Annotated in this window: 52 protein-coding genes; 20 read left to right on the top strand and 32 right to left on the bottom strand. The window is 53.6% G+C overall.

Annotation, left to right across the window (positions count from 1 at the left end; all coding sequences use genetic code 11):
* Positions 1-138: 138 nt before the first annotated feature.
* Positions 139-729 (top strand): hypothetical protein, encoded by a 591-nt coding sequence (locus I9W95_RS16155; protein WP_225676752.1) that lies wholly within the window; start codon positions 139-141, stop codon positions 727-729.
* A gap of 8 nt (positions 730-737) precedes the next feature.
* On the opposite strand, the gene I9W95_RS16150 is transcribed toward I9W95_RS16155, so the two are convergent.
* Positions 738-1,565, bottom strand: coding sequence for a sugar nucleotide-binding protein (locus I9W95_RS16150; protein WP_225676750.1), 828 nt, complete (start codon positions 1,563-1,565; stop codon positions 738-740).
* Positions 1,566-1,735: 170 nt separating this feature from the next.
* Here I9W95_RS16150 and I9W95_RS16145 point away from each other — a divergent pair, with 170 nt between their 5' ends.
* From I9W95_RS16145 to I9W95_RS16130, 4 genes are all read left to right on the top strand, one after another.
* The gene (locus I9W95_RS16145; RefSeq protein WP_225676748.1) at positions 1,736-3,565 is read left to right on the top strand and encodes a sensor domain-containing diguanylate cyclase; all 1,830 of its coding nucleotides are present in this window, start codon (positions 1,736-1,738) and stop codon (positions 3,563-3,565) included.
* Positions 3,566-3,689: 124 nt separating this feature from the next.
* Positions 3,690-5,072: an OmpP1/FadL family transporter gene (locus tag I9W95_RS16140; RefSeq protein ID WP_225676747.1), complete on the top strand. Its 1,383-nt coding sequence runs from the start codon at positions 3,690-3,692 to the stop codon at positions 5,070-5,072.
* Between the two features lie 87 nt (positions 5,073-5,159).
* Positions 5,160-6,011 (top strand): helix-turn-helix transcriptional regulator, encoded by an 852-nt coding sequence (locus tag I9W95_RS16135; RefSeq protein ID WP_225676745.1) that lies wholly within the window; start codon positions 5,160-5,162, stop codon positions 6,009-6,011.
* Between the two features lie 52 nt (positions 6,012-6,063).
* Positions 6,064-6,600, top strand: a complete 537-nt coding sequence (locus tag I9W95_RS16130; protein ID WP_225676743.1) for a YbhB/YbcL family Raf kinase inhibitor-like protein — start codon at positions 6,064-6,066, stop codon at positions 6,598-6,600.
* Positions 6,601-6,617: 17 nt separating this feature from the next.
* On the opposite strand, the gene I9W95_RS16125 is transcribed toward I9W95_RS16130, so the two are convergent.
* From I9W95_RS16125 to mpl, 5 genes are read right to left on the bottom strand one after another with little or no spacing between them, the layout of a single operon-like run.
* On the bottom strand, positions 6,618-6,989 hold the full coding sequence (locus tag I9W95_RS16125) for a hypothetical protein (RefSeq protein WP_225676740.1): 372 nt from the start codon (positions 6,987-6,989) through the stop codon (positions 6,618-6,620).
* Between the two features lie 35 nt (positions 6,990-7,024).
* Positions 7,025-9,511, bottom strand: coding sequence for a thrombospondin type 3 repeat-containing protein (locus I9W95_RS16120; protein ID WP_225676738.1), 2,487 nt, complete (start codon positions 9,509-9,511; stop codon positions 7,025-7,027).
* A 31-nt stretch (positions 9,512-9,542) separates the two neighbouring features.
* Positions 9,543-9,899 (bottom strand): hypothetical protein, encoded by a 357-nt coding sequence (locus I9W95_RS16115; protein WP_225676736.1) that lies wholly within the window; start codon positions 9,897-9,899, stop codon positions 9,543-9,545.
* A 39-nt stretch (positions 9,900-9,938) separates the two neighbouring features.
* Complete coding sequence (locus tag I9W95_RS16110; RefSeq protein ID WP_225676734.1) at positions 9,939-10,550, bottom strand: flavin prenyltransferase UbiX; 612 nt, start codon at positions 10,548-10,550, stop codon at positions 9,939-9,941.
* Complete coding sequence (gene mpl, locus I9W95_RS16105) at positions 10,547-11,923, bottom strand: UDP-N-acetylmuramate:L-alanyl-gamma-D-glutamyl-meso-diaminopimelate ligase (RefSeq protein ID WP_225676732.1); 1,377 nt, start codon at positions 11,921-11,923, stop codon at positions 10,547-10,549. The genes I9W95_RS16110 and mpl overlap by 4 nt, the downstream gene beginning before the upstream one ends.
* Before the next feature lie 157 nt (positions 11,924-12,080).
* Between mpl and I9W95_RS16100 the strand changes: the two genes are divergently transcribed.
* The gene (locus tag I9W95_RS16100; RefSeq protein ID WP_225676730.1) at positions 12,081-13,052 is read left to right on the top strand and encodes a class 1 fructose-bisphosphatase; all 972 of its coding nucleotides are present in this window, start codon (positions 12,081-12,083) and stop codon (positions 13,050-13,052) included.
* A gap of 52 nt (positions 13,053-13,104) precedes the next feature.
* Here I9W95_RS16100 and I9W95_RS16095 read toward each other — a convergent pair whose 3' ends face one another.
* The 3 genes from I9W95_RS16095 to I9W95_RS16085 are packed head-to-tail and all read right to left on the bottom strand — an operon-like array spanning position 13,105 to position 18,077.
* Positions 13,105-14,997 carry a response regulator gene (locus tag I9W95_RS16095; RefSeq protein ID WP_225676728.1) on the bottom strand — a complete coding sequence of 631 codons (1,893 nt, stop codon included), beginning with the start codon at positions 14,995-14,997 and terminating at the stop codon, positions 13,105-13,107.
* The gene (locus tag I9W95_RS16090; RefSeq protein ID WP_225676726.1) at positions 14,994-15,881 is read right to left on the bottom strand and encodes a hypothetical protein; all 888 of its coding nucleotides are present in this window, start codon (positions 15,879-15,881) and stop codon (positions 14,994-14,996) included. Before I9W95_RS16090 ends, I9W95_RS16095 begins: the two co-directional genes overlap by 4 nt.
* Positions 15,882-18,077 (bottom strand): TonB-dependent receptor plug domain-containing protein, encoded by a 2,196-nt coding sequence (locus tag I9W95_RS16085; RefSeq protein ID WP_225676724.1) that lies wholly within the window; start codon positions 18,075-18,077, stop codon positions 15,882-15,884.
* 161 nt (positions 18,078-18,238) lie between these two features.
* On the opposite strand from I9W95_RS16085, the gene ppa reads away from it, so the two are divergent.
* A complete protein-coding gene (gene ppa, locus I9W95_RS16080; RefSeq protein ID WP_225676722.1) occupies positions 18,239-18,766 on the top strand; it encodes an inorganic diphosphatase in 528 nt (175 codons plus the stop codon).
* Positions 18,767-18,820: 54 nt separating this feature from the next.
* On the opposite strand, the gene I9W95_RS16075 is transcribed toward ppa, so the two are convergent.
* Positions 18,821-19,276, bottom strand: a complete 456-nt coding sequence (locus I9W95_RS16075) for a PAS domain-containing protein (protein WP_225676720.1) — start codon at positions 19,274-19,276, stop codon at positions 18,821-18,823.
* A 170-nt stretch (positions 19,277-19,446) separates the two neighbouring features.
* Here I9W95_RS16075 and I9W95_RS16070 point away from each other — a divergent pair, with 170 nt between their 5' ends.
* From I9W95_RS16070 to I9W95_RS16055, 4 genes are all read left to right on the top strand, one after another.
* Positions 19,447-20,364 carry a MerR family transcriptional regulator gene (locus I9W95_RS16070; RefSeq protein ID WP_225676718.1) on the top strand — a complete coding sequence of 306 codons (918 nt, stop codon included), beginning with the start codon at positions 19,447-19,449 and terminating at the stop codon, positions 20,362-20,364.
* Positions 20,361-21,362, top strand: coding sequence for a class I SAM-dependent methyltransferase (locus I9W95_RS16065; protein WP_225676717.1), 1,002 nt, complete (start codon positions 20,361-20,363; stop codon positions 21,360-21,362). Before I9W95_RS16070 ends, I9W95_RS16065 begins: the two co-directional genes overlap by 4 nt.
* A gap of 23 nt (positions 21,363-21,385) precedes the next feature.
* Entirely contained in the window at positions 21,386-23,434 is a 2,049-nt protein-coding gene (locus I9W95_RS16060) for a TonB-dependent receptor plug domain-containing protein (protein ID WP_225676715.1), read from the top strand.
* A 134-nt stretch (positions 23,435-23,568) separates the two neighbouring features.
* Positions 23,569-23,709: a hypothetical protein gene (locus I9W95_RS16055; RefSeq protein WP_225676713.1), complete on the top strand. Its 141-nt coding sequence runs from the start codon at positions 23,569-23,571 to the stop codon at positions 23,707-23,709.
* Here the strand turns inward: I9W95_RS16055 and I9W95_RS16050 are convergent.
* From I9W95_RS16050 to I9W95_RS16040, 3 genes are read right to left on the bottom strand one after another with little or no spacing between them, the layout of a single operon-like run.
* Entirely contained in the window at positions 23,666-24,856 is a 1,191-nt protein-coding gene (locus tag I9W95_RS16050; protein ID WP_225676711.1) for an MFS transporter, read from the bottom strand. The two genes, I9W95_RS16055 and I9W95_RS16050, sit on opposite strands and share 44 nt — an antisense overlap.
* A gap of 3 nt (positions 24,857-24,859) precedes the next feature.
* A complete protein-coding gene (gene speD / locus I9W95_RS16045) occupies positions 24,860-25,651 on the bottom strand; it encodes an adenosylmethionine decarboxylase (RefSeq protein WP_225676709.1) in 792 nt (263 codons plus the stop codon).
* 33 nt (positions 25,652-25,684) lie between these two features.
* Entirely contained in the window at positions 25,685-26,107 is a 423-nt protein-coding gene (locus I9W95_RS16040) for an OsmC family protein (protein WP_225676707.1), read from the bottom strand.
* Between the two features lie 170 nt (positions 26,108-26,277).
* On the opposite strand from I9W95_RS16040, the gene crp reads away from it, so the two are divergent.
* Complete coding sequence (gene crp, locus I9W95_RS16035) at positions 26,278-26,937, top strand: cAMP-activated global transcriptional regulator CRP (protein WP_225676705.1); 660 nt, start codon at positions 26,278-26,280, stop codon at positions 26,935-26,937.
* A gap of 71 nt (positions 26,938-27,008) precedes the next feature.
* Positions 27,009-28,556 (top strand): DUF3369 domain-containing protein, encoded by a 1,548-nt coding sequence (locus tag I9W95_RS16030; RefSeq protein WP_225676703.1) that lies wholly within the window; start codon positions 27,009-27,011, stop codon positions 28,554-28,556.
* 56 nt (positions 28,557-28,612) lie between these two features.
* On the opposite strand, the gene trpC is transcribed toward I9W95_RS16030, so the two are convergent.
* From trpC to I9W95_RS16000, 6 genes are all read right to left on the bottom strand, one after another.
* Positions 28,613-29,413 (bottom strand): indole-3-glycerol phosphate synthase TrpC, encoded by an 801-nt coding sequence (trpC, locus tag I9W95_RS16025; protein ID WP_225676702.1) that lies wholly within the window; start codon positions 29,411-29,413, stop codon positions 28,613-28,615.
* Positions 29,414-29,426: 13 nt separating this feature from the next.
* Positions 29,427-30,473: an anthranilate phosphoribosyltransferase gene (gene trpD / locus I9W95_RS16020; protein ID WP_225676700.1), complete on the bottom strand. Its 1,047-nt coding sequence runs from the start codon at positions 30,471-30,473 to the stop codon at positions 29,427-29,429.
* Positions 30,474-30,492: 19 nt separating this feature from the next.
* Complete coding sequence (locus tag I9W95_RS16015) at positions 30,493-31,080, bottom strand: anthranilate synthase component II (protein ID WP_225676697.1); 588 nt, start codon at positions 31,078-31,080, stop codon at positions 30,493-30,495.
* A gap of 44 nt (positions 31,081-31,124) precedes the next feature.
* On the bottom strand, positions 31,125-32,609 hold the full coding sequence (gene trpE / locus I9W95_RS16010; RefSeq protein WP_225676695.1) for an anthranilate synthase component I: 1,485 nt from the start codon (positions 32,607-32,609) through the stop codon (positions 31,125-31,127).
* Positions 32,610-32,821: 212 nt separating this feature from the next.
* Entirely contained in the window at positions 32,822-33,496 is a 675-nt protein-coding gene (locus tag I9W95_RS16005; protein WP_225676693.1) for an HAD family hydrolase, read from the bottom strand.
* Positions 33,497-33,532: 36 nt separating this feature from the next.
* Positions 33,533-34,057, bottom strand: a complete 525-nt coding sequence (locus I9W95_RS16000) for an opioid growth factor receptor-related protein (protein WP_225676691.1) — start codon at positions 34,055-34,057, stop codon at positions 33,533-33,535.
* A gap of 176 nt (positions 34,058-34,233) precedes the next feature.
* On the opposite strand from I9W95_RS16000, the gene I9W95_RS15995 reads away from it, so the two are divergent.
* Positions 34,234-34,578, top strand: a complete 345-nt coding sequence (locus tag I9W95_RS15995; protein WP_225676690.1) for an HPF/RaiA family ribosome-associated protein — start codon at positions 34,234-34,236, stop codon at positions 34,576-34,578.
* Positions 34,579-34,621: 43 nt separating this feature from the next.
* Here I9W95_RS15995 and I9W95_RS15990 read toward each other — a convergent pair whose 3' ends face one another.
* The 7 genes from I9W95_RS15990 to bioB all read right to left on the bottom strand — a co-directional run bounded on the left by I9W95_RS15990 (position 34,622) and on the right by bioB (position 42,203).
* Complete coding sequence (locus I9W95_RS15990; RefSeq protein WP_225676687.1) at positions 34,622-35,227, bottom strand: TetR/AcrR family transcriptional regulator; 606 nt, start codon at positions 35,225-35,227, stop codon at positions 34,622-34,624.
* A 70-nt stretch (positions 35,228-35,297) separates the two neighbouring features.
* Positions 35,298-35,888 (bottom strand): TetR/AcrR family transcriptional regulator, encoded by a 591-nt coding sequence (locus tag I9W95_RS15985; RefSeq protein ID WP_225676685.1) that lies wholly within the window; start codon positions 35,886-35,888, stop codon positions 35,298-35,300.
* A gap of 75 nt (positions 35,889-35,963) precedes the next feature.
* The gene (locus tag I9W95_RS15980; protein WP_225676683.1) at positions 35,964-37,757 is read right to left on the bottom strand and encodes an acyl-CoA dehydrogenase C-terminal domain-containing protein; all 1,794 of its coding nucleotides are present in this window, start codon (positions 37,755-37,757) and stop codon (positions 35,964-35,966) included.
* 174 nt (positions 37,758-37,931) lie between these two features.
* On the bottom strand, positions 37,932-39,737 hold the full coding sequence (locus tag I9W95_RS15975) for an acyl-CoA dehydrogenase C-terminal domain-containing protein (RefSeq protein ID WP_225676681.1): 1,806 nt from the start codon (positions 39,735-39,737) through the stop codon (positions 37,932-37,934).
* Positions 39,738-39,961: 224 nt separating this feature from the next.
* Positions 39,962-40,798: a putative metalloprotease CJM1_0395 family protein gene (locus I9W95_RS15970; protein ID WP_225676679.1), complete on the bottom strand. Its 837-nt coding sequence runs from the start codon at positions 40,796-40,798 to the stop codon at positions 39,962-39,964.
* Positions 40,799-40,804: 6 nt separating this feature from the next.
* Complete coding sequence (locus I9W95_RS15965; RefSeq protein ID WP_225676677.1) at positions 40,805-41,056, bottom strand: hypothetical protein; 252 nt, start codon at positions 41,054-41,056, stop codon at positions 40,805-40,807.
* A gap of 94 nt (positions 41,057-41,150) precedes the next feature.
* On the bottom strand, positions 41,151-42,203 hold the full coding sequence (gene bioB / locus I9W95_RS15960) for a biotin synthase BioB (protein WP_225676856.1): 1,053 nt from the start codon (positions 42,201-42,203) through the stop codon (positions 41,151-41,153).
* Positions 42,204-42,583: 380 nt separating this feature from the next.
* On the opposite strand from bioB, the gene I9W95_RS15955 reads away from it, so the two are divergent.
* From I9W95_RS15955 to I9W95_RS15945, 3 genes are read left to right on the top strand one after another with little or no spacing between them, the layout of a single operon-like run.
* Positions 42,584-42,991 carry a ComF family protein gene (locus tag I9W95_RS15955; protein ID WP_225676675.1) on the top strand — a complete coding sequence of 136 codons (408 nt, stop codon included), beginning with the start codon at positions 42,584-42,586 and terminating at the stop codon, positions 42,989-42,991.
* Between the two features lie 51 nt (positions 42,992-43,042).
* Complete coding sequence (locus I9W95_RS15950; RefSeq protein ID WP_225676673.1) at positions 43,043-44,026, top strand: serine/threonine protein kinase; 984 nt, start codon at positions 43,043-43,045, stop codon at positions 44,024-44,026.
* 14 nt (positions 44,027-44,040) lie between these two features.
* Positions 44,041-44,532 carry an outer membrane beta-barrel protein gene (locus I9W95_RS15945; RefSeq protein ID WP_225676671.1) on the top strand — a complete coding sequence of 164 codons (492 nt, stop codon included), beginning with the start codon at positions 44,041-44,043 and terminating at the stop codon, positions 44,530-44,532.
* Positions 44,533-44,599: 67 nt separating this feature from the next.
* Here the strand turns inward: I9W95_RS15945 and I9W95_RS15940 are convergent, their stop codons facing one another.
* Genes I9W95_RS15940 through I9W95_RS15930 form a run of 3 tightly spaced genes read right to left on the bottom strand, consistent with a single transcriptional unit; the run spans position 44,600 to position 50,623 of the window.
* Positions 44,600-45,961, bottom strand: coding sequence for a DUF1329 domain-containing protein (locus I9W95_RS15940; protein WP_225676669.1), 1,362 nt, complete (start codon positions 45,959-45,961; stop codon positions 44,600-44,602).
* 39 nt (positions 45,962-46,000) lie between these two features.
* The gene (locus I9W95_RS15935) at positions 46,001-47,902 is read right to left on the bottom strand and encodes a DUF1302 domain-containing protein (RefSeq protein ID WP_225676667.1); all 1,902 of its coding nucleotides are present in this window, start codon (positions 47,900-47,902) and stop codon (positions 46,001-46,003) included.
* 21 nt (positions 47,903-47,923) lie between these two features.
* Entirely contained in the window at positions 47,924-50,623 is a 2,700-nt protein-coding gene (locus tag I9W95_RS15930) for a hypothetical protein (RefSeq protein ID WP_225676665.1), read from the bottom strand.
* Positions 50,624-50,963: 340 nt separating this feature from the next.
* Here I9W95_RS15930 and I9W95_RS15925 point away from each other — a divergent pair, with 340 nt between their 5' ends.
* The gene (locus tag I9W95_RS15925) at positions 50,964-52,151 is read left to right on the top strand and encodes a thiolase family protein (protein ID WP_225676663.1); all 1,188 of its coding nucleotides are present in this window, start codon (positions 50,964-50,966) and stop codon (positions 52,149-52,151) included.
* 341 nt (positions 52,152-52,492) lie between these two features.
* Here the strand turns inward: I9W95_RS15925 and purU are convergent, their stop codons facing one another.
* The 3 genes from purU to I9W95_RS15910 form a co-directional block, all read right to left on the bottom strand.
* Entirely contained in the window at positions 52,493-53,344 is an 852-nt protein-coding gene (gene purU, locus I9W95_RS15920; RefSeq protein WP_225676661.1) for a formyltetrahydrofolate deformylase, read from the bottom strand.
* A 123-nt stretch (positions 53,345-53,467) separates the two neighbouring features.
* Positions 53,468-53,926, bottom strand: coding sequence for a hypothetical protein (locus I9W95_RS15915; protein WP_225676659.1), 459 nt, complete (start codon positions 53,924-53,926; stop codon positions 53,468-53,470).
* 216 nt (positions 53,927-54,142) lie between these two features.
* Positions 54,143-55,438: an ammonium transporter gene (locus I9W95_RS15910; protein WP_225676657.1), complete on the bottom strand. Its 1,296-nt coding sequence runs from the start codon at positions 55,436-55,438 to the stop codon at positions 54,143-54,145.
* Positions 55,439-55,685: 247 nt separating this feature from the next.
* Between I9W95_RS15910 and I9W95_RS15905 the strand changes: the two genes are divergently transcribed.
* Together I9W95_RS15905 and ppnN are read left to right on the top strand one after the other, a co-directional pair.
* Entirely contained in the window at positions 55,686-56,267 is a 582-nt protein-coding gene (locus I9W95_RS15905; protein ID WP_225676655.1) for a CBS domain-containing protein, read from the top strand.
* Between the two features lie 26 nt (positions 56,268-56,293).
* Positions 56,294-57,649, top strand: a complete 1,356-nt coding sequence (gene ppnN, locus I9W95_RS15900) for a nucleotide 5'-monophosphate nucleosidase PpnN (RefSeq protein WP_225676654.1) — start codon at positions 56,294-56,296, stop codon at positions 57,647-57,649.
* The last annotated feature ends 22 nt before the right edge of the window (positions 57,650-57,671 follow it).

The raw sequence follows: 57,671 nt of genomic DNA, 5'->3' as shown, positions 1-57,671 counted from the left end.
CTTGGCACAAACCGCCCAAGGGCGGGTGACAAATTTTGTCACTTGTTGCCAAAATGTGGACGGCGTCATATTTCCTTTTAGCAAACAGCCTATTATGCAAATGAACAGAAGTCATTTGCGCAACGTGAGGACAGGCTTATGAGCGCGGTAACCAGCCAACAGAATTCTGACTTAGTCTGGGATCTACAGAAAATCCATCAGCACCAGCGTGCGCGGGATTTCGTCAAACTGTTTGAGAACCGTTTTTGTGTTTTCTCCGGTTCAGTAAAACAGCTGTATACCAACTACAGTATTTTCTTCCCGGAAGAAGCTGACCGTCAGATGGTGATTCTGCCTGACCCGTATGCGTTCCATGACACCTTCAGCCACCTGGCTGCAGATGCCGTCCAGTCAACCGGACTGCACGTTATCCCGGGTAACCTGATTGGTAAGAAAGGGCTTTATCTGGTGATTTCACACAAGGACAAGAACGTGCGCTCCGTGCCGATTCCGTTCCAGGAAGGTATCCGTCAGATTCTGCGTCGTTCCAACTCGGAAGATCCGTTCCTGCCGGTTCTGATGAAGGGTGACCTGCGTGAATTCAATGATCAGATGCCGTGTCTGCACCTGCACCGACTGCGTCTGAAAGAGCTGGCAGGCCTGTCAGGTCTGGAGCGCGAAAGTATCCGCACCATCATCACTGACAAGCTGATGAAGTTATACCAGGAGTCGTCTGCTCTGAATGCCTGAGAGCACAGTCAGTCTTCCGCCCGGTAGTATCGGCGGACCAGACGGCTCAGCCCTTTACGCCAGGGTTTAGGCTTGATACCGAAGGTATAAAACAGATGGGTGTTGTCCGCAGGCGGTACCCAGACAGATGGCATAGTTGCCCCTTCCTGCGAGCGCAGATCAACCCGACTCAGATCTTCATACTGGCCAGCTTCGGCCAGCAGAGCCTCAGCAAAAGCATAAGAAGAAACCGGCTCTACTCCACAGAAATGGTACGTTCCCCACAAGTCATCACAGCATGCCGCCTGTTTCAGCATGGCCTGCAGCACATCGCTGATGTCATCGGCCGGCGTTGGACTGAAACGCTTCTGCATATCCAGTGTGATCACCTCGGCCTCACGAATTTCGGTCAGCAGCCGATTGGCGAAGTCGTCGGCCATAAAGGAAAAGCCCTGGCCAATACGCAGAATCAGGTGGCGATGGTTACGACGAACCAGTGCTTCCAGTGCCAGCAGATCTCCTGCCAGTTCGGTTTCCGCGAACTCGTCGTCGGTTTCTTTCCACAGAACATCAGCCTTGGCGCGATAGACTGCCATCGATGACAGCAGCACCACCGGAATGTCCTGATCTTCCGCCTGCTCCAGCCAGAACGGAATATGCTGATAGTCTTCCGGGTGGAAAAGCGATGGCGTCATCACAAAGAAAGGCCGTCCATTGGACAGCACGCTGATACGCTCTCGCTGGTCCAGTGCATAACCTTTATAGCTGAAATTCTGTGCGGATAGGCTGCGGGTCAGGAACTGACCAACCGGGCGGTTAGCGCCGATCACAAATGAATGAAAACTGCTGATAGACAACGCAATCGTCTCCAAATTCAGGCGGCGTCCTGTCGGGATAAAAAATATCGTTACGCCGCCCTATGTATAATCAAAAGGCTTCTCTGGCGCTAATCATAACCTGCATCAGCCTGAATCACGACGTTCAGTGTCTATACTGAGGAAATACACCAATTTCCATCGGGTAAACTGTGTTCTCTGAACTCCCTCGAAACGTCCGTCTGGCAGCGCCGGTCATGCTGCTGTTGTTCATTGCTCTGATGGTAGCAACGCAGACCCGGGCGGCACTTGAGCCAGAGCCTCCGCACGTCGAATACATCGTCAGTGATGACGCTATCCCGCTGGCCGACGTCATGCGAAGCAATGACTGGAAAACCATATCACTATACGACCTGAATTTCGGTTTTAACCCCAGCCATTACTGGGTGCGGGCCAGTATCAGCGAGCTCGGGCTGAGCGATGCTCATGGCCGCTGGATTCTGGAAGCAGGCTACCCACTGGTTGATCACCTTAACTTCTACAGTGTGCTGAATGGTGATGTAACGCTTGAGTACCATAGCGGAAATAATCTTCCCTACGCGCAACGACCACTGGATGTTCCGACCTTTGCCTTTCCGTTTGATCCGCAACAGGCCGATACGCTTTACCTTTACCTGCAGACATCCTCCTCAGCCCAGCTGCCGCTGACGCTGACCGCCGAATCCAGCTTCTGGGAAGGCAAGGTAACCACTTTTGCAATTGAGGCTGCGTTCTATGCCGTACTGGCCAGTATGCTGCTTTACAACCTGCTGATCTCTATTCTTACCCGCGATACGCTCTTCCTTTACTACTCGTGCAGCATCGCCTCGGTCGCGCTGATGATGGCCAGTCTGCACGGCTGGAGCTACGCCTTTCTGTGGCCGGATTCACCACGCTTTAACGATCTGATGGTGCTGTTTACCATCTCCCTGGCCGAGGTGTTTACCGCTCTGTTCGGCACTCATTACCTGCGCCTGAGCAAAATAAGCCCAACTTTTCATCGTGTATTCATGTTGCTTGTCGCTGCAGCATCGGCGTTTGGTATTGCCTCGCTGTTCGTCCCCTATGCCACCATAATCAAGCTACTTACCGGGCTGGCGATTGTGATGTGTATCTCGGCTTTCCTGCTTGGTATCCAGTTATGGCGGAATACCCGCTCACGCGATGTGATGCTGTTTTTCAGCGCCATTTCGCTACTGCTCATTGGTTTGACCATTTACGCCCTGCGCAATTTCGGAGTACTGCCAGACAACCTGCTGACTTCACGCGCCGCCGAACTTGGTCATATCGCGCAGATTATTCTGTTTGCACTCGGTCTGGCGGACCGCCATAACCGTGAGCGAGCTGCGCGAATTGCCGCTCAGGACGTCATTATTTCCATGCAGCGTGAAACCAACGCCGCCCTGGATCGCAAGGTAAAAGAACGAACAGCTGACCTGGAAATGGCCAATCGACGCCTGCAGGAAGAATCCACCACGGATGCCCTCACCCAGGTGCGCAACCGTCGTTACTTTGATCAGAAGTTCTACACCCTGTATCAGGAAGCCTTCCGACAACGCACACCACTGACGCTGATGCTGATCGATATCGATCACTTTAAAAACTTCAATGATCAGTTTGGTCATCAGACCGGCGATATTGTTCTGCAACGCGTGGCGCGCGAAATTCAGAGCGAAATCAAACGACCGCTGGACTCCGTATACCGCTACGGCGGTGAAGAGTTTGCCGTGTTGTTACCGGCAACCGCAGAGGAAGGTGCTGTTACCGTTGCAGAACAGCTGCGCAAACGCATTGAAAATCTGCAGGTCGACACTCATGGCGAACTGCACAGCATTACCATTTCGATCGGTGTCCACAGTCACACCCCGGATCAGCGGGAAGATCTCGATACTTTCTATCAGGCTGCCGACAGCGCCCTGTACCGCGCCAAGCAACAGGGGCGTAACTGCATCTGCCTGTATGAAGATCCACAGAATTCGCCACTGGCCTCTCCGGAAATGTGACTTTGTCCACGCAACCATCAGATTCCAGCTGACAAGACATACAATAACGTTGGCTATCCCCTGTCTTTTATGTAGCCTGTTCTTAAACGATAGTACCAATAACAAAAGACGATCGGGGAACGCTATGAAACAGGCAACACTGCGCCGGGCTATTCAGATCACCGGCATTCTCATCAGCGGCCAGGCCGCAGCTCAGGGCTACTATGTCGACGAGCAATCGGCACTGCGTTTAGGCGATGCCTTTTCCGGTGGCGCAGCCTCGGCCAGCGACGCCTCAACAGCTTACTATGGGCCGGCAGCCATGGTGCTCGTCAACGACGAGCTGGCCATTAACCTTGCCGCCATTTCAGTGAAGTCTGAGCTGAAAGGCAGCGCTCTGAGCTACAATGCCGCCAGCGACAGTGTGGCCCCGATCAGTGGCAAAGATGCCGAAGCGGACGCCTTCGATTTGCTGCCAACGCTGTATTACGTGCACGAGCTGTCCGACGGCGTGAAGTTCGGTGTTTATCTGAACGCCCCTTACGCCACTGGCACCGACTTTGGTGATGACAGCATTGCCCGCTACCAGACAACGGAAAGCGAGATCACCGGTATCGATCTGGGTATATCCATGGCATTCCGTCTTAACCGTCACGTCAGCGTGGGCGGCAGCATGATTACTCAGTATGTAAATGCTAAAACCGCCGTTGCTATTAACACAGTAGCAGCCTGCCTCGAAGGCTTTGACGCAGACCCGGAAGTGCCACTGACCTGCGATGGCATCGGCATCGACAGCAGCACCCTGGGCAGCGATGAACTGGATGGTTCATTCGTGATGGAAGGCCACAATACAGCCATCGGTTATGCCCTGGGCTCCCTGATCGAATTCAGCCCGCAAAGCCGCCTCGGTATTAACTACCGCTCGCGTATTGCCCATGAACTTACCGGCACAGCAACGGTAGAGTTCCCGCAACAGGCTGCCCTGTTTGAATCTTTCAGCGGCATCAGCAGCACCGAGGCCGATGGCCGGGTTCAGCTGGTCACACCGGAAACAGCCAGCCTCAGCTACTACCAGCGCCTGGGCTCTGTCGCCTTACAGGCAGACTACTCGTGGACCCGCTGGTCACGCTATGACCAGATTCAGGTGGAGTCTTCCAACGCCACCGTCGCAGCACTGGCCGCGGCCCCCCAGGTATACGACTGGACCGATTCTCAGCGTATTGCCGTCGGTGCGGCATGGGATCTGTCACCTGCTCTGACCCTGCGTGGCGGTCTGGCACTGGATAAAACACCGATTAAGGATGAAAACACCAAAGTGGACTTCGCCTTCGACGATTACAAAGCAATCTCCGTCGGTGTCAGCTATCAGCTGCAGGACAACCTGACGCTGGATGCCGGCTACCAGCACACCATGACTCAGCAACGCGATATTGAACAGAATGATCTGGAAACAGCCGGAGCACTGCTCAGCGGTGAAGTAACCACTAAGGTCAATTCTTTCGCCGCCGGCCTGCGCTGGGCGTTGTAAGCCCATCATTGTGGGACCCACATCACTGCGTGTGCCATGACAGCACCCGCCCCCTGCGTTATGCTCAGGCAAATCTCAGGGGGCGTTATGACTCACTCATCATTACTGAGCGATCTGCAGCATTACCGGGTAGATGATAACAACCCACTGATCCTGCCCTTCGCCAGCCAGCAAGCTCAGCAATTGCGTCAGGTTCCTTTTGCCGACACTTGCCTGATGCTGATACTCAATGGCGAAAAACAGTTACATCAGTCGGACACCCGCTCATTCGCAGCCGGCCGTTGCCTGCTTATCCCGGCCGGGACCGAGCTGACATTTACCAATCAACCCGCCGCCGATGGTTACCTTGCCTGGGTCATCCCCTTACCCGCAGAGGCTCTGGAAGATATTGCTCCGGGGCCCGTGGAACGTGATTACCGCACATTCGTCGCCGACGACTTGCTGCTGACGCTCCTGCAGCAATGGCTACAGCTACCGGCTGACTTCCGCCGGCAACCAGAGAGCCTGCGACTGCGCCGGGCAGAAATTGTCCGCTATCTGCAGCAATCGGGATTCAGCGCCACACTGCGCTCCGGGCTGCTCAGGCAATGGAGCAGCCGTGTACGGCGACTGCTGGCCACCGACCTGAGTCGCGACTGGCAACTGGCCGAGGTGTGCTTACAGCTGGCTGTCAGTGAATCGACGCTGCGCCGCAAGCTTGATGACGAAAGCACCCGCTTTCGCGACCTGCTGAGTGAGTTACGCCTCAGTCACGGCCTCAATCTTTTGCAGGTGTCACAACAAAGTATTCAGCAAATCGCCGACGCCTGCGGCTATCGCTCAGCCTCGCGTTTCAGTGAGCGCTTTCGTCAGCGCTTTGGTGTTGCCCCAAGTGAACTCAGGGCACAGCGTGATATGAGCGTTACAGGCGTAAAAGAGAGGGTTTCAGGCGCACAGTGATACCCACAACAGGGTAATCTGACAGGACTCAGCACTACACAGGGAGATAACCATGAAATACAGCACACTAATTCTCGCCGGCAGCCTGCTGTCGGCTCAGGCACTGGCAGACTTTACGCTCAGCAGCAGCGATATCCGCGCAGGCGAAATGATGCCGAAACAACAGGAATTTCAGGGCTTTGGCTGTGATGGTGGCAACCTGTCACCGCAACTGAGCTGGCAGGGAGCGCCCGCTGGCACCCGCAGTTTCGCCATTACCGCCTACGATCCGGATGCTCCGACCGGTAGTGGATGGTGGCACTGGCTGGCCTTTAATATTCCGGCCGACACCACCAGTCTGGCCAGTGGAGCCAGCGGTAACGCCATGCCAGCAGGCAGTGTAGAAAGTCGCACTGATTATGGTTCAGTCGGATTTGGCGGAGCCTGCCCACCAGCCGGTGATAAAGCGCACCGCTACCAGTTCACCGTCTTTGCGCTGAATACTGACAAACTCGATCTGCCAGCAGACAGCTCCGGTGCTCTGGTCGGCTACTACCTGAATGCCCACGCTCTGGGCAAAGCTACTCTGGAATCTTTGTACCAGCGCTGAGCAAATGCCCCCGCCAGTCAGATGGCGAGTGACATACGGATGAGCTCGTTACGATTGCGCAGAGCATCTTCCTTGCTGCTGAACACCTGAATGTCGTTCAGTGTGATCAGCAGCACAACACCACCACTGAGGCCAACATAACCGGCTTTGTGTTCCTGCAGGAAAGCGTCATTCTCCTGTGTCAGCGTCAGTGGTAAATCGATACTGCGCACCAGGCCATTACCCAGCGCATCACCCACGCCATCGGCATTGCGATACAACGCCAGCGCATCAGCACTGATCACCAGTGCCGAGCCATTAACCAACTGAGCAACATCCACCGGAATTCCGGAAGGCAGTTGCTGGTGTGTAACCTGAGCAATCAGGTCGGAAGTATTCTGCAGGATCATAACGCCCTTCAATCAAACATGTTGCCTGGGAGCTGCTAACGCAGTTCGCTGTTCACCTTCTGAATAACCTGATTGCCGGCACGATCTTCGGCAATCAGTTCCCAGTAAGGCACGCTGAAACGGTTCGGACACTGAATACGGAAATGGCCGCTATAAACCAGATCGCCACGGCAGATTTCGCCGGCCGGGCTTTTCAGCCAGATGGCCCTCATTCCCATGCCATCGTCGTAAACCATACCTTGCAGAACTACGGCGTCCGCCCATTTAATATAGTCGAGCACCGGCGCTTCATGATCCGGGAAGCTGCGCTTCGACCAGTCATCAGTGCCTTCTGACTGCTCTACGGCGTTGGCATAACCGTCGCCATCACGATCGCTGTCACCGTTGTCACCAATACCGTCACCATCCAGATCCGCCCATTCGCGACGGTCGTCGGGGAATACATCCAGTGAGTTCTTATGGCCATCGCCATCCCGATCGTCATCGATGCTGTCCGGAATACCGTCCTTATCCAGATCGCCTGGTACCGATGAGGCATCACGCGGATCGGTTTCGACCATCACTTCATAGCTGTTACGGATACCATCGCCATCAATGTCATCGTCGCTGTTGTCGCCAATGCCATCACCATCCATATCGGCCCATTCCTGCACATCGCGCGGGAACACATCCTGGCCATTGGCATAGCCATCACCATCGATATCATCATCCATGGCGTCAGGAATGGTGTCGCCATCCATGTCCTCTGGTGTACTGGTCGGATCCAGCGGATCAAAGCCCAGTTCCAGTTCATCGTCGTTACTGATGCGATCGCCATCGATATCTTCATCGCTGTTATCACCAATGCCATCACCATCCATATCGGACCACTCACTGGCATCGCGTGGGAAAGCATCAACCGTGTTATTGCGACCATCGCCGTCCATATCGTCGTCGATCACATCCGGTAGTTTGTCACCATCCAGGTCGGCAGGTACCGACGCGGCATCCGACGGATCGGTGCCAGCCATCAGTTCGTGATCATTGCGAATACCATCGCCGTCACGATCCGGATCACTGTTGTCACCAATCAGGTCATTATCAATGTCGTTCCATTCCAGCGGATCCAGCGGGAAAACATCCATCGCGTTGCCAATGGTGTCGCCGTCGATATCGGAATCGAGGTCATCCGGAATACCATCGCCATCAAGATCAGCAGGCACACTCAGACGATCGAGCGGATCAAAGCCGAGCTGCAATTCATAGCGGTTGGCGATGCCATCGTTGTCCTGATCCGGATCGCTGTTATCGCCAATGCCGTCAGCGTCGGTGTCTTCCCATTCTGACGCATCACGCGGAAAGGCATCCTGTTCATTGAGGATGGCATCGCCATCCATATCAGCATCCACGACGTCGGCCAGACCGTCGCCATCCAGATCGCCCGGACGACTGAGCGGGTCAACATCGTTGGTACCCGCCAGCTCTTCGATGTCATTGTTAAAGCCATCGTTGTCGCGGTCCGCGTCTGCATTGTCACCGATGCCATCGGCGTCGGTGTCTTTCCATTCCGCCGGGTCGTCTGCAAAGGCATCCTGACGGTTCTCAACACCATCACCATCGCGGTCGGTGTCGAATTCATCCGGCATATTGTCGCCGTCGGCGTCATGCGGGCGGCTGCTGGCATCCAGAGGGTTGGTGCCCAGGTGAATTTCAAATACGTTCGGAATGCCGTCGTTATCAGCGTCTACATCCTGATTATCAGGCACGCCATCACCGTCGGTATCAGCAGACTCACGTGGGTTCTGAGGATACTGATCGTCAGCATTGGCCACGCCGTCACCATCAATATCATCGTCCAGTGCATCCGGAATACCATCGCGGTCGAGGTCGCGCGGTACTGAGCGGCGGTCACGCGGGTCGGTTCCGGCGCGCTGTTCCAGATCATTACTGATGCCGTCGTTATCCATATCCGGATCTGTGTTATCACCAATACCATCGCGATCGGTATCAGCCCATTCTTTCGGATTCAGTGGGAATGCATCGTCATCGTTGGCGTAGCCATCGTTGTCCATATCGTCATCCAGACGATCCGGCCAGCCATCACCATCGCTGTCCAGTGGCACTGAGCGTGCATCCAGCGGGTTGTAATTCAGCTGTTTTTCCAGATCGTTGCGAATGCCATCGTTGTCCTGATCCTGGTCGGCGTTGTCGCCCACACCGTCATGGTCAGTATCAATCCATTCGCTGGCATCACGCGGGAAGTCGTCGCGCTGGTTAACAACGCCATCGTTATCGAGGTCGTCGTCGATAGAATCCGGAATACCGTCATCATCGAAGTCATACTGGTCTGCGACATCGGGGTCGGTGCCGGCAACCTGCTCGAGAAAATTCGATACACCATCGCCGTCGCGGTCGGTATCCAGGTGATCGGCAATACCATCGTTATCAATATCGTTAAGATCAGCACGGGCGCAAGGAGCCGTCACCGTCATCACAGACGGCAGCACAACTAACGCCAGCCAGCGAGTATTGAAAGGAAACATAGGCGCCCTTTTTTATTATCGTTATCGGGTATTATTCGTTATGTGACGAAGCCGGCTGCAGGTCATCCTGACAGGCAATCGGGCGATTTTTCTTATCAACCAGAATGCCGGCAACATTTTTGCCATTTTGCGGACGCACCAGCAGATAACCATTCACGCAGAAACCTTCGCGGCCAGAGCTTTTCTGTGAAACCTTCAGATCCTCATCGGTATTCAGGGTTAACAGGCGAAATTCTTCAATCACCAACGCGTCTTCTTTAGACGGGTGACGGATGTAACCGTAATATTCCAGCACCAGTACGCACACCACCAGGCCGGCAAGAAAGCCCAGACCGATGTATTTGGTTAAATCCGGCTTTTCCTGTGAGTTCTGAGATTCAGAAGACATGCTTTTCCCCAATCAGTATGTAAAACAATGCTTGTGCGCTTATTGCGCGTCTTTGCCCCAGGCCGGCATCAGACTCTGATCAATCCCCAATTGACCAAGAATCCGCGCCACGACGAAATCAATTAACTGCCCGATCTGTTGCGGCTGATGATAAAAGCCCGGACTGGCCGGCAGAATAACCGCCCCCATACGGGTCAGTGTCAGCATATTCTGCAGATGAATTTCTGAGTACGGTGTTTCGCGTGGCACCAGAATCAGTTTGCGCCGCTCTTTCAGTGCCACATCGGCGGCGCGTTCAATCAGATTATTGCTGGCACCGGTAGCAATCGCCGACAGAGTACCGGTACTGCACGGGCACACCACCACAGGACCCGGTTGCCCGGAACCCGATGCCCAGGGCGCCATCCAGTCTTCACGCCCGAATACCCGCAGCACATCGTCCCCACAGGCAAAGTGCTGACGCAGGGTTTCGGCCTGAGCGCGTGGATTACCGGGCAACGCCAGCTCAGTTTCGGTAGCCACCACCAACTGAGCCGCTTTAGACACAATAACGTCCACAGCTTTCCCCGCCGCCAGCAACACTTCAATCAGGCGCAGCGCATAAGGGCTACCGGATGCACCGGTAATGGCGATACAGATACGTTCGCTCACGCACTTTTCTCCTGCAGGGCGGCTAACAGTCGGCGCGGCATACCATTGAAGCTGCCGTTCGACATTACCACGACATGATCGCCAGGCTGAGCTTCGGCCAGCACCGCACTGATCAAAGCATCATGATCGTTAAAGCACTGCGATGGCACTGCACCCTGATTAACCACATCCGCCAGTGACCAGTCGATATTGTCCGGCTCAAACCAGTAGGCAATGTCGGCCGCCGCCACTGAGCTGGCCAGACCATCTTTGTGTACACCCAGTTTCATGGTGTTGGAGCGCGGCTCCAGCACTGCCAGTACCCGACCGCCGTCCTGCAGCAATCGCGCTCGTGCCCCCTCCAGCGTGGTAGCAATGGCAGTCGGATGGTGAGCGAAATCGTCGTATACGGTAATGCCAGCCGCTTCACCAACACGCTCCATGCGACGCTTCACCGAGGCAAATTCCGCCAGCGCTGCTGCGGCGATTTCAGGCGTTACTCCCACATGACGTGCAGCCAGCATCGCAGCAATGGCATTGCTGACGTTGTGCAAGCCGGTCAGCTGCCATTCCACGGTCGCAGACAAGCTGCCATCGCTGTTACGGATACTGAACACCGAGGCATCGTCTTTTTCCAGACGCCATTGCCAGTCGCCACCCTCATTGCGGGCAAAGCGCGTAACCGGTGTCCAGCAACCCATAGCCAGCACACGCTCCAGCGCTTCTTCTGCCACTGGCAATACAATCTGGCCGGAAGCCGGCACGGTACGAATCATATGATGGAACTGGCGTTCGATGGCGGCCAGATCCGGGAAGATATCGGCGTGATCAAATTCGAGATTATTCAGAATCAGCGTGCGTGGCTGGTAATGAACAAATTTGGAGCGTTTATCAAAGAAGGCTGTGTCGTATTCGTCGGCTTCAATAACGAAAAATGGTGAGCCACCGATACGGGCCGACACGGTGAAATTCTGTGGTACACCACCAATCAGGAAGCCTGGCTGCATACCGGCGTATTCGAGAATCCACGCCAGCATACTGCTGGTTGTTGTTTTGCCATGGGTACCGGATACCGCCAGCACCCAGCGACCATTAAGCACCGCCTGCCCCAGCCACTGCGGGCCGGACATATAGGGGATGCCGCGATCCAGGACATACTCCACCGACGGATTACCACGCGACATGGCGTTGCCAATGATCACCAGTTCAACATCAGCAGGAATATTCTGTGGGTCAAAACCTTCACTCAGCTCAATACCCGCGGCGCTGAGCTGATCACTCATGGGCGGGTAGACACCTGCGTCGCTGCCGGAAACCTCGTGTCCCAGTTGCTTTGCCAGCTGAGCCAGAGATCCCATAAAGGTACCGCAGATACCGAGAATGTGCAGACGCATTTTGACAATCCGTTAGTGATAACCGAAGTAGTGTACTGGTAAGCAGCGACAGGCCCAAGTGACAAGCTGGTCTTTTATCGCACTGGCGCTGAAATTCCGCACGGATTCAGGTAGTATGCGCCGCAGTTTATTCTTCAGACCTCCACAGGATCGCAAAATGCAGCGTTTACGGACTTTTCTTGAGCACCACTGTGACAACCCATCGCTGGTTGACGTGATTGACGGCCTGATGGTCGCCTGTAAAGACATCGCCTACAAAGTACAACTGGGCTCTCTGGCTGGTGTACTGGGCAGCGCTGAGCAGGAAAACGTACAGGGTGAATGCCAGAAGAAACTGGACGTCATTGCCAACGATCTGCTGAAAAACAGCCTGCGTGCCATGCCACAGGTAAAAGGCCTGGCCAGCGAAGAAGAAGCTGACCCGGTAGCCTGCAACCCGGACGGTGAATTCCTGGTACTGTTCGACCCGCTGGATGGTTCTTCCAACATCGATGTAAACGTTACTGTGGGGACCATTTTCTCGGTACTGGCTGCGCGCCCTGAAGACGATGCCAACCACGAATCCATCTATCTGCAGACTGGCGAACGTCAGGTTGCAGCCGGCTACGTGCTGTATGGACCATCCACACTGCTGGTACTGAGCACTGGCAACGGCACTCACGTATTCACGTTCGATCCACGTATCGGTGAATTCTCTCTGCAGCGCGAAAGCGTAAAAATTCCGGCCACTACCAAAGAGTTCGCCATTAACATGTCGAACCAGCGTTTCTGGCTGCCGGAAATGCAGAATTATGTGGCTGATCTGCTGCGCGGCGAAGAAGGCCCACTGGAGAAACGTTACAACATGCGCTGGATTGCCTCTATGGTTGCCGAAATCCACCGCATCATTACTCGTGGCGGTATCTTTATGTACCCGTACGACAGCCGCGAGCCAGCCAAGCCAGGTAAGCTGCGTCTGATGTACGAAGGCAACCCGATGAGCATGCTGATTGAGCAGGCTGGCGGTAAGGCCACCACCGCTTTCGAAGACATCATGCAGGTTGAACCGACCAGCATTCACCAGCGCGTGTCGGTGGTGATGGGTTCGGCCGATGAAGTGGACACTGTGATCCGCTACCACAAAGGCTGATCAGCAGGCGAATTAACCGCCAGCTTCAGGAAGAGCCGCAGTCAGCACTCGCTTACTGCGGCTTTTCTGTATTCAGGGCCTCACCCGGCAACCAACGGGTCAGTATCTGTTTAACCACCGCCAGGGTCAGTGGTTTGGCCATATAGTCATTCATACCTGCCGCCAGACAGCGCTCGCGGATCTGATCCGTGGTGTTCGCAGTGCAGGCGACCACCGGCGTATTCACGCCCATATCGCGCAGCCGTTCCGTTGTTTCAAAACCATCCAGCCCGGGCATCTGGCAATCCATCAGAATCAGGTCATATACCGAATCCTGCAGCGTCTTAAGGCACTCTTCTCCTGACATCACACTGCTCACCGTTAAGCCTTGCCATGCTTTACCCAGCATTTTCTCTGTGACCTTCAGGTTAACCGGATTATCTTCAACGATCAGTGTTCGAAACCCCTGGCCTGTCTTTTCATGCTCGGCAACAACCTGGGGCGACACAGAGACCGGAATCTCAGCAACCACCCGCGCACCACCGGAAGCGCTGTCCTCAAGCTGCAGTTCACCGCCCAGCACCCGACAAATATGATGGGTAATGGTCAGTCCAAGTCCAACGCCCTCATGGCGGCGACTGAAGGAAGAGTTCGCCTGAGAAAAGGCTTCCAGCACCCGTTCTTTCTGCGAAGCGTCGATACCAATACCGCTGTCTTCCACCACCAGCTTCAGGGTCTCGTGTCCGGTGTCGCCGCTGACCGACAAGGTCAGCAAAACCATACCTTCATCGGTAAACTTAATGGCGTTATCCACAAGATGGCGGACCACCTGACGGATCAGCGAGGGATCACAACGCACAGCTTCTTCCAGCAAACGATCGCTGTATTCGACAACAAAGGACAGTTGCTTTTCCAGAGCGCGACTGCGGAATGACAGCAACAGGGTATAAAGCACATCTGGTAAGCGCTGCTCAGAAAATGCTACCGGCAGTTTGTTCTTTTCGGTATCAACCACCACCAGAACGTCTTCCAGCAGCTGTGTCAGATGGGTCAGCGAACGGTCCGCAGTGCGCTTGTAATCATCAAACTCTTCCTGCGTATTGTCCCGCTCCAGCAACTGCAACATACCGATGGCACCATTCAATGGTGTACGCAGCTCATGACTCATCATGGCCAGAAAGTCGCTTTTGGCTTTACTCGCTTGCTGGGTCTTTGCCTGTTCAGCCATCAGTTGGCGGGTGTATTCCTGCTGATCAAGCTCCGCACGCTCCAACGACTCTGCCAGCCGGTTGGTATTCAGCTGCAGATGACCGACCTCGGCACCGTCGCTTACTTCCATACGACTGTGACTATGCCCCGCTGCAAGACGGGCAATAAACTCGCCCAGTTTTTCCAGCGGCAGCAAAATACTCAGTGACGCAAAACGGCTGATGAAGCCCGCAAGGATCACCACCAGCAGACCTGCGATAACAGAGTCCTGAACGATGCTGAGAATACGGCCATGGATATAGGATTCGGATAAGGTCAGCACAATAGTGCCTAGCTGGCGCGACTCCAGCCGGTTATCGCCGAACTCTGAAAACTCATCAAGTGCTGGCACCAGACGAATAATATCGTGGCGGACTTCCGTCAGGTCAGACTGATCAGAGTCGGCCGTCAGCTGGTCTTCCTGCAGCACTTCCCGACCACTGGCATCCAGCAAAACCACCGAGACAATCATTGGCTGTGCCAGCGCCGCCTGCACCAGCGGTTGCAGCAGGTCGTAGTTACCCGATATCAGGGGATACTCTGCAGAGGCACTGAGATGCTCCAGCACCATAAGGGAAATATTGTTACGCTCCTGACGCAGATCACCCCAGCGACTTTCGAGGTGATAGACGGTTAACAGAACCACCACCAGCAGGGCAGGCACCACGCCGGTAATAAAGATCCGCCAACGAACCGGTAACCGACGCAGCCCGATCATCGCTGCCGCTCCCCGGCCGAAATCTCCGCCGCCAGTTTGTCACTGTCAGGCAACAACAGATTCAGCGAGCGGCCGACCTGTTCGTTAAAACGAACCTTAAAATAAGGATTGTAATCAGCCTGCGGCCATACACCTTCTTTAAGACCGGTACGCAGGACATCCGACAAGCGCCGCGCCACATCGTCAATATCACTGTAGGTCGTCGCCAGTGCCCCGGCTTTGATATAGGCACTGGAAGGTCCGATCAGCGGCTTATTCTGGCGGTAGGCGGTAATGAGGATATTCTTGATATTCTCTGAGCTGTACAGGTCGGTATCGTAAATACCAATCAACGCATGACTGTTTTTCAGCAGATCGAGCAAGGCATGGTTAACGCTGTCGAAATCATCGGCAAAATAAGGCGTCACCAGAGAATCTGCTCGACCACCAATCTGCTGCCATTGCTCACGATTGTGCACCAGCACACCCAATGGACGATCGCTGCCGAGGATTGCTTTAGTCAGTGCCACCTGACGATGCAACGGCGGTTCAAGGTAAATTGCAGAGTCCGATCCGGCGACTTTCCTGCTTCCTTCCCGGGTCACAAACACCGCAACACGCGGGCGGTCGGGACACAGCTGCGCAGCGTTATCCAGCATCTGCTGGCCAATCAGCACACAGGCGCTGACGGACGACGCGTCGAAGGCTTCTCCAGGCTGGACCAGTTTTACTGAAAAACCGGTGAGAGAGGCTGTAACTTCAGATAGCTGGCGGACGGGTGGCGGCGCTGACTGTGAAATGAAGGCAATGTCGTCTGCATAGGAAACAGGCGCTGCCAGCGCCACTGCAAAAGCAGTGACGGACATCACCCGTCTTATCCATGCATCCTTTCCTTGTTGTCGCATTCAGAAGTCCATTCCCACATTCAGGTAGTAACTGTTACGGTCAGAGTACACCTGATTCGTATAGTTAATTCTGTCATTACTGATTCTGTGCTGCCAGAACAATCCTGTCCAGATGGTCAGGCTGCTGATTTCCCAGCTTTTTCTGCCATTCAGCTCAAAACGCCGATAATTATTACGGCCATGGTTATATGAGTCGGCCCACAAATGCGAGGCCGTCGTACTCCAGTCACGGCCAGTATGAGTCCAGCTGACCACCATACTGTTCTCCGAACTCAGGCGGGTTTCAGACCGGAACAGGTTCTCCACATCCGCCACGCCAGTGGTATCACCCAGACGAACATGGGTATCCACATACGCTGCCGTCGCCCACAGTCGGTCATTCAGGCCCGGCTTCCACTGCAGCTGCATTTCTGCACCGGAAATCACCATCTCAGTGTCTGAGCGCACCGTCAGGGTTTCCAGATTGATCGGATTCGATATCAGGTCCCACATACGATCGCGGTACACCTTAAAATCCACTTCAAGACGGGCCGTTGGAAACAATCCGTAGTAGCCTATCTCGTTGCTGGCGATGCGTTCATGACCCAGGCCACGATTCGAGAACACCTGATGCATGTAATAGCGTGGATTCTCTGCCCCCAGGTAGTTATCCGTCGAGTTATGCAGAGTAATGTTATAGTCGGGTTGCTGCTCCAGCATATCGGGCGAACGAACTGCCCGCGAATGAACCAGACGAATACTCTGCTGTGGCGTCAGCAGCCAGTTCAGTGCAATGCGCGGCGACACCGCATCATCGTTGGCATTCTCGTCTTCATACATGGCACCGATATTCGAAACCAGTGAGTCCGTTATACGCCATTCAGCATTGATAAAGGCGCGAAAAGTATCGTTACGACGTACCCCATCGAAAAAGGTTTCGGAGTCGACCTGATCACGGCGAAAACTCAGTCCATAGACTGTGCGAATCTGCGGCGACCACTGCACGGTATCCTGCCATTCCACGTCGATACGAGTTTCATGAGTGTCATAGTCGATATCACCACAGCTGACTTCAGAGAAGTTATCCGCATCGGCAGATACACGGGCGATGACATTGCTCAGATATCCCTGCTCTTCAGCCGACAGAGCTCCCAGATATTCAGGGGTCAGCACGTCTGCCAATGACTGGCCACTGGTGACTCCACCGATCAGTTCATTAACCGCATCCGGGTTTGAGCTGTAAAAGTTGTACAGGTCCGGGTCCAGCAGGAAGGTCGGAACACAGGCATCAACCCCCTGCTGACGATCGTCGACCGACACATAGGCCTGCAGGTGCGACTGATGCGTGGCCGAATGGTCATGCTGCAGTTTGCTCCAGACATAATACTGTTTGGTTTCCTGATCCGGTGGCTCCTGATAAGCCCCCAGATTCTGGCGAATATCGGTATGACCCTGTTTAACCGCAGCCTGCAGATTCAGCTGAGTTTCAGGCTGCAACTGGCGACTGACGTAGGCGCTGACGAAGCCGTGACGGCGACTATCACGCCACTCATCTTTCTTTGCCTCATCACCATCAAAGCCGCTGTCGGCCTGAAGGTTTGCGGTAATGCGGAAGCTGCTCATGCCTGCCTGACCGGAATAGCTCAGGTAGCTGTCGTCGACACCATGATTACCATTGCGGTAGCGCACATGCGTACCGAGTGAATCTGCGGGGTGCTTGGTAACAATATTGATTACACCAGCGAACGAGTTGGCGCCGTAGGCTGCAGCATTTGGCCCACGGGTTACTTCGATCCGCAGGATATCCTCAAGAGCCACCGGAATGTCGTCCCAGACGACGGCTGCGATACCGGCCCGGTAGACAGAGCGGCCATCCACCAGTACCTGCAAACGGCGCATCAGATTGGGGTTGGCAGAATGATAGGCAACAGAAGCATTGTTCTCGTCATCACCATGACCGATGAACATACCGGGGACGAATCGCATCAGCTCAGGTAGCGTGCGTACACCCCAGGCGCGGATGTGCTCAGCTTCAATCACGGTGACACTGGCCGGCACTTCAGCCCGAGGCTGCTTCAGACGGGCAGCCGTTAATACCACTGGAATATCGTCTTCCAGTACAAAGGGAGCATCCAGCTCGAAGTCTGCAAAATCCTCTGCAAGAGCCTGTGCGCAGGTCGCCCACACCAGAACCCCAATCAGAAAATGCTGTTTCATTGATAAGGACCACACCAGAACCTGAAATGAAGTCTAGGCGGCCTGCTCCTGTTGGTAAACACTGGTGAGGCTTTATACTTATGGCAGACTGACAGGACAACCCCTGCTGGGTATAATCCCGCCCAATTTTCCCAATAACTCAGAGATCTCAGGAACCAACCATGAGCTATGCATCTATCTCAGCGGGCAAAGACCTGCCAAACGATATCTACGTTGTGATCGAAATTCCGGCCAACCACGCGCCAATCAAATACGAAATCGACAAAGATATGGACTGCCTGATGGTAGACCGCTTCATGGCGACTCCAATGTTCTACCCAGCCAACTACGGTTACATCAACAACACACTGGCTGATGATGGCGACCCACTGGACGTTCTGGTTATCACTCCTTACCCGGTACAGCCAGGTTCTGTGATCCGCGCCCGTACTGTTGGCGTTCTGAACATGGAAGACGAAGCTGGCGGCGACGCTAAGCTGGTAGCCGTTCCACACGAGAAGCTGACTCAGATGTACAACGATGTAAACGACATCGACGACGTTCCTCAGCTGCTGCGCGACCAGATCGCTCACTTCTTCGAGAACTACAAAGACCTCGAAAAAGGTAAGTGGGTTAAAGTTCAGGGCTGGGGCAACGCTGAAGAAGCCAAAGCAATGATCGTCAAAGCGGCAGAAGCCTACAAAGGCTGATCTGATCGCAGATAAAAAAAGGGAGCCATCGGCTCCCTTTTTTATGCTTGCGACTCAGGATTCAAGTTCCGCCAATCGAGCTTCCGCTGCAGCCAGACGCTCCTGCAACGCCACCTGATCTGACACATCTTTCTGAATACCAATGTAATAGGTCAGCTGCTCTTCATCACTGTACACGGGTGTAATGCTTAGCTCGTTCCAGAACATGGAACCGTCCTTACGGTAGTTGCGCAGTACCACCCGGGACGACTCTCCGTCGACAATGGCTTTGCGGATGGTATCCAGCCCCTGCTGATCACGATCACCGGCCTGCAGAAAACGACAATCCTGATAAAGAATTTCGTCAGCTTTATAACCCGTCAGGCGCTCAAATGCCTTATTCACGTAAATCAGGATATTGTCCTCGCCTTCCTGCTCGGCAATCACAATGCCGTCATTGGAAGCATCAACGGCTTTCTTCAACAAGGACAGGCTGATAGGGCCCTGTTCATCATCCGCAAAAGTGGTCATCTGGGTCTCCGCAACATTGTCAGACCAGCACCATAAGAGCCGGCCACCATGGCACAAAGTTATGTTTCTCATCAGCAGCGGTCAAGGCTGTACTGACGGTTTTTTACTTTGCGTATAAGTGCTTATAGAATCTGAATAACTTTGTATAACTCTTATCCGGACACCCGGCGATGTCGAATGTGCCCCCCGAAAGCCAGACTGCCTACTTTCCTATACGGATAGTATCCAGCGAAACCGGCGTTAATGCGATCACCCTGAGAGCCTGGGAACGACGCTACGGCCTGATCACACCCAAGCGCACTGAGAAGGGTCACCGTCTCTACACAGCTGACGATATTCTGCTGATCCGCAAAATTGTGTCGCTGCTGAATCGCGGCATCCCCATTTCTCAGGCCCAGGCGATGATCGCCAACGGCGAAGGCCTTACTGAGCCGGAAAACAGCAGTCCGGCTGCCGCGCCCTCACAGTGGCAACACTACCGCGAAGCGCTTATCTCCGCCGTGCAGGATTTCGACGCGCATGGCGTAGCCGCTCTGTTTACTGAAGTCGCCCAGTTTTTTCCGGTGGATGTGGCAGTGCGCTTCCTCTACCTGCCGCTGTATCAGCAACTGAAAACGACCACCAGCCTGACCCAGGGCACCGCCCGTCTGCGCTTTTTCAGCGGTTTTCTGCAGGCACGTCTGGCTCAATGCCTGTACGACGGCAAGGAGTCAGACGGGGCTGCTGTGATCGTTGCCAACACCGGCTTTGACGATGACGTCGAGCTGCTGTTTCTGGCGCTGCTGCTGCGCCAGCATGGTCTGCGTCCGGTGTGGTTCAGTGGTCAGATGAGTGCTACCCAACTATGCGACATCAACCATGGGCCGCGCTGGCAAGCCAGTATCATCCGCACGCCAGCCGATGCGTCAGCACAACTTCTAGCCGAGCTCAGCAGCCTGACTCGTGACAGCGGCCTGCCGTTGTTTATCGCAGGCCTGCCATCTTCTTCACAACCCGACTTACTCGAACGAGGCATGATCTGGCTGCAGGATGACCTGCATCTGGCTGCACTGACCATCCGCGATATGCTTACAGGCTTTAATACATGAGTTCCGCTGTATATGAACTGTTGCTGCGCCATCCGCAGCTACTTGATAGCAATACCACAATTCTGACTGCTGAAAACGATGTACCACCCGACTGGATTAACGCCTTACGCCAGTCCGGCAGCAAGGTACTGAGCTGGGATCTGCTCACAGTTGCAGCTCATCGCGCATTGCCCACAGAGCAGATAACACATGCCCTGCCCCAGGCGAGCGACATTTCAGCCGATCATCGTGTCATTCTTGTCTGGCCGAAATCAAAAGTACTGGCCCAGGCACTGGCCGAACTGGTTGCTAACCGCTGTAGCGAATTATGGGTAGCAGGCGAAAATGATGCCGGTGGCAAAAGCATCGGCAAGGCTCTGCAGGCCTGTAGCGACGACACGACCAAAACAGATTCCGCCCGCCGCAGCAGCCTGTGGCATGTAGCTCTGAAGCCATCATCTGACTTCAACTGGCTGAAACTGGCTCGCTCCTTTAACCAGAACGGCCACAGCTATATGACGTTACCGGGGGTATTCAACCACGGTTCGCTGGATGTTGGCACAGCATTGCTGCTTGAACATGTACCTGCGCCGCCGCGTGGCCGACTGCTGGATCTGGGCTGTGGTTCCGGCGTCATTGGTCTCAGCATGAAACTGGAAGAGCCAGCACTGGAAGTGACACTGGCCGATATCGACGCCTTTGCCATTCGCTCCGCACAGCTGAACAGTGCTCGCATGCAGGCGGAAGCCAGCATCATCGCCAGCGACGGACTGGACAACATAGACGGACGCTTCGATTACCTGTTCACCAACCCGCCGTTTCATCAGGGCAAGGAAACCGATTACGCTTTCGCCCGCGAACTGTTTTCCGCCGCGGGTCGCCACCTGACCTCTGACGGTCAGATCTGGCTGGTTGCCAATCGCCACCTTCCCTATGAAGACTGGGCGCGGGAGTTCTTCGCCGAAGCCAACGTTATGGTGCAGGAGAAAGGGTTCAAACTATTGTGCATCCATAACTGATTGAATTTCGGCAGGGACGCTCCATGAACAGACTCGTTACTACAGTTATTCTGGCCAGCCTGTCACTGCCGGTTCTGGCATTGCCACAAACGGTAACCGGCGTGGCCTATCCGCAGGAGATCTATTACCTGCGCGACCTGCGCTTCTACTCTGCACAAACGTTATTCGACCTGCTGCGCCACATTCCCGGTGTCAGCGTTGGCTTCCAGCCGGACGGCCAGGCAGAAATCCAGCTGCACGGTCTGGACAGCCGCTACCTCACCATTCTGGTGAATGGTCAGCCACTGCTTGGCGGTGGCACCAATAACGTTCGCGCTACGCGTGAGATTCCGGCATCCCTGGTCGAGCGCATCGAAATTGACCGTAACGCCAGAGCCGACATTCATCTCGGTGGCGCTCCCGCAGGAACCATCAACGTCATTCTGCAAACCGCTGACGGCGCCGAGTTCGTTGGTGCCGGACTTGGCGGCCAGAACCTGAGTTCTCGACTGGCTTTCGCGACCCGACTCATTGAGGGTAATCACTCACTGCGCCTCAGCGGTGAACAGCGGCTGAACCGCAATGAAATGGAAGGCGATGTGCGCAGTGCCGCCATTGATGACCGCTGGCACGGTTACGACCGCTCTCTGAACCGTGACCTGCTGCTCAGTTACAACCACAAGCTCAATCAGCGTCATGACCTGCAACTTTATGCATTGCAGCTTAAAAGCAGCGAAGAACAGCGCTATCACGGGGTGTATCCCCTCAACCGCATCAGCACCCTGACCGTGCAGGATCTGGGAGCAGCAGACACCGAACGCCAGGCTGACAAGCTGACACAGCGTTTCGGCATGAACCTGCGGCTGCGCTGGAAGAGCTTTGCCCTGCGCAGCTGGGTCACAGCAGAGCAATACGACCAGGACATCGAGATGGAGCAATCCTTGCCGGACCAGGTCGAACAAACCCAGCAGATTGACGACAGCCGTTATGCCATCGGCTGGCAGCTGCAGGAGCTGCAGGATGAGCACCGCTGGTCTGCTGGCCTGAACTTTGAGCAGAAAAAACGTGTTCATGGCAGTCTGACCGATACGGTTCTGATCAGCAGCAATGAGCCATCCGGCCTGCCCTACAACTACGACATCAAGCAGAATCTTATGAGTGCATTCCTGCTGGATCGCTGGCGCCTGACCCGCAATACGGAATTCGAGGCGGGGATTCATCTGTATTCGTACGAAGTCAGTCTCGACAGCCAGTCGGATACCGGTTCATCTGGCATAGCCACCGATACCCACTGGTTACCGACATTTCACCTGATGCATCGATTCGCACCCGGCAAACGCCTGCGTCTGAGCATGAGCCAGAACACCCGTGAGCCTGAACTGACAGATCGGGTGCCGTACCGCTTTCAGCAGCAGAATATCGTCTGGCAAGGCAATGATGATCTCAATCCGGAGCTGATCAGTAACATCAACCTTGGCTACGAACAGAACTTTCATGAGCGCAACTCCCCGCTGGCTGACCGCAACAGTGGCTTTGTCCTCCGGGCATTCCAGCGAATCATCAATAATGCCATTTACCAGCGCATGACTGCGGCAGCAGACAACAGTGGCCAGATAGAGCTGACACCCGCCAACTATCCGGGCAATGCGGTGTTGCGTGGCGGAGAGTTAGATGTCGAGTTCTACCCCGGAAGCAGAGATATGCGCGTTGATATCGGCGGCGGAATTTACAGCTCTCAGATTCAGGCAACCACGGAACTGGACACATCACCACAACTCCCGAATCAGCCACAGTACATGGCAAGGCTGGGCTTCCACCATCACCCTATTCCACAACTGCGTTACGGCGGACACTGGCTGCTGCAAGGTCCAAGTAAGCAGTTACTTCCGGTCGGGGAGCAATACACCGAACGAAAGACCACCCGCCTGCAACGCCTGGACCTGTACGCTGAATATCAGTGGAACCAGCGCTGGCATTCACTGATCAGTATTAACCTGACACCCGGCATGGTGCCCTGGCAACAGCAGGGAGATATACGCCAGTACCGCGACATCGAGCCGGTATGGCAGATCAATCTGATTGGAACCTACTGACCGGTAATTTTTATTTGTTTTCAGAATCATAGGTTTACTGACAGAACCAGATTGTCATTGGAAGTCCGACAGACATTCGCCAGCGCTTTTCCTGCTTACTCGGCTAGGCTGGTTGGATACTGAGGAGAAACGCTATGATGATGACTTACAGCCTGCTCGCCACCCTGCTGATTGTCGGCGCCGGTATTGCCTGTGTACAACGTCTGCACCGCAACACCCTGCCACAACAGGTTATTCTTGATCGACTGAGCGAGAAGCACCGCTACCGTAAGTAAGCCATTGTCGCAGTAGCAGGATGGCCAGAATCAGCAGTGCAGGGAGTGATGTCAGCAACAGTCCCTGCCAGCCCAGCACCAGAACTACAGCGCCGGATGCCAGCGCACCAAAGGCCTGAGCGCTGAATACCAGTAAATCATTTACCCCCTGAACTCTGGCCGCTTCCGCAGTCTGGTAACAACGTGCCAGCAAAGCCGTACCTGCAACAAACAGCAGGTTCCAGCCAATGCCCAGCAGCACCAGACCAAGCCAGTAGTGCACCAGCGTCTGATCCCACCAGCTGGCCAGCAAACAGGCAGACATCAGCAACAGACCCGCGGCAATCATTGACTGATAGCCAAAGCGCTGCACCAGTCGGCCGGTTACCAGCGACGGCAGGAACATGGCGGCGATATGACTCTGAATGACCCAGCGGGCATCTTCCAGACTATGGCCTGCAACCTGCGTCATACTCAGTGGTGTGGCGGTCATGATATAGGCCATAACGCCATAACCAACAGCCGCAGCGGCTATCGCCAGCGGAAGCTCAGGCTGTTGCAGCAGCTCACTCCAGGAGCGTCCTCCTGCAACGTTGCCCTGCTGCTGCACAACACTCTTCGGTAACATGAACAGCAACAAAGCAAATGCCAGCAGATACAGACACGCCTGTGCAGCAAAGGCCGGTGCGAATCCCTGTTCAGGGAAATAATCCAGCACCCGGGTCAGCTCCGGCCCGAGGAAAGCCGAAACCAGTCCCGCCAGCAACAAACGCGAAGCCACCAGAGGCTGATCAGCGGCCGGCACCAGAGCCATGGCGACAAATCGAAACTGCTGAACCACGGCATTAACCGCACCAATCCCCAGTGCCGCCAGCGTGAACCCCCAGAAACTGGCATAAGCGACAGAAACAGCAGCGACAGCGCTGATCACTACACCGGCCATCATCGCCAGCAGAAACAGCGAACGTCTGCCAAATCTGGATGCCAGACGAGCCGCAGGCCAGGCAAACAATGCAGTGCCGCATATCATGGCCGCGACCGGGAGTGTTGCAAAACGAGGATCAGAATGCAGTTGCTGACCGATGATTCCACCGGCCAGCACCAGAAGAGGTGCGGCGCTCAGGGCCATTGCCTGAGCAGCCATCAACCCATAAACCAGGGTGTTCACGGTTTATGGCATATTGCGGGAGTAGAAGATCTCCAGCATTTCTTTACGCAGTTTGGCTTCAACCTCAGCACGCTCTGCTTCATCCATGGTTTTTACACCTTCACCAAACAGATAGTTATCCAGCTCGAAATCCTTGAGCAGCATTTTGGTGTGGAAGGTGTTTTCCTGATACACGTTCACGTCAATCATCTGATAGGCGTTCTGAGTATCTTCAGACAGATAGTTCTGAATCGAGTTGATATCGTGGTCGATGTAATGCTTCACGCCATCAACGTCACGGGTAAAGCCACGCACACGGTAATCGATGGTCACCATGTCGGAGTCAAAGCTGTGAATCAGGTAATTCAGCGCTTTCAGCGGTGAAATCAGACCACAGGTCGAAACGTCAATGTCGGCACGGAAGGTAGAAATACCACCATGCGGGTGACTTTCAGGATAGGTGTGAACCGTTACGTGGCTCTTATCCAGATGAGCAACCACCGTGTCACGCAATGGACCTGGTTTCTCGTCCATCAGGTCCTCGCTCGGCGGAACCTCATGCTCAGCAACCAGAATAGTCACACTCGCACCCTGCGGATCGTAATCCTGGCGGGCGATATTGAGGATGTTGGCACCAATAATATCGACTACATCGGTAAGAATCTTGGTCAGACGATCTGCATTGTACAGCTCGTCGATATACTCGATGTATTCCTGACGCTCCTTATCCGTTTTGGTGTAACAGATATCGTAAATGTTGAAGCTCAGAGACTTGGTCAGATTGTTGAAGCCATGCAGCCGCAATTTATCGTTCAATAGTGGATCCTCACAAAAACCCAGCGGGTCTGTTTACTCAACTTCACTCACAGAGTAGCTGTGGGTGATTTCAACACCGCCCTGCTCCAGCATGATGGAGGCAGAACAATACTTTTCAGCAGAGAGCTTCACAGCGCGCTCTACTGCGGAGTCTTTCAGTCCACGGCCGCTGACACGGAAATGAACGTGAATTTTGGTGAAGACGCTTGGAATCGTATCCGCACGTTCTGCTTCAATATCGGCGACACAATCGACAACGTTCAGACGTTGCTTGTTGAGAATGCTCATCACATCAAAGCTGGTACAACCACCCAGGCCCAGCAACAGCATTTCCATCGGCCGAATACCCATGTTACGGCCGCCGTGATCAGCAGGACCGTCCATTACTACGGTATGTCCACTGCCGGATTCGCCAAGAAACATAGCGTTATCAACCCACTTAACTGTCGCTTTCATCACTGCCCCTGAGTTACGTTCTGAAAAGACGCGGAGAGTACCATAGACCGCTTCCGGGGATAAATCTTTATGGTTGAAAAAACGCCAGAGCAGACAGGCATGCCACGGGAGTTCAACTTCGGCTGTGAATAGGTAATAATCAATGCCGAAATCTGGATTGGATGCCCTGTATGACCCTTCCGCGCGTGCCATTTAAACATCAGCACCTGGATGACTTTTTAACTCATTGCCACCGCCGCCGTTATCCTGCGCGGTCGACCCTGATCTATGCCGGTGAAACCAGCGATACGCTGTTTTACCTGATCAAAGGGTCTGTGAGTGTCATTATTGAGGACAGCGACGGCCGCGAGATGGTCATGGCGTACCTGAATGAAGGCGACTTCTTCGGCGAGCTGGGCCTGTTTGATGAAGAAAATCCTCCCCGTACCGCCTGGGTTAAAGCCAAGACAGAATGCGAGGTTGCTGAAATCAGCTACGTGAAGTTCCACGAACTGGTTAAACACGACCCGCAGCTGATGTTCCAGATCTTCCGCCAGATGGCCAACCGTCTGAGCCGTACCACACGCAAAGCCGGCGATCTGGCATTTCTGGACGTTACCGGCCGTGTCGCCCGTACTTTACTGGACCTGAGTAAGGAACCGGATGCCATGACCCACCCGGACGGCATGCAAATCAAAATCACCCGCCAGGAAATCGGCCGCATTGTTGGCTGTTCACGAGAGATGGTCGGTCGCGTGCTGAAAGACCTGGAAGAAAAAGGTCTGGTGTCGGTAAAAGGAAAAACCATGGTCGTCTTTGGTGCACGCAGAACACTGCGTAACAATCCCTGATTGCCGAATCTGCACAGCAGAACGGTGAGCGTGCACTAGACTTAAGACATTACTTCTGGACGGAGCTGGTTATGGCAGATGATGCCCTTTTCGCCGATGATGACCTGTTTTCAGGCGGCGATATTCCGCGGTCAGCCGATGAGGCATGGCGCATTCTCGTTGCCGATGACGAGCCGGATGTGCATCGTATCACCCGAATGGTTCTGTCAGGCTTTCAGTTCGACGGTCGTCGCCTCGAATTACTGTCAGCCTACAGCGGCGAAGAAGCCTGCCAGATCATGGCCCAGAACAGCGACATCGCCATGATTCTGCTGGATGTGGTAATGGAAGACGACCACGCCGGTCTGAACGTCGCCCGCTATATCCGTGAAGAATTACGTAACCGTTATACCCGTATCGTGTTACGCACCGGACAACCCGGTCAGGCTCCTGAACACGAAGTTATCCGCACCTACGATATCAACGATTACAAAGACAAAACGGAACTGACCACCACCAAACTGAATACCCTGATGTACGCGACTCTGCGCAGCTATCGCGACATTTGTGTACTGAACGAGCACCGCCGCGGCCTGGAACGTGTGATCAAGGCATCCGCCAAAGTATTCAGCACAGGTGCTATCAGCCAGTTTGCTTCTGCCGTTCTGTCGCAGGTCACCAATCTGCTTGGCCTTGAACAGAGCGCACTGTACTGTTCCAGCACCACTCAAGGGGATTCCCTGATCGGCAGTAAACGCTTCAGAGTGCTGGCAGCCACCGGCAATATGCAGGAACTGACCGACGTCGATTCGTTCGAGCACATCCCTGAACACGTACGCGATGGCTTTGAACGTGCGATGAGCACTCAGCAAAGCCAGTACTACGACAATCACTATATCGGCTACTTCGCCTCTGAGCGCGGCAGCGAGTCATTATTATACGTGACGTATCACAATGAGCCTTCCGCTCTGGATAAGCAGCTGCTTGAGATTTACGCCACCAACGTCGCCATCACCTATGAAAACCTGCTGATGCGCGATGAGATCATCGAGACCCAGCGCGAGCTGGTGTACATGCTGGGTGAAGCGGTGGAAAAGCGCTCAAAAGAGACCGGTGCTCACGTCAAACGAGTTGCTCAGATATCACGTATGCTGGCAACCTGTTACGGCCTGCCGGACAGTGAAGCCGAACTCATCAAACTGGCCTCTCCGCTGCATGATGTGGGCAAAATTGCGATTCCGGATCAGATTCTGAACAAGCCCGGCAAACATGATGAGCAGGAATGGGACACCATGAAAACCCATGCTCAGATTGGCGCCGACATCCTCAGTAAATCTGACCGCCGCATTCTGCAACTGGCAGCCGTCATCGCCGCTCAGCACCATGAACGTTGGGATGGCACTGGCTATCCGCGCGGCCTGAAAGGTGAGCAAATCCATATCGCCGGACGTATTACCGCCCTGGCTGACGTATTCGATGCTCTGGGGTCCAAACGCTGCTACAAAGAACCCTGGTCAGATGAAGAAATTCTCGACCTCATTCGCAAGGAATCCGGGCATCAGTTTGATCCGAATCTGGTGCAGATTCTGTTCGACAACCTGGATGAAATACTCAATATCCGCCGTCAGTTTCCCGACTGACAGCAAGCATAAAAAAACCGGCAGATTGCCGGTTTTTTTATGCGTCTGAAAGCGTATCAGAAGAACAGCTTCTGCAACTCTTCACCCGGATTGTCCGCGCGCATAAAAGCTTCACCCACGAGGAAAGCGTTCACATTTCGCTCACGCATCGCTGCGACATCATCACGACCGAGAATACCACTTTCGGTAACCAGCAACTTATCCGCCGGAACCTGAGGCAACAGACCAAAGGTCGTTTCCAGAGTCAGCTCAAAGGTATGCAGGTTACGATTATTAATACCCAGCAGCGGCGTCTTCATAGTCAGTGCCGTGTGCAGCTCTTCTTCGTCATGTACTTCTACCAGCACATCCATTCCGAGTTCATGGGCAATGCCTTCAAGGTCATGCAACTGCATTTTACTCAGTGCGGAAACGATCAGTAATACACAGTCAGCGTTGATCATTCGCGCTTCATAGATCTGGTAAGGATCGACCAGGAAATCCTTGCGGATAACCGGCAAGGAACAAGCGGCGCGAGCAGCCTGCAGATAATCTTCATGACCCTGAAAGTAATCGCGATCAGTCAGCACAGACAAACAGGCAGCACCGCCCTGCTCATAGGATTCGGCGATTTCCTGCGGCACAAAGTGTTCTCGCAGCACGCCTTTCGAAGGTGACGCTTTCTTAATTTCGGCAATCACCGCTGGCAGACCAGCATCCACCCTGGCTTTCATGCTGCGATAAAAGCCGCGCAGAGCTGCAGGGTCCTGATCACGCGCCTGTGCCATCAGTTCATTCAGCGGCAGTGACTTACTGCGACTGGCAACTTCCAGCGCCTTGGTGTCGATAATTTTTTTGAGGATTGTTGGCGTATTCATAGGGTAACGATCTTTACTGTGCCGCATCTTCTGCAATTAATTGCGAGAAGCTGACCAATTCATTGAGTTTCTCCAGCGCCAGGCCAGAGAAAATAGCATCCTGCGCCATGTCCACACCGGCTTTCAGGCTCTGCGCAAGGCCTGCCACATAGATAGCAGCACCGGCATTCAGCGCCAGCATATCCGCGGCTTTACGGCCCTCGGCCGTCGATCGCTCACCCAGTGCATCCTTAATCAACGCCAGACTCTGTTCGGCGCTGTCTACGATCAGACCCGACAGCACCTGAGCTTCAATGCCGAGATCCTGTGGACGAATAACAAACTCACTGAGTTCACCATCACGTAATTCACAGGCGTAGGTTTCGGTAGCCAGGCTGATTTCATCCAGTCCATCCTGCGAATGCACCACCAGCACATGCCCTGCATTCAGGCGCTGCAGTACTTCGGCGATAGGGCGCACCAGCGCCTTGCTGAACACACCGATCACCTGATTCGCAACCCCGGCCGGGTTGGTCATCGGCCCAAGAATATTAAAGATAGTCCGCAGACCGAGGGACTTACGCGGCCCGATGGCGTACTTCATTGCACTGTGATGAGAAGGCGCGAACATAAAGCCGACGCCCAGCTCATCGATACAGCGTGCAACCTGCTCGGCATTCAGCGCCAGATTCACGCCTGCCGCTTCCAGCAGATCAGCACTGCCAGACTTACTGGAAACACCGCGGTTACCATGCTTCGCGACCGTACCACCGGCCGCTGCAACGATAAAAGACGATGCCGTCGAGACATTGAATAAGTTTGCACCGTCTCCACCAGTACCAACGATATCCACCGCATGATCGGCTTTGATTTGCACGCCCGTTGCCAGTTCGCGCATAACGGTAACGGCACCAGCGATTTCATCGATGCTTTCACTCTTCATGCGCAGCGCAACCAGAAAGGCGCCGATCTGAGCTTCATCGCACTGCCCCGTCATGATCAGGCGCATGACCTCAATCATTTCGTCAGTGGAAAGATCCTGACGCTCAACAACCCGTGCCAGAGCCGCTTTAATATCCATGCATATTCTCCCAGGCAGCTCAGCCAATCGTCATTTCAAGAAAGTTTTTCAGCAGATCGTGGCCGTGTTCCGTCAAAATGGATTCCGGGTGAAATTGCACACCCTCAATCGCCAGTTCACGGTGACGCACGCCCATAATCTCTTCCATACTGCCATCCGGATTTTCCGTCCATGCAGTAATTTCGAGGCACTCAGGCAGTGTTTTTTTATCAATTACCAGCGAGTGGTAACGGGTGGCGTTATACGGATTTTTTAAACCTTTAAAAACACCGGTATCTGCATGGTGGATTTCAGAAATTTTGCCATGCATCACCTGACCGGCACGAATAATGTCGCCACCGAACACCTGACCAATACTCTGATGTCCAAGACAAATACCCAGAATCGGTAACTTGCCGGCAAAATAGCGTATAGCTTCCATCGAGATACCCGCTTCGTTCGGCGTACACGGCCCCGGAGAAATCACCAGATGATCCGGTTTCATAGCTTCAATTTCTTCCACCGTAATTTCGTCATTACGGAAGACACGAACATCCGCACCTAACTCGGCAAAATACTGCACAACGTTGTAGGTGAAGGAATCATAATTATCGATCATTACTAACATTCTGAGACTCCTGCGCCGACCGCTCAGCGCCGCTGATTCTGTGATTACTGGTCCAGTCCGGCTTCCGCCATGGCAACGGCACGGAACATCGCCCGGCCCTTATTCATGGTTTCTTTCCATTCCAGTCGCGGCACAGAATCCGCTACCACCCCGGCACCTGCCTGAATATTCAGTTTGCCGTCTTTAATAACGGCAGTACGGATTGCAATCGCGGTATCCATATTGCCATTCCAGCTCAGATACCCCACCGCACCGCCGTAGACACCACGTTTGGTGGATTCATATTCGTCGATAATTTCCATTGCGCGGATTTTCGGCGCACCGCTGAGGGTGCCTGCCGGATGCACGGCACGCAGCACATCCATTGCGGTAATGCCTTCTTTAACTTTACCGGTCACATTGGAGACGATATGCATCACATGCGAATAACGCTCAACCACCATCTGATCGGTAACCGCCACTTCACCGGTTTGAGCCACACGACCAACGTCATTACGGCCCAGGTCGATCAGCATCAGGTGCTCGGCAATTTCTTTCGGATCTGACAGCAGCTCCTGCTCCAGCGCTTTGTCTTCTTCCGCCGTTGCACCACGGTAACGGGTACCGGCAATCGGACGCACTGTCACTTCACCATCTTCCAGACGTGCCAGAATTTCCGGTGACGAACCCACCACATGAAAATCACCCAGATTCATGCAGTACATATATGGCGACGGGTTCAGTGTGCGCAGCGCACGATAGATATTCACAGGGTCACCGGCGTAAGGCACCTGCATTCGCTGGGAAATTACGCACTGCATAATATCCCCGGCAAGAATGTATTCGCGGATGTTCTCAACCGCATCCATAAAGGCCTGTTCACCGAACAACGACTGAAAGTCTTCTTCTTTCACATCCGCTGGCGCAGCCAGTGGCTGGCCAACCGTTCCCTGATACGGCTTACGCAGGGTTTCACGCAACGCTTCAATGCGGGCTTCGGCATTGGCCAGGGCATCGTCCTGAGCCGGATCAGCCATCACGATCAGATGCAGTTTGCCACTCAGGTTATCGAATACCACCACCTCTTCTGAGACCATCAGCAGGATATCCGGCGTGCCCAGCTCATCAGGCGGGCAACTGGCTTTCAGTCGCGGCTCAATGTAGCGCACCGTATCGTAGCCAAAATAGCCCACCAGACCGCCATCGAACTTTGGTAGCCCGTCCAGCTCCGGCACGCGGAAACGCTGCTGAAAATCGCTGATATAAGCTAACGGATCGTCAACGTCATGTTCTTCAACAACAGCGCCATCCCGGCTCAGAGTGACATGATTACCCTGCACCGCCAGTACATCACGACATGGCAGGCCGATCATTGAATAACGGCCCCACTTTTCACCGCCCTGAACGGATTCCAGCAGGTAGCTGAACGGCGCATCCGCCAGCTTGAGATAAGTACTTAAAGGAGTATCAAGGTCGGCCAGAACCTGTCTGGCAACCGGAATTCGGTTGTATCCCTGTTCAGCCAGGGCAGCAAATTGTTGCGGAGTCATAATTACCTTCAGATTGTTAAGCGCGTACAGGGGCCTGGCGGCCATTCAGAGTAAAGGGCTGCGCTTAACACCATCGACGGGTCAGATGCTGACCCTGTTGCAGGGGGCGGTTATATTGGAAAAACACCGCTGGGCTCCGTTCAAGATTCAGTCGGAAAGGAATACATGAACTATAACGGCATGGGCCCAGCACAGCAACAGCCGCGAGGCATTCAGCCCTGAGGACGCCAGTCCAGACACGGCCAGCTGCGCTCCCGGGCGATACTGCGTAATTCCGGACTGGGATTCAGCACCACCGGCTGGCGGACAGCATCCAGCAGCGGGATATCCGCATGGCTGTCCGAATAAAACGCAGCGTCACTGAAGGTCAGGCCCTTATCTGCCAGAAAACGTCGGGCCAGTTCGACTTTTCCCGGCCCGTAACACATCGGCAGTTCCAGTCCGGTTATACGGCCATCCTCACTGCGCAGACGATTGCTGATAACGTGTTTAAAGCCGAGGGCCTTGCCATATGCCCGGGCCACCACATCATCCGACCCCGTAATCATCACCAGTTCTGTACCCTGGCGCTGATAAGCAAATAACAGCGAAGCCGCCTGTGGATAAATATGCAGCTGACCGCGCTCTTCAAAGAAACGCTCGACCCGTGCCTGATATTCCTCAGGGCTCATACCCCGGGTACGGGTGCGGTAATAGTTAGACAGGCGCCAGTGAGTAACACGACCTTTTTTGTAGGCACGGTAAAGAGAAGCCAGCGCCAGCATGGCCTCAACCACAGCCCAGCGCTCGCGACGAGCTCTCCAGCGGATCCAGAGGCTGTTGGCATCCTTGTTGATGAGGGAGTCGTCCAGATCGAAGAACGCGACCGGAACGTCATAGACCTGCATGCATTTCACCGCCTGAAGGGAAGATACGCCAGCGTATCACATTGGTGAGTCCATCCCCATAGCGGCCAGCCGCCAGTGAGTGATCGTCGCTGGCGAGAACGCTTGCGGATACGTCAGTGCCAGTTTCTGCAAGCCCTGCCACATAGCACTGACATGCGCCTCAAGGCCGAGCATTTTCAGGCTCGCGAGCATGCGACTGATACGCCGATGATTATGATTATCGGGTATCAGCCAGTGCAGTTCAGATACATCCGATGGCAGCAGCAGCTCGAACCCCTGAGGCGTTTCACGCATAACAATGCCGTAAAACTGCAACATTCTGAGTAGCGCATGATGCAAGCGATTCTGCAGCTCCTGCGATGCCTGAAAGGCCTGAATCACGTCTTCATCCAGAGTTGGCGCTTCAGGGTTATAGGGGCTTGGATCACGCAACGGGAACAACCACTGGATATAATCGTGGCAGCTCTCCAGCTCAGTATTGGAGAACGCCAGAATCCCACTGAGCGTACGCCCGCGGTGATCCGTTCCGGTTCCTGTATAAAAAGCGATCAGTGGATGCATACACCTGCCCGACGTAAAAAACAATTCCTTATGCTTTGAGTATAGTCAGACGTCAGCCAATGACGATCTTTCCTGACTTACGATTGAACTTCGCCACAGCTGATATAGTCTGAAAAGACCAACCCAGGGTATCTGATACTGTCAGTACCTGAGTCCATCACGATTGAGGAGTGACTATGAAAGGTTTGGAAATCAGCTTCCGCGATATCTCCCACTCTGACGCCATTGAGCAACACATCCGGGAAAAGGCCCAAAAGCTCACCAGCACCTTCGATGACATCACCGGCATACGGGCAGTGGTCGCCATGCCCCACAATCACAGTTACAAGGGAAAGCTGGCTCATGTTTCCCTTGAAGTGGGCCTGCCCGGGCAAACGGTCGCCATAACCCGCGACAAACACGACAATCCGGAACACGAAGATATGTATCTGGCGGTCTCCGACGCGTTTGACAAAGCACAGCGTAAAGTTAAACAGATTCACGACAAGCGCTCGGACCGCAACCGCCGGATAACCCACTGAGGCGCACAACAGAAACTGAAAAAGAGCCCACCGGGCTCTTTTTTTATATCTTGCCGCTTAACAACAGCTGCAACAATCCTGGGCGAACCAGACTGGCGTACAACTCGCCCATCTTCTCAGCGCCCATCGGGAAGCCTTCGCGAATCCAGCGCATGATCACCATGAAGGACGCGCCGGCAATGAAATCAACCACGTAGTCCATCAGACTCGTATCTTTGATAGGCAGATTATGGGCCGTGATGTAGCGCTCCATGATGCGCGCTACATAGCGTTTGAATTCGTTAAGAATCAGTCCTTCAACACCTGCCTCAATCAGCAGGCGGGCATCATCGGCGTGCTCTTCCCACTGTCGAAACATAATCTCGGCAATAATCGGGTCGGCATTGGTCGATTTGGTCAGGTAATCCTCTACCTGGGCATAGAACTGAATAAAGATACTTTCGATGTATCCCTTCAGCAGATCGTCCTTGGAACGGTAATGCAGATAGAACGTCGGTCTGGCGACACCTGAGTGCTCACAGACATTCGCTACGGATATTTTGTTGTAAGGCTGCTCTGCCATCAGCTCAAGCAGAGTATTCATTAACAGGCGGCGTGTTCGCTCCACCCGTTTATCAAGGTCTTTGGTCATGACAGGAACGGCTTCCATGGGTTTCCGTGCGTCGTTGTTATTATTATTGATTAGCGGTTGAGAGCCATTATAGACAAACGTCTATTTACTATACAGAGGGCACAACGGGCCGGATCAGGGCATCCAGGAAGCCAGGTTGCGTCAGCTGAGTGAAAAGGCCGGCGAGGTCCGGCTCCGGGTAGGTGAAATCGCTCTCGACCCAGCGCTGCAGTACCATCCAGCTGGCGCCTGCCAGGTAATCCGTCATGTACGCCAGGCGCTCCGGATCGGTTACCGGTATACCGTGCTCGCGGATGTAGAAACCCATCACCCGGGTGATGTAGCTGCGAAAGCGGCGAATCAGCAATGCTTCGAGTCCCGGCTGAAACATCAACCGGGCAAAATCGCGATTGCGACTCCACTGCGCAAACAGATGATTGCTGATCCCCATGCCGGGATGGATATCACCGCGCAGTGGTTCTTCGATGTTCTGATAGAACACCTCAAACATACTGTCGACATAATCCGTCAGTAATGCATCGCGATTGGGGAAATACTGATAAAACGTCTGGCGCGAAACGCCAGCACCAGCGGCCAGATCCCTGACCGTAATCTTTGCATAGGGCTGGCGGCTCATCGCTGCCAGTAAAGCCTGGTGCAGCTGAGTAATTACGATACTGTCCTGCTGAGTTATCGGCATATTCCCTCCGTGGCAACAACATATCACACAGGCACAAAAAAGCCGCCCGCAGGCGGCTTTTCATCGAGCACTGGATTACGCAGTCAGAAACTGATCATCTTCCAGTTCGTACAGAGGCTCTGCACCACCTTTCACAGCAGCACTCAGGCCGATGTAGCGAGGCAGCAGACGCTTCATGTAGAAACGTGCGGTACCGATCTTAGCGTTGTAGAAACCATTCTGGTCGTCGTTTGCCAGAGCAACAACAGCCATCTTAGCCCACATATAAGCCAGCGCGGTGTAACCAAACACGTGCAGGTACTCAACCGATGAAGCACCGATTTCGTTGACATCGTTAGCAGCCTGATCCAGAACCCACTGAGTCAGATCGTTCAGGTTTTCCAGAGCGGCTTTCAGAGGTTCGATGAACTCTGCCGCGGCTGCATTACCTTCCTGTTCAGCAACAAACGCATTGATGTCGGCTTCGAACAGCTTGTAGAAAGCGCCGTTGTTGGCCGCGATCTTACGGCCAATCAGGTCCAGAGACTGGATACCGTTGGTGCCTTCGTAGATCTGGGTGATACGGATATCACGAACGTACTGTTCCTGACCCCATTCACGGATGAAGCCGTGACCACCGAATACCTGCTGACCAGCAATTGCTGATTCCAGCGCGTTATCAGTCAGGAAAGCCTTGGCAACCGGCGTCAGCAGAGCCAGCATAGCGTCAGCGTGCTGCTTCTCTTCAGCGTTGTCAGAGAACTTGGCAATGTCCAGCCACTTAGCAACGTAAGTAGAGAACGCACGGCCACCTTCGGTCAGCGCACGCATAGTCATCAGCATACGACGTACGTCAGGGTGAACGATGATCGGGTCAGCCGCTTTATCTTTGGCCACAGCACCGGTCGGCGCACGGCTCTGGATACGGTCACGAGCGTATTCAACAGCGTTCTGATAAGAAGCTTCTGCCGCACCGATACCCTGGATACCCACACCCAGACGCTCGTAGTTCATCATGGTGAACATGCACGCCAGACCTTTGTTCTCTTCGCCAACCAGCCAGCCTTTGGCGCCGTCGAAGTTCATCACACAGGTGGCAGAACCTTTGATACCCATTTTGTGTTCGATAGAGCCACAACCCATGGCGTTGCGCTCACCCAGTGAACCGTCTTCGTTCACCAGGAACTTAGGTACCAGGAACAGGGAGATACCCTTAGGACCCGCTGGAGCGTCAGGCAGTTTAGCCAGCACCAGGTGGATGATGTTCTCCGCCATGTCGTGCTCACCCCAGGTGATGAAGATCTTGGTACCGGAGATGTTGTAAGAACCGTCAGCCTGTGGCTCAGCCTTGGTACGGATAATACCCAGGTCAGTACCAGCGTGTGGTTCAGTCAGATCCATAGCACCGGCCCAAACGCCGGAGTACATGTTTGGCAGATACTTCTCTTTCAGTTCCTGGGAACCGTGAGCGTTCAGAGACAGACACGCACCAGCGGTCAGCATTGGTGCCAGACCGAAAGACATGTTGGAACCCTGGACCATTTCTTCGATCTGGCCAACCAGAGTCTTAGGCATACCCATACCGCCAAAGTCAGGGTTGCCACCCAGACCGTTCAGACCTGCTTCAACATAAGTCTGGTAGGCTTCTTTGAAGCCTGGAGCTGCAGTCACTTCACCGTCTTTCCAGGTAGAACCAACTTCATCACCGTTACGGTTGATTGGTGCCAGAACCTGGCTGGCGATCTTGCCGCATTCTTCCAGAATCGCTTCAGCAGTTTCTACATCCACTGCACCTTGCAGACCGGCCAGAGAAGACCACAGTTTGTCTGCCTCGAATACTTCATTCAGCACAAAGCGCATATCGCGCAGTGGGGCTTTATATTCTGCCATGTTTCACCTCATGTTTGATTTGGCATCTCATTGCCCGGGTCTCTCACCACCGCCAGACAACAAAAACGCCGCTATTTTACTTACTCAGCCCGGATTGCCTACCCCTGAATACGGAAAAACCGCGCCGGGGCGCGGTTTTTACAGTTATGCCGTAGGCATAATTGACACTCAGAATCAGAAAGCGAAGTGTTCTTCGGCCAGATCCATAACAGTGTCAGCGCCAGCCAGCATAGAGATAGCGTGGCCTTTAGCGCGTGGCAGAACACGTGCGAAGTAGAACTTAGCAGTGGTCAGCTTGGCTTTGTAGAACTCTTCTTCAGAAGTACCGTTAGCCAGTGCTTCCTGAGCAACCTTAGCCATACGGGCCCACAGGAATGCCAGAGTCACGTAACCGGAGTACATCAGGTAGTCTACAGATGCAGAACCTACTTCATCACGGTTCTTCATAGCAGCCATACCGATCTTCATGGTCAGATCGCCCCACTCTTTGTTGTACTCAGCCAGAGTAGCAACCAGAGGTGCCAGTGTTTCGTTGCCTTCTTCAGCCTGGCAGAACTTGTGTACCTGCTTGGTGAAGTTGCGCAGAGAAGCACCCTGAGTCATCAGTACTTTACGGCCCAGCAGGTCGAGTGCCTGAATACCGGTAGTACCTTCGTAGATACAAGCGATCTTGGTATCACGTACCAGCTGCTCCATACCCCACTCAGCGATGAAACCGTGACCACCGAACACCTGAACACCCAGGTTAGTCGCTTCGTAACCAACTTCAGTCAGGAACGCTTTAGCGATTGGCGTCAGGAAGCCCAGCAGTTCGTCTGCAGCTTTACGCTCTTCTTCAGTTTCGCCTTTCTTAACGATGTCGTTCTGCTGTGCAGCCAGGTATACCAGTGCACGACCACCTTCAGCGAAGGCTTTCTGGGTCAGCAGCATACGACGAACGTCAGGGTGAACGATGATCGGGTCAGCTGGCTTCTCAGGAGCCTTAGGACCAGTCAGAGCACGCATGGCCAGACGGTCTTTGGCGTATGCCAGAGCACCCTGGAAAGAAGCTTCAGCAGCGGTAGCACCCTGCAGAGCAGTACCGATACGAGCAGTGTTCATGAAGGTGAACATGCAGTTCAGACCTTTGTTCTCAGGTCCGATCAGCCAGCCTTTAGCACCGTCGAAGTTCATTACACAGGTAGCGTTACCGTGGATACCCATTTTGTGTTCGATAGAACCACAGGTTACCGCGTTGCGCTCGCCCGGAGTGCCGTCTTCGTTTGGCAGGAACTTAGGAACGATGAACAGAGAGATACCTTTGGTACCTTCTGGTGCACCTGGCAGACGAGCCAGAACGATGTGAACAATGTTCTCTGCCATGTCGTGTTCGCCAGCAGAGATGAAGATCTTGGTACCAGAGATAGCGTAAGAACCGTCAGCGTTTGCTTCTGCTTTGGTTTTCAGGATACCCAGGTCAGAACCACAGTGTGGCTCAGTCAGACACATGGTACCAGTCCACTCACCGGAAACCAGCTTGGTCAGGTAAGTGTGTTTCTGTTCGTCAGTACCGTGCAGATCGATAGTGTTCATCGCACCGTGAGACAGACCAGGGTACATACCCCATGACCAGTTAGAAGTACCAACCATCTCAGACATTACAGTGCCCAGAGATTCTGGCAGGCCCTGACCGCCGTGAGCTTCGTCATGAGCCAGTGAAGGCCAGCCGCCTTCAACAAACTTAGCGTAAGCTTCTTTAAAGCCAGTAGGAGTCGTTACAGAGCCATCTTCGTGACGGGTACAACCCTCGATGTCACCCACGCGCTGCAGTGGAGCCAGTTCCTGTTCACAGAACTTAGCGCCTTCAGCCAGGATCGCATCGATCATGTCTGGAGTTGCGACTTCAGCATATGCTGGAATGCTTGCGTAGTGCGCTGGCATATCCAGCAGTTCGTCCATTACGAATTTAATTTCGCGCAGGGGAGCCTTGTACTCTGGCATAGGAATGACCTCGTAGCCTGTTGTGTTCTTGCAGCACAGCTGCTGTTGATTTTGGGTGGTATACAAACCACCGATTCAAACAAGTGTTTGAAACATACGTTCGCCAATGTCAGTTGTCAAGCCCACAACCCACTGGAAGCGCCCGAAAAATAACCAGAAATCTCTGCTACCGGGCAGCCATAAAAAAACCGGCTTAAGCCGGCTTAGTTCTTCAGAGTAGCCAATCAGGCCAGATCATCCAGTATCTGTCCGGCAGCAACCGGTGCTGGCATACCTATGCGCAACAATACTTCGTTAATACGCCGCAGTTTTGCGTTGTATTCAGCAAAGCGCTCTGCCGCACTGACAGCCTCTTCCTGTTTGTCCTTCTCTTCTGCTTCCTGCTGCTCACGCTTCGCCTTGTCTAACTCGGCTTTGATCTCCTCGCGCTCAGCTTCAAGACGCCGGATCTCAGTAGAGCGGGAGGACTGCTGGGTATCAGCCAGCTCAGCCAGGGCCTTCGCCGCCTGCTGACCCGCAACGGCAGCGACCTGACGATCCTGTGAAGAAGGCTCTGCGGGGGCCAGTGCCGCTCGCTGAATCTGTTCCATTTTATCGACAGTCGCCTGAGGATCACCATTTACCACCGACAAATCGACATCCACTTCGCCACCGATGGCATAGCGCACGCCATCCGGCCCCATCTGATAAGTAAAGGAAGCAGAACCTGCATGAGCCCCACCGACACTGGCGTGCGCCTGTTCATGTGCCCGCACTTCCTGATCGCGTTCTTTCAGTTGCCGTAACTGATCAAGCTCGCCTTCAGACAGAGCCTGCTGCATGGATGACTGCTGCCGTTTTTCGCGAGCATTATCCAACTGATACACGTCATCCTCACGCTTTCGCAGCGAAGGATGATAGACGTCGTCAGCAACCATGGATTCTGCTGAATTCACATCCGTTACCGGGGCAAAACTGCCTGAATTGGCAAGTTCCGTATCCGAAGCCGTCAGCAGGGCAGCACTGTTCCCTGCCGGAACAGTAGCGGTTGCGCTGACAGAGGAGGATACGTTCACTTGCATAATCAATCAGGCCTCAATATCAATCAGTGAGCCCAGTGACTTATCGGCGGCTTGCAGAACTTTAGCCCCCGCTTCGGTGGTAACTTCAGCTTCTTTCAGATCGACCATCGCCGACGCCACCTTACCGGTACCTTCAACGGGACGGGCAGTCGTAGCATCCACAACTTCCTGAGCGGCACGTTCAACCTGAGACGTTCCCTGATTGAGCGTCTGCGCTGCCGTGGTGTATGCAGAACCTGTTGTAGAACCAATATTCATAACCACCTCACTGGGTTTAAGGGCTATTGACTATAATTTAACCAATAGACCAATAGTATTCCAGCGGACGAGGCGGCTTTAATAGATTGATTGGTTATATTGAAGACGCTGCTGCATCATAAAATAACGATTGTTCATTATCAGCGTTATTCAGCAGGGCCTCCAGCCCCAGCGGAGCCTCACCAACATGGCGGTGACTGTTGATACCCAGACGCCGGAACAGAGCCTGATCTTTATTAGCTGCGGGGTTTGGCGTCGTCAGCAGACATTCACCATAGAAAATCGAATTGGCGCCGGCAAAGAAACACATTGCCTGCATTTCGTCGCTCATGGTTTCCCGTCCGGCACTGAGGCGGACATGTGAACGCGGCATCATGATTCGAGCTGCCGCGATGGTGCGAATAAAGTCCAGCGGATCCAGTGCATCACCGTCCTCAAGTGGTGTACCGGCCACCCTAACCAGCTGGTTGATTGGCACCGAGTCAGGGTGCTGTGGCAGATTTGCCAACTGTACCAGAAGGCCGGCACGATCCTTCTGAGTCTCTCCCATTCCCAGAATACCGCCAGAACAAACTTTCATACCGGCCTTACGCACGTTATCGAGTGTTTCCAGCCGATCAGAGTAGGTACGGGTAGTGATAATCTCTCCGTAGTATTCGGGCGAGGTATCGAGGTTATGGTTGTAATAGTCGAGGCCCGCTTCGGCCAGCCGTTCAGACTTGTCGGCATCCAGCATACCCAGCGTCATGCAGGTTTCCAGACCCAGCTCTTTTACGCCCTTAACCATGGCCAGCACGTAGGGCATGTCGCGCTCTTTCGGAGAGCGCCAGGCTGCACCCATGCAAAAGCGATCGGAGCCCGCAGCCTTCGCCGCTCTGGCCTTTTCAATCACCGCCTGTACTTCCATCAGTTTTTCACGCTCAAGACCAGTGTCATAGCGGGCACTCTGTGGACAGTAGGCACAGTCTTCGGGACAGGCACCTGTTTTAATCGACAATAAGGTACTGACCTGTACATCGTTAGGGTCAAAGTACTGACGGTGTACAGTCTGTGCGCGGAACAGCAGGTCATTGAATGGCATAGACAGCAGCTGCTGCACTTCTTCTGAGCTCCAGTCATGACGCAGGGTTGTTTGAATATCAGGCATGAGGCTCATGGCGTGCTCCGCAGCGGCTCTTAAAATGACAGCTTCGGATAATAGAAAGCACAGACATGTGGTCAACCATCGCAGGAAATCTGCTTAACTGGCGAGCAGAAATCAATCAACTGATAACCCGCGTATGCATCTGCGAGCTATGCCTTGAGCCCGCTGACCACTCCGGATTTCTGTGCACTCCCTGTCGCAACGAACTACCCCGCAACCTGAGCGCCTGTTCACAGTGCGCCGAGCCATTATCAACCGCAGGACGCTGCGGGCGCTGTCAGAAAACGCCGCCGTCATTTGACTACACCCTGTCTCCGTTTCTTTATGAAGGCCCAACAGCCCAATGGATACGCAAGGCGAAAGACAAACGAAAGATTAAGGCGATGAAACAGCTGAACTGGCTGATAGCAGAACATGCTCCACCACTTCCACAGAGCGCGGATGCACTTGTCGCTGTCCCCTCTACCCGCCAGCGCATGCTTATCAGAGGTTTCAATCCTGCTTTTGAACTGGCCCGCAGTTTGTCTGTCAGTCGCGGCATTGCGCTGCTGCAACCCGGGATAAAGCGCACATCAGCACTCGACCAGAGAGCGCTGACCGCCCGTCAACGGCGCAGTAATCAGAAACAGGCATTTATCGGATCAGATCAGCGCTTTGACGGACAGCATCTGATCATAGTCGACGATGTCATGACCACCGGAGCTACGGCCGATGCGCTCGCCACTCAACTGAAACAGCAGGGAGCGCGCATCGTTGGTGTCTGCACCCTGTTGCGCACACCACAGCGTTAGCAGTCGCACCGGGCAACAGGCATAATAGCCGCACTTCTGCGGAGATATAGTATGACCTCTCACCCTTATGACGCCCTCACTCCGGAACGGGTGATGGATGCCGTCGAGTCGCTCGGCTATTTGTGCGACGCACGGGTTTTTCCACTCAACAGTTACGAAAATCGCGTTTACCAGATCGGAATCGAAGACCAACTGCCGCTGATCGGTAAGTTTTATCGCCCCGACCGCTGGTCACGACAAGCCATTCAGGAAGAGCATGATTTTCTCGCCGAACTGGCTGCAGATGATATCCCGGTAGTTGCTCCACTGCAGATCAACGGCGACAGCCTGTTTTACTCAGATCCCTTCAGCTTTGCTCTGTTTCCGCGTCGTGGTGGACAAGCTCCGGAACTGGCTGACGATGATGACCTTGAGCTGGTTGGCCGCTGGCTGGGGCGCCTGCATCAGACCGGAGCAGGAAAATCGTTTATCCACCGGCCGCATATGAATCCGACAAACGATATGGCTGCAGCACGCGAACAGGTGCTGGCATCCGATCTGATGCCCGAAGACTACCGCAGCAACTACTCCGCACTTACAACACAGCTGCTGGAGCTGACCGAAGCTCGCATGCAAACAGTCAGCGCCAGTTCTCTGCGCTTACATGGCGATCTGCATCCGGGCAACCTGCTGCTGCGGGACGAAGTCCTGTATATGGTCGACTTCGACGATTGCGTGCAGGGGCCGGCCATGCAGGATATCTGGATGCTGCTCAGCGGTAATGAACAGGAACAACGCCAGCAATTGCTGGTCATTAAAGAAGGCTATGAAATGTTCAGACCGTTCCCTGCACGGGAACTCCCGCTGATAGAGGTTCTGCGAACCTTGCGCATCGTACGTTATGCCGCCTGGTTGTGCAGCCGCTGGCATGATCCGGCGTTTCCAGTGGCATTTCCCTGGGCTGACAGCCACCGCTACTGGTCTGAGCACATTCTTCTGTTGCGTGAGCAGATTGCCGCGCTGCAGGAAGACCCTATTGAACTACCACACTACTGATCAAGGAAATGACAATGAAAAAAATGATTGCTACGGGCCTGATGATGCTTGCCGTACCGGCCGTGGCCACTGCCGAAGGTTTTGACCAGAGCAAACTGCGTCTGGGCGCAGGCTTTAACAACAACGTCATCGACTCACCATTTGGTGGTTCCAGCATCGATGCGCTGGGTTTCTCGCTGTTCGCAGGTTATGAACTCGACAATAACATGAGCGATGTCACCACTTCGGTTGAAGCTGGCTACAACCAGACCGAAGATTTCATCAACAGTGTCGATAGCGATGTATCGGGTCTGTGGGTAGCTGGTGTTGCAGAGAAAAACCTGAGTGAAATTAACCCGCGTCTGTTTGCCATGGCTCGCCTCGGTCTGGATCTGGGCGATGATGATGGTCTGTTTCTCGGCGCCGGTGTTGGTATGCACCTGAACGAGAAAGTCGATCTGCGCGGCGAGTACATAAATAAAGATGCCACCACGGTTTATCAGATCAGTGCGGTTCTGAATTTCTGATACTGATCCCCATACGCCAGAAACAAAAAAAGCGCCAAAAGGCGCTTTTTTTTGTGCGTGTCCGTTATTAACGGACGCCGCTGCGACGCAGAGCTGCCGGAGTGTAGTCCTGCTGGCTACGCTGGAAGCCGTACTCGTAAGAAGACTCTTCTTCGTTGTCCAGACCCAGAGCCAGGTAACGGCCGGAGTTCAGATCGTACAGTACTTCGATCGCGTACCAAGGTACCAGTGCATCGTAGTACATAACGTTGTGAGCTTCCGCTACACGCCACAGTTCACCGCGACCATCGTAGTGATCGATCTCAGTTGCCTGCCAGGTATCTTCGTCAATGTAGAACACACGCTTGGCGTAGATGTGACGCTTGCCTTCTTTCAGGGTTGCAGTCACTTTCCACACACGGTGCAGTTCGTAACGAGTCAGATCCTGGTTGATGTGACCTGCTTTAACGATATCGTTGTATTTCAGGTCTCCACTCTTCAGCTTGTAAGAGTTGTAAGGGATGTAAATCTCTTCCTTACCTTCCAGTTTCCAGTCGTAACGATCTGGTGCGCCGTTGTACATATCGAAGTTGTCGGATGTACGCAGACCATCAGCCGCAGTACCTGGACCGTCGTAAGCAACCTGTGGAGCACGACGTACACGACGCTGACCTGCGTTGTATACCCATGCCTTACGAGGCTCTTTAACCTGATCCAGAGTTTCGTGAACCAGCAGTACGTTACCGGCCAGACGCGCTGGAGACAGTACGTCCTGCTTGAAGTAGAACAGTACGTTCTGGTCAGTGTTCGGATCGAAGTCCTTCAGCTTGTTACGGAAGGTAAACTCGTCTTTAAAGCGAACCAGAGTGAAGTCACCATTAACCTGTGGAGTCACCTGACTCACAACACGGCTTACACTGCCACCACGGTAACGAACGATGTGGTTCCAGATAGCTTCCAGACCATTGGCTGGCATTGGGAACGGCACACCTTCAACGTAGTTTTCCAGACCGTTACCACCTTCCAGCAGTTTGGTCTGAGTCGCGTTTTTCTTAGTCCCGTCATATACGAACTGCGGGTAAGCAGCGGTACGACGGGATTCGTACACTGGCATTTTGTAAGTGTCAGGGTACTTCTCAAACATTGCCTTCTGACCATCAGTCAGGTTCGCTGCGTACTGCTTGTAGTTAGCAGCAGTAATCACAAACTTAGGCTTGTCAGATGGAAACGGATCGGTTGGCTTACCACCAGCAACGTGACCTGCAGGCGCTTTGGTAATACCGCCAGTCCAGGCTGGAATATCGCCTTTAGCGCCCATTTCAGCACCGATTGGCGTCAGGGATGTACCCAGTTTACCAGCTTCTGCCGGAGTTACAGCGGCGTTCGCTGCGCTGACCATCAGGGACAGCGCAATTGCGCCGCCCCAGGTTTTATAGTGTTTCTTAAACATGGATCAAGGACCTCTGTAATTCTTGTATGAGCCATTTTCTTAGAAGGAATGCTTCACAGACAGTGCCACGTTGTCGCGGTCAACCATCTGATTGTAGTCGCCACCAGAGAAGTCTGTGTAAGTAATATCAACAGAAGTCTGGTTCAGGTACACGAAGCTCACGCCCAGACCAGTGGTCAGACGATCATCCAGGAACTGAGCACCCGGCTCAGGACCGTTACCTTTGTCATATGCTACGGACAGTGTCGGGCTTACGTTCACACCAGCAAAGGCGTTGTTGAAGTCCATTTTGGCACGCAGACGGATACCACCAGACAGCTCAGTTACGTAGCCATCATCGGTACAGTAGTCAGTGTTAGCGTTTGCACCCGGGCCGGTTTCACATGGATTGGTAGCACCAAACAGCGCAGACACGCCATCATTGTTACCAATACCGTATGCACCGGAGCGGCCGTAACGAGCATCATCAGTGTCAGGCAGACCATCGATATAGGTAGCACCGATCTCACCCACCAGAGCAATGCGGTCGGCACCCAGTACGCGATCGTAGAACTTGATGAAGGTCATCTGAGCCTGCCAGATATCGAACATATCGAAGCCTTCAGCGATTTCGCCGTACAGTGCGGTAGCACCGCCCGCTTCTGCTGCGCGCTGCTGATAAAGACGGCTGGATGGCAAACCATTACCCGCCAGAATCAGCTCGAATGCGTTCCACTGCAGCGGCATATCAGGCTTGTAGCTGATTTCACCGGAGATAGACGCACCACCTTCAGTGCTGGTTGCGAAGCTGATACCGGAGATCTGAATATCTTCCGGATAAGCAATCTGATACAGCGCATAACGGGCATCGTAAGACGCGTCAGCATTGACCTGCGCATCCTTGGTACCAGTCACTGTACCTGTCGCGTCGTAGTTGGTTAACGCACCATTGATGTATGGAACGCGGCTGTGAATGTTCATGTGGTAGAAACCGAACTCGGTATCACCCAGAGCTTCAGAGTACCAACGCAGAGCCACACCGTACTGGCCGGAATCTTTTGGCTGATCGTCTTCCAGACGCTCAGTCATCGGAGAAACACGGTCACTCAGAGCGATACCCTGGTCAATTTCCTGCTCGCGCATCGCCAGGTAGACTTCTTCGCTCTCTGTACCGGACAGAATAACCGGGCCGCAGCCGTCGGCTACAAAGTCAACGGTAGAGAAGAAGGTGCCACATGGGTCAGTACGGGTTTTTTCCCATTCCAGCTGGTAGAAGGCTTCCAGAGTCACATCCGCAGTCAGACCAATCGAGGTGTAGACCATGTTGACTGGCAGCAGACCTTCTTTCAGCTCTGCACCCGGTTTACGGAATGCCGAGGCATCCACCGGGTTAATGCTGTTGATACCACCCTGGATGAAGGTACTTTCACCCCAGCTTACAACCTGACGACCCACACGGATGTTAACCGGTGTTTCACCCAGCTCATAGTCAGCCCAAACGTAAGCATCCAGTAGTTCAGCGCCTTTACCGGCCGCATCTTTGGTCGCATCGTTCAGTTGTTTGAAATCAGTATCCTCATCCATCAGCGCTGCATCATAGTATGCACGCGCACGGAAGAAGCCACCGTAATTGTGGTAGTTAACTTCCAGGTCAGCACTCCACTTCAGCACGTTGGTGTAGATATCCCCCTTGCTGTAGTTCAGTGTGCCGTCATCGTAGTTATACGAAGAGCCCCAGCCCGTTTCACCCATGACAGCGTCGCCGTTACCACCCATGATCTGACCTTTGTCACGATCGGATGTACGCCATGCCACACCGTAGCTGACAGTGTTATCGAGCTGAACGCCCAGATCACCAAAGTTGAACTCTACAGCCTGAGCAGACGCAGCAGCCATAGTGGTTACGGCAATAGCCAGAGGCAGTTTTTTCATTGAGCGCAAACCCTTGTTTGTTATTTTCATAATAATCACTCCGCTCCCCAATTATTCCGCAGGTACTGCTTCAACAATGCCAGCACCGCTGTCGTCCAGAGCCGGAGCTCCCATGAACAGACTGATAGTGTGAGAAATCAGCATGGCAAATGTTGCTTCAGTTTCTGTGGTGTTTGCATCTGTATCAGGACGAGCAAATGAACCGTGGCTGCTGTAGTCATCAGCCAGTTTCACAGCAACCTGACCTGCTGCAGTCAGCGTGGAATTGGTATCAACCTGAGTTGCATTGAATGCTGCGATCAGAGGGTCAGTACCTGCCAGAGGTGCTGCATCCACGCTATTAGGGATAACGGTATCGCCTACAGATTCGATCAGAGTGTAAGGGGTCTGAGACAGCTGCATCAGGCCACCAAAGTTCATTGGATCGGCAGAATCGACCGTTGCCTGATAGACGTACATCAGAGACTCAAACGATTCGCTGCCCCGAGACAGGTCAGTACCTTTTTCTTCTCCGGAAGCTTCCAGACCCGCCAGCAGAGTGCCGCCGAAGTACTGAGAGTTCTCCAGCAGTTTTGGCAGACCACCACCCGGTACGGCAAATACAGCAGACTGAATACGGTTCAGTGCGCTATTACCGTTCGGGTTAGCTGTTGTATTGGTGTTATTCACAGCAACGAACTGTGTACCAACAATGGAGCCCAGAGAGATACCAGCAAAGTAGATATTATCTTTGTCGAAATCAGGTGCTGTGTTAGCCGGACCACCGTTGCCGTCGTCATCCAGATCCATGAACGGAATAGACGCGTTCAGGTTCAGCAGATCCATAACCGCCTGACGGTTGTTATCACGGGTTGCCTGGAAGTGCAGGAAGGTGATGTACAGAGAGCCAGACTGATCCGCTGACGTGCCTGTCACTGCCGTTGGCAGGTTAGAGGCATCAGCCGTCAGACCGAAGTGACGCTGCTTGATAACCTCGGCACTAATATCGCTAAGCTTATCTGCATCAGACTTACCAATGAAAGTCATAACATCATCTTCGCCGGCACTTTCAGCAACTACCGCCATCATAGGGATCAATCCGGTAAATGGAGCACCACCGTATGTACCAGAAGCCACCATATCAGTCGGCATCAGACCGTGCATTGGCAGGTCAATCGCCACTGTTGCGAAACAGTCTGGAGACTTACCCAGCCGATCGGCAACAGCAATAGACTGCATACGGTTACCCATAATGCCGTGCTGGAAGATAACGGTTTTCCAACCCGTCGCTGGCTTAGCACATCCCGCTTCTGGCTCAACCACCAGTACCGGTGCAGTTACCTTGCCGTTCTCTTTGGCAAACGGGAAAAGGTTGGTAACGTTCTCAGAAGGCGCAATATAAGAGGCTGCTGCGGCTTCGGCAGTTGCCTCATCAGCACCTGCAGCCATGGCTTTGGCTTTAACGAGGTCGGATACAACGTTAGTATCCGTTTCCCACTGACCCAGAACCACATTTGCGGCAGACGCTTTAGCTGCGGCACACACGGCAGCATCGCTAGCGGTAGTCACACTACATGCATAGTGCTCGTCGGCACCCAAACCAATAGAGTCATCCTCGTAGGCTCCACTTGGTGCTTCAGAGTAATAAGGCAGTTCAATACTACCCGTGTACATCTTAGTAGTACCACCAGTCAGCACAGTTGCCATTGAAACGCCAACTGCTTCGCTGAAGTCCGTTACACGCGGCCCCGGAGCAGGCAGGGTTTTCAGCAGCTGATGACCACCATAAATGGTCTGTGCCTTTGCTGAATCGACGCTCGCGGCCACAGCGATTTTGGCAACCTGCGTTGCTGCATCATCAGTGGTCGTATTCATGTAGTTCTGTAAACTGGCCGGCACGGTGGATGCCAGATCAGCATCTGCATTACCCGGAGCCGCCATGGTGCTCAGTACTTCTACTGTACCGCCAGTCGTAAAGGTGTATGCCAGCGTGACATCCGACGGATCCTGGCTCATAGCAGCCATGAAGCCCTGAGCCAGCTGATACCAGCCTTGAATAGCTGTACGCGCTGGAGCCAGCTTTTCATTCAACAGATCGTCATCGCCCAGCAGGTACTGATACTGAGTCGGCATAACCGTTGGTTCACCATCGGCATCCGGAATTGTGTTGGTCAGAATCACCAGGTAGCGAGTGTCTTTTGCCAGTGGAGCAGTAGGGCTCAGACGCACTACGCTGTTTTCAAATTCGCCATCGGTGTAAGAAATAACGTCTGCTTTAATCGCAGCAGGTGCTGGCAGCCCATCAAATGGATCGGCAAGCACTAATTCACCCAGTTTCGGACCATCTTCACCGTAGTTCAGTGGCACCAGATAAGCCGAACCAGCTGGCAGCTCACCTTCCGCCAGAGAACCGCTGAAAGGAATATGCAGCTGACCAACGGTCGAGAAGCCATCCAGATCGCTGATAGCATCGTATACAGGGTTGTATTCTGAGTTAACCGCGCCATCAACGATGATATCTACATCGCCTTTCGCATAAACCACAGTACCGTCTGTAGAGCCACTGAACAGGAAGTCAGTTGCCAGAGGCAATGTCGCACGTGCCGGGTTAAAGATTGCAGAAACGGTGGCTGGCTGAACAGTGCCAGTACCGGAACTTACAGGGGTCGGATCAACATTATCGTTGTGCTTTTCAACACTGCTGATATTACAGCCGGCGAGGCCAACTGTAGTGGCTGCGATGGCCAGACTGAGAAGGGTCTTCTTCACCATATTGCTACCTGTCTGTTTTTTTATGGTTATAAGTGCACTTCGGGGGTATGCGAATGTCTCCCCAGGCCCCAAAGAGATGCCCATGACTATAATCTGGCGGAAGCGCACCCTCATCACTCTAAAGTATGATTCACTCCTATTAAGCCACTCATTTTGTATCTGGATGTAACACTACGTTGGTATGAGTTTTACTGAACCTGCGTCAACTAATCCTTCCTGATTCCGTTAAATACGCGCTGTATCAGCGACTGCCGATCAATCCGTGTACTGTTGCTGGGCTTAGCGCGCGCATTCCTCTAAAATGCCCGCCCTCTATTCATCTGATTTCAGGAGACAGCACATGTCTGAACAGAATTCTGTGGTTATCGTGGCAGGCGCCCGTACCCCAATGGGTGGTTTTGGCGGTAGCCTGGCCAGCGTTTCAGCAACGGATCTGGGCGCTATCGCTATCGAAGAAGCCGTAAAGCGCGCTGGTATTGACGCAGCGGATGTTGAAGAAGTGATCATGGGCAACGTTCTGCCTGCAGGCCTGAAACAGGGCCCTGCACGCCAGGCAATGCGTAAAGCCGGCCTGCCGGACGCCACCGGTGCAACCACCATCAACAAACTGTGTGGTTCCGGCATGAAAGCCACCATGATGGCTCATGACGCAATCAAGGCTGGCTCTGTGCAGATTGCTGTATCCGGCGGTATGGAATCTATGTCTAACGCCCCTTACGTTCTCGAAGGTGTACGTACCGGTTTCCGCATGGGCGCTGGTAGCGCGCCTCAGGACCACATGTTCCTGGATGGCCTGCAGGATGCCGAAACCGGCAAACTGATGGGTGCTTTCGCCCAGGAAATGGCAGACAAGAAAGGCTACACCCGTGAGCAGATGGATAACTACGCCATCCAGTCTCTGAGCCGCGCCAAAGACGCCATCGAAAAAGGCCTGAACAACGCTGAAATCGTTCCGGTAACCGTCACTTCGCGCAAAGGCGAAACCGTTGTTGATAACGACGAACAGCCATTTAACGCCAACATTGAAAAGATCCCGACTCTGCGTCCGGCGTTCGCCAAAGACGGCACCATCACTGCAGCCAACGCATCTTCTATCTCTGACGGCGCCTCTGCACTGGTTCTGATGAGCGAAGCGGCAGCCAACGACAAAGGCGTTAAGCCACTGGCACGCATCGTTGCCCACGCAACTCAGTCTCAGCACCCTTCTGAGTTTACCGTTGCACCGGTTGGCGCCATCGAAAAAGTACTGGCCAAAGCAGGCTGGAGCAAAGACGACGTTGACCTGTTCGAAATCAACGAAGCTTTCGCTATGGTTGCCATGATGCCAATCGATGAACTGAAGCTGGATATCAACAAAGTAAACATCTATGGCGGCGCCTGTGCTCAGGGCCACCCTGTTGGTTCTACCGGTTCTCGTCTGATCGTGACCCTGATGAACGCACTGAAAAACACTGGCGGCAGCAAAGGTGTTGCCGCGCTGTGTATCGGTGGCGGTGAAGCGACTGCGATTGCGATCGAACTGGTGTAATCACCTCTGCGTTATCGCTTGCGTCTGACGCAATAGAAAACGGCAGCTACTGAAAAGTAGCTGCCGTTTTTGTTTGAGTCGGACGTCGGAGGTCGGACGTTTGAGGTTTGAGGCTTGAGGCTTGAGGCTTGAGGCTTGAGGCTTGAGGCTTGAGGCTTGAGGCTTGAGGCTTGAGGCTTGAGGCTTGAGGCGTCAGGCGTCAGGCTTAGGATGTCAGACGACTGAAGCGTCAGCGAGGAAGGCAGAGCGAGGCAAAAACAGGCCAAAGAAACGGAGCTTACAAATGCTAAGTGAGTATTCTTTGGCCGGTTTTTAACGAAGCTATGCCGACGCAGCTAGCTTCAGAATACGATGGTCTTGTTGCCGTGGAGAAGTACCCTGTCTTCCAGATGGCTGCGCACTCCGCGCGCCAGCACCATCTTCTCAACGTCCTTACCCAGACGCACCATATCTTCGACCGTATCGTTGTGACTGATACGCATCACATCCTGATCAATAATCGGACCTGCATCCAGTTCCTGGGTCACATAGTGGCATGTGGCACCGATCAGTTTTACACCACGCTGAGCAGCCTGATGATAAGGTTTTGCGCCAACGAAGGATGGCAGGAAGCTGTGGTGAATATTAATCACCTGACCGTGATAACGCTGACACAGCTGCGGCGGAATAATCTGCATGTAGCGCGCTAACACAATGGTATCTGCCTTATGTTCTTCAACAATGGCATTCACCCGGGCAAAGTGCTCAGACTTATCTGCCGGATCAACCGGCACATGGAAAAATGGGATTCCGTGCCACTCCACCAGCGAGCGCAGCGTATCATGATTGGAAATAACGCACGGGATATCACAGCTCAGTTCTTTGCTGTGCCAGCGGTGCAGCAGATCCACCAGGCAGTGGCTCTCTTTGCTGGCCATCAGAATTACTTTCTTCGGCACACCTGAGTCATTGACCTGCCAGTCCATACCGAACTCTTCGGCAATGGGAGTGAACTTTTCTTTCAGTTCTTCCAGACCAAATGGCAAAGAATCCGCCCGGATACAGTGACGCATAAAAAAGCGACCACTTTCCGGATCAGAATAGTGATTTGCCTGCACAATCCAGCCACCATGGCCGGAAAAGAACTGCCCTACTTTGGCGACGATTCCCACCCGGTCCGGACAGGAGATCGTTAATCTGTACACTCGTTCCATATCTTTACTTCTGACTCATGCGCCCGATCACGGGCCTTCGATCAATTCATTAAAGACACCAGTGTACCGCTATGATGTATTTATCTCACCACTTACATTCGTCGCCCGCAAGACGGATAACCCCTACAACTGCAGTAACAGACCCGGGGCCGGCCCTGTAATTGTACCTGAGCGGCGCTGCTCGTCAGTCGCCCGAATCGCCGACGACAGAATCCGGTCTGCGTCCACCGGGCCTAACCCTTCACAAATACCAATGTAGATAAAATTCAGCATCTGCCTGAGATGTGTCAGCGAAACGCCGTCGGTATCCAGCGCGCTGGCTGGCATCCACAGAGAGAAACGATAGACAAACTCTTTGCTGATTCCGTGGCTGGCAGACTGTTCTACGCAATAGGCTTTTACCATACGGGCAGTGTCAGAACGCAACTGGCTGAAAACAGAAGAAAGAACCTGAGAAAAAATCATGTTCCAGTTGTCTGCGGATTCTTCAGCCTGACCACCAAATCCTGCTGCAACGGCCCTTTGCCGGTACTCATTCATCTGTTCGATCGGGTCATCGAGCAACGACCCCGTCTTTTTCATAAAGCGCCCGATAAGCAGGCGATAAATTTCCGAACGATTTGCCGCTAATGCAGCAACGTCCCGGCAGTCTGACAAAAAAGCATTTAATTCAAACTGCGATTTATCCGAATAATGATCCTGCCATCGACACATGACCGACCATAAATCATCTCCCTCGATATAATCCGAGAGAACCGTATACAGCACCTGGCGTTTCTCTTCCGGCTTCATCACTGCTCACTCTTGATGGTAGGTTTTTGCATGGTGAAATTCCGGGTAACCCACTTCACTGTGCTCGGTATAATCCAGCCCCAACTGTTCATGCTGAGTTGAAGACCTGAGTCCCATGGTTTTATCCAGAATAAAAAAGACCAGCAAAGACAGCGGAAACGCCCAGAAAAACACTGTAGCGATGCCAATAAACTGCACCAGAATCTGAGTGGTATTAAACAGATCACCGGTGATAAACATGCCGGCAGCCAGCGTCCCCCAGACACCGGCAAAGCCGTGAACCGGCACAGCTCCGACAACATCGTCGAGGCCTCGGCGCAGCAACCACCATGCTCCCCAGACAGAAATCATCCCTCCGACAAAACCGGTGATCATGGCAAACACCGGCGTCATGCTGGCACAGCCGGCAGTTATCGCCACAAGACCTGCGATACTTCCGTTCACGGTTGAGGTTAAAAGGACTGGACGCCTGGTAAGACGACTGAAAATCATCGCACCCACAGCACCCGCTGCGGCGGCGAGATGCGTGTTAAGGACAATCAGACCAATATCGGCACTGGCCGCCAACGTACTACCGCCGTTAAAGCCAAACCAACCCAGCCAGAGAATAAAACCACCCAGCGCAACCAGCGACAGGTTATGCCCCGGTATGGCACGGGGAACTCCTTCGTCCGGCGAAAAACGCCCGCTACGCGCACCGAGAACAATGATACCTGCCAGAGCACACCAGGCACCGACCGAATGAACCACGGTTGATCCGGCGAAGTCGATAAAGCCCAGCGCAGCAAGCCAGCCCTGACCACCGAACAAACCACCCCAAACCCAACTGCCAGCAACGGGATAAATAAAGGCAACAATAATGCAGGCAGCAATCAGATACGCATCGTAGCGTGTACGTTCAGCCATCGCACCGCTGCATATGGTCACCGCCGTAGCTGCGAACATGGTCTGAAAAAGCAGCGTGGTATAGTCCCACCCCGCTAATATATCCGGAGCAAAATGGCTGCTACCGAAAAAGCCGGAAAAGTTTTCGCCAAACATCAGGCCAAATCCTACCAGCCAGAAAATAAGACTACCGGCACAAACATCCATGTAGTTTTTCATCATCACATTGACTGCATTTTTGGCTCGGCTCATGCCACTTTCCAGCAGCGCAAATCCAGCCTGCATAAAGAATACAAGTGCTGCAGCCATAACAACCCAGACAGTGTTCAACTCCATGACTGTGCTGTCCTCTGCCAGCGCGGACGGCGGCATCAGTAATAACAATGACGACAATGAAAGTAGCCCGATACGTCGCATAACATTTCCTGCCCATGCAAATTGGATACGTCCTCTGAGCAACCTGTATGCCATCTACAGCAGAATGACTTCATAGCGAGATGCAAACGGACTTTGCATTATCAAATGCAGACCAGCTGCGCCAGCAGCACCAGAGCTGGGCATAACACCAAGGTCACTCTGCACCATACGCTGGCTGACAGCGATGAGTTCGCACTGCTATAGTGAAAGCTCGGGTTTGCAACAGGGAATGCGAGAGAACCTTTTCATGTCATTGATTGTCTTCGACATGGGACGCCGGGTAGAAACCCCCGTTCGTCCTGAACGCTGGAAGGTAAAAGCAACGGGCGCAACATCGGCGACGGACGCAGTGCATCCCGGACACAGTGACCCGAGCCGGGCTAACGATCTGTATCTGAGCGAAAAAAACCAGAAAGAACCAGAAAGCGTTGCTTATGCAGAAGACATCATGAGTGTAAGAGTTCAAACACTGAATGAAGATGCCAGCATTCGCGAAGCCTGGGAGCTGATAAAAAACGAAGGTTTCCATCATCTGCCGATTATCGATCAGCAGCACAGGGTTCAGGCCATTATATCCGACCGGGATCTGCTCTACGCATTGACCGAGAATCGCGATATCTGGCATCACAAAGCAATCAGCGTTGCCCGACGACCTGTTTACTGCATTCTTAAATCCACGGACATCCGTCAGACCTGCAATATTCTGTACGACTACAACATCGGTGCGCTGCCAGTTATCAACGATCAACACCAGCTGGCAGGCATCATTACCCGCAGCGATATACTGCGGTTACTCAGCCATTATGGGCCGATGGAACTCTGGGCCTGACCCGGATCTTCGGCTAAGGAGAAGTTATGGCCAAAACCTACCGACTGATTCATCCTAAAACCCATATGCGGGTACTTTCCCGCTACGAAATTCAGATGCTGCGCGATACCAGCGGCGAAACCCACGAACTGGTGCGCCGTTGCTGCTATGCCGTACTGAGTGCCGGTAGCCAGTCAGATAACTACCTTGATCTTCAGGCGGAATATCGCGACTTCAATATTGAAGTACAGCAGGAAGATCGCGGCATTGTACTGAACCTGACCAACCCACCCGAGAGCGCTTTCGTCGATGGTGAAATTATTCGCGGTGTACGCGAGCAGCTGTTTTCCGTTCTGCGTGATGTGCTGTACGCACAGGAGTCCATTCTTAAGGCACACCGCTTTGATCTTGAAAACGGTGAAGATATTACTAATGCCGTTTTTCACCTGCTGCGAAATGCCAATATTCTTAAGCCAGATCTCGACCCTAATCTGGTTATCTGCTGGGGTGGACATTCCATTCCGCCAAAAGAATATAAATACACCAAGGATGTTGGTTACCAGCTCGGACTACGGGGTCTTGATGTTGGCACAGGCTGTGGCCCCGGTGCGATGAAAGGCCCGATGAAGGGCTGTACCATTGGCCACGCGAAGCAACATATCCGCAGTGGTCGTTATATCGGTATTACCGAGCCGGGCATAATTGCCACCGAAGCTCCGAACCCGATCGTTAATGAGCTGGTAATTCTGCCGGACATTGAGAAACGACTTGAAGCCTTCGTGCGCATGGCCCATGGCATTGTGATTTTCCCCGGCGGCCCGGGAACGGCCGAAGAATTACTTTACCTGCTGGGCGTTCTGTCTCATCCGGCGAACCAGGATATTCCATTCCCGGTTATTATTACTGGTCCGAAAGAAACAGAAGCGTATCTGCGTGATATCGATGAATTTATTGCGACAACGCTCGGCGAAGAAGCCAGAGCGCGCTACACACTGATTATCGATGATGCCGAAGCCGCTGCCCGCGAGATGAAGAAAGGCGTAAAAACAGTTGCTAAGCAGCGTAAGAGCAGCAGTGATGCTTATTTCTTTAACTGGGGCCTGACCATTGATGAAGAGTTCCAGCTCCCCTTCGACCCCACGCACGAAAACATGGCAGCCCTGTGCCTGAGCAAAAGCCTGCCGGGTCACGAACTGGCAGCCAATCTGCGCCGTGCATTTTCCGGAATCGTTGCCGGTAATGTGAAGCAAGTCGGCGTGGAACGGGTGAAACAATACGGTCCCTACCAATTGCGAGGCGATGCCGAAATCATGCGCGGCATGGACACCCTGCTAACTGCTATGGTCGGCCATGGACGAATGAAAATCAGCGGCGATTACACGCCCTGCTACGATATTGTGTGAGATAAAAAACGGGGCTTTCGCC

It is taken from the genome of Thalassolituus marinus, assembly GCF_020320395.1.
Lineage (GTDB): Bacteria > Pseudomonadota > Gammaproteobacteria > Pseudomonadales > Oceanobacteraceae > Venatoribacter > Venatoribacter marinus.
This window is presented reverse-complemented; position numbering and strand designations above follow the sequence as displayed.

Excerpts from the sequence above, each read along its gene's own strand:
- I9W95_RS16155 (WP_225676752.1), top strand. The coding sequence starts at position 139 with ATGAGCGCGGTAACCAGCCAACAGAATTCTGACTTAGTCTGGGATCTA.
- I9W95_RS16140 (WP_225676747.1), top strand. The coding sequence starts at position 3,690 with ATGAAACAGGCAACACTGCGCCGGGCTATTCAGATCACCGGCATTCTC.
- I9W95_RS16135 (WP_225676745.1), top strand. The coding sequence starts at position 5,160 with ATGACTCACTCATCATTACTGAGCGATCTGCAGCATTACCGGGTAGAT.
- I9W95_RS16130 (WP_225676743.1), top strand. The coding sequence starts at position 6,064 with ATGAAATACAGCACACTAATTCTCGCCGGCAGCCTGCTGTCGGCTCAG.
- I9W95_RS16125 (WP_225676740.1), bottom strand. The coding sequence starts at position 6,989 with ATGATCCTGCAGAATACTTCCGACCTGATTGCTCAGGTTACACACCAG.
- I9W95_RS16120 (WP_225676738.1), bottom strand. The coding sequence starts at position 9,511 with ATGTTTCCTTTCAATACTCGCTGGCTGGCGTTAGTTGTGCTGCCGTCT.
- I9W95_RS16115 (WP_225676736.1), bottom strand. The coding sequence starts at position 9,899 with ATGTCTTCTGAATCTCAGAACTCACAGGAAAAGCCGGATTTAACCAAA.
- mpl (WP_225676732.1), bottom strand. The coding sequence starts at position 11,923 with ATGCGTCTGCACATTCTCGGTATCTGCGGTACCTTTATGGGATCTCTG.
- I9W95_RS16100 (WP_225676730.1), top strand. The coding sequence starts at position 12,081 with ATGCAGCGTTTACGGACTTTTCTTGAGCACCACTGTGACAACCCATCG.
- I9W95_RS16095 (WP_225676728.1), bottom strand. The coding sequence starts at position 14,997 with ATGATCGGGCTGCGTCGGTTACCGGTTCGTTGGCGGATCTTTATTACC.
- I9W95_RS16090 (WP_225676726.1), bottom strand. The coding sequence starts at position 15,881 with ATGCGACAACAAGGAAAGGATGCATGGATAAGACGGGTGATGTCCGTC.
- I9W95_RS16085 (WP_225676724.1), bottom strand. The coding sequence starts at position 18,077 with ATGAAACAGCATTTTCTGATTGGGGTTCTGGTGTGGGCGACCTGCGCA.
- ppa (WP_225676722.1), top strand. The coding sequence starts at position 18,239 with ATGAGCTATGCATCTATCTCAGCGGGCAAAGACCTGCCAAACGATATC.
- I9W95_RS16075 (WP_225676720.1), bottom strand. The coding sequence starts at position 19,276 with ATGACCACTTTTGCGGATGATGAACAGGGCCCTATCAGCCTGTCCTTG.
- I9W95_RS16070 (WP_225676718.1), top strand. The coding sequence starts at position 19,447 with ATGTCGAATGTGCCCCCCGAAAGCCAGACTGCCTACTTTCCTATACGG.
- I9W95_RS16065 (WP_225676717.1), top strand. The coding sequence starts at position 20,361 with ATGAGTTCCGCTGTATATGAACTGTTGCTGCGCCATCCGCAGCTACTT.
- I9W95_RS16060 (WP_225676715.1), top strand. The coding sequence starts at position 21,386 with ATGAACAGACTCGTTACTACAGTTATTCTGGCCAGCCTGTCACTGCCG.
- I9W95_RS16055 (WP_225676713.1), top strand. The coding sequence starts at position 23,569 with ATGATGATGACTTACAGCCTGCTCGCCACCCTGCTGATTGTCGGCGCC.
- I9W95_RS16040 (WP_225676707.1), bottom strand. The coding sequence starts at position 26,107 with ATGAAAGCGACAGTTAAGTGGGTTGATAACGCTATGTTTCTTGGCGAA.
- crp (WP_225676705.1), top strand. The coding sequence starts at position 26,278 with ATGACCCTTCCGCGCGTGCCATTTAAACATCAGCACCTGGATGACTTT.
- I9W95_RS16030 (WP_225676703.1), top strand. The coding sequence starts at position 27,009 with ATGGCAGATGATGCCCTTTTCGCCGATGATGACCTGTTTTCAGGCGGC.
- trpC (WP_225676702.1), bottom strand. The coding sequence starts at position 29,413 with ATGAATACGCCAACAATCCTCAAAAAAATTATCGACACCAAGGCGCTG.
- trpD (WP_225676700.1), bottom strand. The coding sequence starts at position 30,473 with ATGGATATTAAAGCGGCTCTGGCACGGGTTGTTGAGCGTCAGGATCTT.
- I9W95_RS16015 (WP_225676697.1), bottom strand. The coding sequence starts at position 31,080 with ATGTTAGTAATGATCGATAATTATGATTCCTTCACCTACAACGTTGTG.
- trpE (WP_225676695.1), bottom strand. The coding sequence starts at position 32,609 with ATGACTCCGCAACAATTTGCTGCCCTGGCTGAACAGGGATACAACCGA.
- I9W95_RS16005 (WP_225676693.1), bottom strand. The coding sequence starts at position 33,496 with ATGCAGGTCTATGACGTTCCGGTCGCGTTCTTCGATCTGGACGACTCC.
- I9W95_RS16000 (WP_225676691.1), bottom strand. The coding sequence starts at position 34,057 with ATGCATCCACTGATCGCTTTTTATACAGGAACCGGAACGGATCACCGC.
- I9W95_RS15995 (WP_225676690.1), top strand. The coding sequence starts at position 34,234 with ATGAAAGGTTTGGAAATCAGCTTCCGCGATATCTCCCACTCTGACGCC.
- I9W95_RS15990 (WP_225676687.1), bottom strand. The coding sequence starts at position 35,227 with ATGGAAGCCGTTCCTGTCATGACCAAAGACCTTGATAAACGGGTGGAG.
- I9W95_RS15985 (WP_225676685.1), bottom strand. The coding sequence starts at position 35,888 with ATGCCGATAACTCAGCAGGACAGTATCGTAATTACTCAGCTGCACCAG.
- I9W95_RS15980 (WP_225676683.1), bottom strand. The coding sequence starts at position 37,757 with ATGGCAGAATATAAAGCCCCACTGCGCGATATGCGCTTTGTGCTGAAT.
- I9W95_RS15975 (WP_225676681.1), bottom strand. The coding sequence starts at position 39,737 with ATGCCAGAGTACAAGGCTCCCCTGCGCGAAATTAAATTCGTAATGGAC.
- I9W95_RS15970 (WP_225676679.1), bottom strand. The coding sequence starts at position 40,798 with ATGCAAGTGAACGTATCCTCCTCTGTCAGCGCAACCGCTACTGTTCCG.
- I9W95_RS15965 (WP_225676677.1), bottom strand. The coding sequence starts at position 41,056 with ATGAATATTGGTTCTACAACAGGTTCTGCATACACCACGGCAGCGCAG.
- bioB (WP_225676856.1), bottom strand. The coding sequence starts at position 42,203 with ATGCCTGATATTCAAACAACCCTGCGTCATGACTGGAGCTCAGAAGAA.
- I9W95_RS15955 (WP_225676675.1), top strand. The coding sequence starts at position 42,584 with ATGAAACAGCTGAACTGGCTGATAGCAGAACATGCTCCACCACTTCCA.
- I9W95_RS15950 (WP_225676673.1), top strand. The coding sequence starts at position 43,043 with ATGACCTCTCACCCTTATGACGCCCTCACTCCGGAACGGGTGATGGAT.
- I9W95_RS15945 (WP_225676671.1), top strand. The coding sequence starts at position 44,041 with ATGAAAAAAATGATTGCTACGGGCCTGATGATGCTTGCCGTACCGGCC.
- I9W95_RS15940 (WP_225676669.1), bottom strand. The coding sequence starts at position 45,961 with ATGTTTAAGAAACACTATAAAACCTGGGGCGGCGCAATTGCGCTGTCC.
- I9W95_RS15935 (WP_225676667.1), bottom strand. The coding sequence starts at position 47,902 with ATGAAAATAACAAACAAGGGTTTGCGCTCAATGAAAAAACTGCCTCTG.
- I9W95_RS15930 (WP_225676665.1), bottom strand. The coding sequence starts at position 50,623 with ATGGTGAAGAAGACCCTTCTCAGTCTGGCCATCGCAGCCACTACAGTT.
- I9W95_RS15925 (WP_225676663.1), top strand. The coding sequence starts at position 50,964 with ATGTCTGAACAGAATTCTGTGGTTATCGTGGCAGGCGCCCGTACCCCA.
- purU (WP_225676661.1), bottom strand. The coding sequence starts at position 53,344 with ATGGAACGAGTGTACAGATTAACGATCTCCTGTCCGGACCGGGTGGGA.
- I9W95_RS15915 (WP_225676659.1), bottom strand. The coding sequence starts at position 53,926 with ATGAAAAAGACGGGGTCGTTGCTCGATGACCCGATCGAACAGATGAAT.
- I9W95_RS15910 (WP_225676657.1), bottom strand. The coding sequence starts at position 55,438 with ATGCGACGTATCGGGCTACTTTCATTGTCGTCATTGTTATTACTGATG.
- I9W95_RS15905 (WP_225676655.1), top strand. The coding sequence starts at position 55,686 with ATGTCATTGATTGTCTTCGACATGGGACGCCGGGTAGAAACCCCCGTT.
- ppnN (WP_225676654.1), top strand. The coding sequence starts at position 56,294 with ATGGCCAAAACCTACCGACTGATTCATCCTAAAACCCATATGCGGGTA.